We start from the raw sequence: 57,671 nt of genomic DNA, 5'->3' as shown, positions 1-57,671 counted from the left end.
AGCCTGCTGCGCTGATCCACGGCAACAAGGCGCCGCGGCCGTCGGATCACTTCGACGGCCGCGGCAACCGGAATGCCGCGGCGCTCACAGGCGCGGGCCATGCCCGGCCCGGGACGTTTCCCGAACCGGCTTGGCATCGCCCGCCCCTGCGGACCTCTCTTTCAGCGCTGTACTTTTGACTGTACGCACCGGGCGGCTTCGTCTCCCCCCGATTGTTCAGTAGCCTGATCCCTCCCCTGCGTTTGGGGGAGGGTTTTTTGCAGACTCCCGGCAGCCTGCGGTGAACCCACCCGCACCCTGCCCCAGACCTCCTGCAACCGGCGTGCCAGAACCGTCCACTGAATCCGTGGCACGGCGCATGCATCAACGAAGTCCTCAAGACCCGGCGGCGCAGGCCGCTATTTTCGTTGACGACGGGCCGCCGCATGACGGCCGGGCCCGGATACCAGGAGAAACGACGTGGCAGACTTTGGATACGGTGGCATCGGCTCAGGGCTGGATATCTCCAGCATCGTCAACCAGCTGGTCGCGGCCGACCGCAAGCCAGCCGACAACGCGCTGAACCTGCAGCAGTCCAAGACCAAGATGCAGCTGTCGTCGCTCGGCACCGTCACCGCGGCCTTCGACAAGCTGAAGACCGCGCTGACCGCGCTGAAGGCCACCACCGCCTTCGACACCCGCACCGTCACTGCAACCGGCAAGGCCGGCCCCAACAACGCCGACGACGTGCTGACCGCGTCGGTGGCGCTGTACGACCTCGGCACCAGCAAGGCCGCCGCGTCCAACGGCACCCACAAGATCGAGGTGAAGAACCTGGCATCGGCGCACAAGCTGATCGCCGACACCTCGGTGCCCAAGACCGATACCTTCGGTGCCGGAACCTTGACGCTGACGGTGGGCGTGGGTGACAAGGCCAAGACCATGAACATCGAGGTCGAGGCAGGCGACACCCTGACCACGGTACGCAACAAGATCGATGCCGCCGGCCGCAAGGAAGGCGTGCAGGCCACGCTGATCAGCTCCGGCGACAACCAGTACCTGTCGATCGCCCAGGAGAAGACCGGCGCGGCCAGCGCGATCAAGCTGGAGTATGGCGGCAGCGATCCGAAGCTGGGCGCCCTGGTCGGCAGCCTGAAGGAAAACAGCCCCGCCACCGACGCGCGGCTGACCATCGACGGCGTGGAAGTGGTGAGCGCCAGCAACACCGTGGCCGATGCGGTGCCGGGCCTGACCCTGAACCTGAAGACGCCGGGGCTCAGCACCGTCACCATCAGCACCGACACCACCGCCGCGACCAAGGTGATGCAGGAGTTCGTCACCGCCTACAACGCGGCCATCGCGGCGATCAACACCGAAACCAAGTACGACCAGAAGACCAAGGAAGCGGCGGCGCTGACCGGCGACGCGCAGATGCGCGGTGCGATCGCCCAGCTGCGTTCGACGATGTCCGGCGTGCTCAAGGACCTGGCCGGTGACCAGCTGGATGCCAAGGCGCTGGGCCTGCAGACGCGCGGCTACCCCAATGCCGATGGCACCCTGGTGCTGGACAGCACCAAGTTCGCAGCCGCCCTCGCCGCGCAGCCGGAGAAGATCCGCCAGGCGGTCACCGGCGATACCGGTGGCGCCGGCCGCCTGTACTCGCTGGTGGACGGCTATGTGAGCACCACGGTCGGCAAGGAAGGCGCCTTCGTTGCCCGCACCAAGGGCCTGAACAGCACCCTGGACAACATCGACAAGCGGCGCAAGGACCTGGACGCGCGCATGGTCGGCGTCGAGGCCCGCTACAAGAAGCAGTTCGTGGCGCTGGACAGCCTGATGGGCAAGCTGCAGCAGAGCAACACCGCGCTGCAGCAGCAGCTGGCCCAGTTGAACCGCTGAGGAATCGCGCGCGGCGCTCAAGTTTGGCGCCGTACGCACCGATAACGGACGCAACAGCAATCATCGCAGTGCCGGTGCCAACGGTCTTCCCGATCCGTCGCCGGCACCCAGCGCATAGGGAGAATCACGAATGTACGGTTCCAGCCGTCAGTACGCCGAGCAATACCGCCAGGTGGGTGTGACCAGCGCGGTCGCCGATGCCGACCCGCACAAACTGGTGGCGCTGCTGCTGTCGGGCGCACTGGAGCGCGTGCGTCGTGCGCAGGCCACCCTGGAGCGTGGCGACCAGGCCGGCAAGGGCAAGGCGATCGGCGAGGCCTGTGCGATCGTCGCCCACCTGAACGGCTCGCTGGACCATGAAGCCGGCGGCGAGATCGCCGGCAACCTGTCGGCGCTGTACGACTACCTGCTGCAACGCCTGACCGAAGCCAACCTGCACAACGACCGTGCCGCGCTGGACGAGTCGCTGCAGCTGCTGGGTGAGATCGACGGCGCCTGGAATGCCATCCCGCACGAGCAGCGCCGCGCGGCCGCGGTGGCACCATGAGCCTGCTGGAACTCAACGCGCAGCTGGATGCCTTCGAGAAGGCCCTGGGCGAAGAAGCCTTCGAGCACGCAGACAGCCTGCTCGATGGCCATGACAGCACCCTGCATGCGCTGCTGAGCCAGCCGCTGACCGCCGCCGACCACGCCCCGCTCTCGGCCCTGCTGGAACGCCAGCAGAGCCTGCTGGGCCTGCTGCGCCAGCGCCGCGACGCGGTGTCGGTGCAGATGCAGGATGGCCGTCGCTCGCTTCGCGCCGCGCATGCCTACCTGCAGGCAGAATCGCTGGCATGACCGTGCTGCCGACCACCTCCCTGCACCATCCCGCCGAGAGCGAGCTGTTCGACGAAACGCTCAGCTGCGAACTGGCCCTGCCGGCCGAGTTCCAGGCCGGCAGCGCGATGGGCCGCACCAGCAGCGCCGAAGGCCTGCTGCGCAGCCTGGCGCTGGTCGAGGACAGCCGTGTCGACGAGCATGACGAACGCACCGAAGCCAGCCTGCAGCTGCAGCGACTGGAAGCGAAGATGGACCTGACCATGGTGCTGCTGGGCCGCCTGGTCCGCCAGCAGGGCCAGGAGCTGACCCTGCGCCCGGTGCGCTGGTCGCGTCGCGGCATCCGTCTGCAGCTGGGGCCGCGCAGCGGCGCCAGCGCCGGCCAGGCCGGCGTGGTCCGGCTGCAGCCCAGCGACTGGCTGCCGGACCATATCGACCTGCCGGTGGAAGTCATCGCCGAAGCCGCCGACGGCGGTGGCGGCCATTACCTGTGGCTGCGCTTCCATCGCCTCGGCGATGGCCTGGAGATGGCGATGGAGCGGCACCTGTTCCGGCTGCACCGGCGCCAGGTGGCCGAAGCGCGCCGCGCGCGTTGAAACCTGCCATCCTGACGGCGGACCGGCGGCCCTTGGCGGGTCCGTTCAGCTAAGTTAAGGTGGACCCCCCTCCCCAACCTCCAGCGTGCCTGTGCGAGTTCTCATCGTCGACGATCACACCCTGGTTCGCGCCGGCCTGGCGCGGCTGCTGCAGGGGTTTGCCGACGTGCAGCTGGTGGCCGAGGCCAGCAATGCCGAACAGGCCCTGCAGATGGCCCTGCAGCACGCCCCGGATGTGGTGCTGATGGACCTGTCACTGCCCGGTCGTACCGGCCTGGAAGCACTGAGCGACATCCGCCTGCGTGCGCCGGGAACCCGCGTGGTGATGATGACCATGCATGACGATGCGGCGCATGTGCGCGATGCGCTGGATCGCGGCGCGGTCGGTTTCGTGGTCAAGGATGCCGCCCCGCAGGAGCTGGAACTGGCGCTGCGCGCCGCGCACGCCGGCCAGGTGTTCCTGAGCCCGCAGATCTCGGCCAAGATGCTGGCGCCGATGCTCGGCCGCGAGAAGCCGACCGGCATTGCGGCACTGTCGCCGCGCCAGCGCGAGATCCTGCGACGCATCGGCAAGGGAGAGAGCAACAAGGAAATCGCCGCCGATCTCGGCATCAGCGTCAAGACGGTGGAGACCCACCGCGCGCGCATGATGGAATCGCTCGGCTGCCGCCGCGCCAACGATCTGCTGTTGCTGGCCGCGCGCCACCAGCACGAGCTGGAATGACCGCTGGCGCCGAAAAGCCGTCACCCTGACAGCACCTGACGGAAATACGTACACGGCGTACCGCCGCTGACACGGCGCTTCCACCACGAATCAACGGGTTAGCCGGGCCAATCGTCAAGAACCCGCACCGGAGTAGGGAATTTCCCTACACCCTGTCGGGAACACCACCAAAGGCCTCAGGAACCCCCCGATTCCGCGCCCGCCGGATCAAAAGCAAGATGTGTTCCACAAGGCGTCGGGGAGCGGCGCCGGGGAACCACGATGAAGGCTGCACTTTCCACCCAACTGGGCCAACACCTCCACCTGACGCCGCAGCTGCTGCAGTCGATCCGGCTGTTGCAGCTGGACGGTCTGCACCTGGAACAGGAAATCCAGCGCCTGCTGGACTCCAACCCGCTGCTTGAGATCGAGGACGCCGAGGCCCCAGCGGCCGAGGCCACCGAGGCCGCGGCCACCACGCTGGAAACGGCCGCATTCGACGAGCTGCCCGAGTCGTCGATGTGGGACGTGGCCGGCACCAGCTGGCAGGACGGCGACGACGACCGCATGGCGCGCATCGCCGCCGGCGAATCCAGCGACCCCCAGCTGCGCGTGCTGCAGCGCCTGGCGCTGGACCTGGACGATCGCGAACTGGCGGTGGCCGCATTCTGGCTGGAGCACTGCGACGATGCCGGTTACCTGCAGGCGCCGCTGGCACAGCTGCAGCTGCTGGCCAGCGCCCAGTTCGACATCGATGCCGACGGCGTCGAAGCCATCCGCCAGTGCCTGCTGCAGGGCGACCCGGCCGGCATGGCCGCGCAGGACCTGCGCGAATGCCTGCTCGCGCAGCTGTGCAGCCTGCACGGCGTGGTGCCTGCGCGGCACCTGGCCGCACGCATCCTGGACGGCGCGCTGGATGCACTGGCCGCGCACGACTACCCCGCCCTCGCCCGCCAGCACGACGCCGAGCTCGACGACGTACGCGAAGCGGTGCGCCTGATCCTGTCGCTGCAGCCGCGCCCCGGCGACAGCCTGCTGCCCGAGCGCAACGCCGCGGTGGTGCCCGATGTGGTCGCCTGGCACGCCGACGAGCAGTGGAAGGTAGCGCTGAACCCGGCCACCAGCCGCCGCGTGTCGATCAACAGCCAGTACGAACAGGCGCTGGCCGACAGCAGCGAGACCGCCCCGGCACTGCGCGAGATGCTGCAGGAAGCGCGCTGGTTCAGCCGCGGCCTGTCGATGCGCTATGACACCCTGCTGCGCACCGCGCGGGTGATCGTCGAGCGCCAGGCCGCCTTCCTGGTGCGTGGCGAGGAAGCCATGGCCCCGCTGACCCTGAAGGAGGTGGCCGAGGAAATCGGCATGCACGAGTCCACCGTCTCGCGCATCACCACCGGCAAGTACCTGCAGACCCCGCGCGGCACCTTTGAACTGAAACACTTCTTCGCCGTGCGCCTGGAAGGCGCCAGCGTCTCCGGGCAGGCGGTCAAGGCCATGGTGCGGCGCCTGATCGATGCCGAACCGGCCGGCCGGCCGCTGGCCGACGAAGCCATCGCCGGGCTGCTGTCGCGGCAGGGAGTGAACATTGCCCGTCGAACCGTCGCAAAATACCGCGAACAACTGGATATCGCCCCGGCCCGCGAACGGCGCCGGCTCAGCGCCAGGCAACCGCAGCTGGCCCGGGTGGGCTGAAAAGGATGTTGGACATGAACAAGCTCACAGTCCTGCTGGTCGATGACCACGAGGGCTTCATCAATGCCGCCATGCGCCATTTCCGCAAGATCGACTGGCTGCAGATCGTCGGCAGCGCCGGCAACGGCCTGGAAGCGATCGAGCGCTCCGAGAGCCTGCGCCCGCAGGTGGTGCTGATGGACCTGGCGATGCCGGAGATGGGCGGCCTGCAGGCCACCCGCCTGATCAAGTCGCAGGACGATGCACCGTACATCGTGATTGCCAGCCACTTCGACGACGTCGAGCACCGCGAGCACGCGCTGCGCGCCGGTGCCGACAACTTCGTCAGCAAGCTGTCCTACATCCAGGAAGTCATGCCGATCCTGGAAGGCCTCAAGGAGGAACGGTCGTGAGCGAATCGCGCATCCTGGTACTGGACAACGACGCCGTGCGTGCCGAGCGCACCGTGGCGCTGCTGGAATTCATGGACTTCAACCCGCGCTGGGTCTCCGACGCAGCCGACTTCGACCTCGGCCGCCAGCGCCAGAACGACTGGATGGCCGTGATCGTCGGCAGCCTGGACGACAGTGCCGCCAGCACCGCGCTGTACGCCTGGCTGGGCGGCAGCAGCCTGCCGCCGCCGGTGCTGCTGGCCGATGGCGAGGCTGCCGCCTTTGCCCAGCAGCACGGCCTGCACGAAGCCAACATCTGGCCGCTGGAAGCCCCGCTGCGCCACGCGCAGATGGAAGCCCTGCTGCGCCGCGCCAGCCTCAAGCGCCTGGACGCCGAGCACCAGGCCGGCGCGGTGCAGGAGCAGGGCCCGACCGGCAACGGTCCGGCGGTGAGCGAACTGCGCATGATGATCGAGCAGGTGGCTGCCTTCGACACCACCGTGCTGGTGCTGGGGGAATCGGGCACCGGCAAGGAAGTGGTCTCGCGCAGCATCCACCAGCGCTCGCCGCGTCGCGATGGCCCGTTCGTGGCGATCAACTGCGGCGCAATCCCGCCCGACCTGCTGGAAAGTGAACTGTTCGGTCACGAAAAGGGCGCTTTCACCGGTGCGCTGAGCGCGCGCAAGGGCCGCTTCGAGATGGCCGAAGGCGGCACCCTGCTGCTCGACGAGATCGGCGACATGAGCCTGCCGATGCAGGTCAAGCTGCTGCGCGTGCTGCAGGAGCGCAGCTTCGAGCGCGTGGGTGGCAACCAGACCATCCGCTGCAACGTGCGGGTGATCGCTGCGACCCATCGCGATCTGGAAAGCCGCATCGCCGATGGCAAGTTCCGCGAGGATCTGTTCTATCGTCTCAATGTGTTCCCGATCGAGGTGCCTGCGCTGCGCGAGCGCCGCGAGGACCTGCCGGCGCTGGTGGAGACCATCGCCGCGCAGCTGGCGCGCACCGGCCGCGGTGAAGTGCGCTTCACCCCCGAGGCGCTGCAGGCCCTGGCCGGTTACGAATGGCCGGGCAACGTGCGCGAACTGACCAACCTGGTCGAGCGCCTGGCCGTGCTGCACCCGGGTGGTTCGGTGCGCGTGCAGGACCTGCCGGCCCGCTACCGTGGCGATGCCGCGCTGGCCGCCCCGGCCGTCGTCGCCGCACCGGCACCGGCTGCCGCCAGCGAGGAACGCCTGGACCTGCGCAGCTTCTCCTTCCACACCCCGGGCAGTGGCGGCCAGCCGGCGCTGGAGCACGGCATCGCCGTGAACCGTGGCGCGGCGCCGGCGGCGCTGCCCGACGATGGCCTGGACCTGCGCAATCACATGGCCAGCATCGAACTGGGGCTGATCAACGAAGCACTGGAACGCACCCAGGGCGTGGTCGCCCACGCCGCCCAGCTGCTCGGCCTGCGCCGCACCACCCTGGTGGAAAAGCTGCGCAAGTACGGCATCGAACGCGAGTCGGCCGAACTGGCCAGCTGACGCGCGTCGCCAGCATGAAGGGGGCACGAACGCCTGGGCTTGCCCGGGCGTTGGTGTTTGTGGCGCGGTGGTTTCACCCGCGGCCTGCTTGCCCCTGCATTTGCATGTTTTCCTAGAGACAACGCAATCGCAGTGCGCAGCATGGCAAGGACACCCCAACGAGGTTCCGCCATGCATCGCCTGACCCTGCTTGCCGCCCTGCTCTGCCCGGCCGTGGCCACCGCCGCCGACTGCACCCTGCCCACGACGCTGGAGCAGCGCCAGTTCACCAACCTCAGCGACCCGCTGTACGCACCGGACAACCCCAACGCCGGGCGCATGGTGCAGGTCAGCTTCGCCGCCAGCCAGTACGTGCTGGACGTTCTCGGCACCGAGCTGCGCATCGGCGGCAGCTACCGCTACCAGCGCCTGGCCCCGCATATCGCCGAAATCCGGATGACCGAAGCCCACCCGGCCGGCCCCGCCCACTACACCCTGCTGCTGACCTGCCTGAGCAACCGCCAGGGCCGTTTCATCTACACCCAGCACGACGGCCCCATCGCACCGCGCCAGCGCCAGAATTCCGGCCACTGGACCCTGCAGCCCTAGGCCAGAAATCCGACGCCGGTTAAATGGCGCCGCCAATGGCGGTCAGCGCCCGTTGCGTCGCACCGGGACCCGCCCCGGTGCCGACCAGAACGTGTCGACCCAGGTCGACACTCACCAAGAGCAGTTCATGCCCTTCCGGCCGCAGCGGGAAACTGTCGAAGGCGGGGTGGGTCCGGTTGCGGGGGCGTGAGCCGCATGGATGCGGCGACCGAGCTTACATGGACGTACTTGCAGCGTCCCCCGCAACCGGACCCACCCCGCCAACCCACGGGCAGCCCGCTTTTGACGTTGACGTTGACGTTGACGTGGCGTCGGCGGGTGCAGGGCGCCGCCCTGCCAGCCCCCCCACACCCTCACCTCACTGAATCGAAAACCGGTTTCGGCACGGCACTTGCACCTGCTCCAGCAGACACCCCCATCCCTGTTTCTGGAACCGTTGCAGATGTCCCACTCCGTCACTTCGATCCTTTCCCAGATCCGCTCCTATCAGACCCAGATGGGACAGCCAGCGCTCAACCCGCTGGCCGAAGCGCCGCGTAGCAATGCCCTGCCGGGCACGGTGCTGGATGCGCCGCAGGTCCAGCCTGCCAGCTTCACCGAAACCCTGCGCGGCGCCATCGCCGGCGTCAACGACGCACAGCAGAAATCCGGCGCGCTGGCCAAGGCCTTCGAACTGGGCGAGCCCGGTGCCGACCTGGCCAAGGTGATGGTCGCCTCGCAGCAGTCCCAGATCGCCTTCCGCGCCACCGTGGAAGTCCGCAACCGTCTCGTCCAGGCCTACCAGGACGTGATGAACATGCCGCTGTAAGGATAGAACCGCATGGCCCTGTCGCTCTCCAAGGAATCCCTGAACGCCGAAAAGGCGGGCCAGTGGTTCGATCGGCTGCAAAGCCTGCAGATCACCCGTCGGCTCGGACTGATGGCAATGATTGCCGTGGCCGTAGCGGCCGGGCTGTTCGTGTTCTTCTGGTCGCAGAAGCCGGGCATGGTGCCGCTGTACACCGGCCTGGACCAGAAGGCCACCGCTGAAGCGACCGACCTGCTGCGCGCCGCACAGATCCCGTTCCAGCTGGATCCGGCCACCGGCGGCATCACCGTGCCGGAGAAGAACCTGCATGACGCCCGCCTGAAGCTGGCCGGCTCGGGCCTGACCGACAGCGGCAAGCTGGGCTTCGAGCTGATGGAACGCGATCCCGGCTTCGGCGTCAGCCAGTTCGTCGAAAGCGCGCGCTACCAGCATGCGCTGGAAACCGAGCTGTCGCGCACCATCAATACGCTGCGCCCGGTGCGCGATTCGCGCGTGCACCTGGCCATTCCCAAGCCCAGCGCGTTCACCCGCCAGCGTGACGTGGCCAGTGCCTCGGTCACCCTGGAACTGCGCGGCGGCCAGCAGCTGGAACGCAGCCAGGTCGACGCCATCGTGCACATGGTGGCCGCTGCCATCCCGGACCTGGCGCCGGAACGGGTGACCGTGGTTGACCAGAGCGGGCGCATGCTCAGCGTCAGCGACCCGAACAGCGAAGCGGCGGTCAACGCGGCCCAGTTCGAACAGGTGCGCCGCCAGGAAACCTCGTTCAACCAGCGCATCCGCGAGCTGCTGGAACCGATGACCGGCCCCGGCCGGGTCAATCCGGAAGTGAGCGTGGACATGGATTTCTCGGTGACCGAGGAAGCCCGCGAACTGTACAACGGTGAACCGCAGAAGCTGCGCAGCGAGCAGATGAGCGAGAACACCACCAGCACCCCGGGCCCGCAGGGCGTACCGGGTGCGGCCAGCAACAGTCCGCCGGGCCAGGCCGCCGCACCGGCCACCGCGCAGGCACCGACCGAGAGCAGCAAGAACGCCACCCGTAACTACGAGCTGGACCGTACCCTGCAGCACACCCGTCAGCCGGCCGGCCGCATCAAGCGCGTGTCGGTGGCGGTGCTGGTGGACAACGTGCCGCGCGCCGGTGCCAACGGCAAGGTCGCACCGCAGCCGCTGTCGGCGGCCGAGCTGACCCGCGTCGAAGCCCTGGTCAAGCAGGCGGTGGGCTTCAACGCCGAACGCGGCGACACCGTGTCGGTGATGAATGCCCCGTTCGTGCGCGATACCACGCCGGTCGAAGGCCCGGCCTGGTGGGAGCTGCCGTGGGTACACGATGCCGGCCGCATGCTGCTGGGGGCGGTGGTGGTGCTGGCCCTGCTGTTCGGCGTGCTGCGCCCGGCGCTGCGCGGGATCACCGGCCAGACCCGGAAGAACGACGAACTTGCACTGGAGCCGCATAGCGCGGACGTGCAGCTGGTGGATGACGATGGGCTCCCGCTGCCGGCGCTGGGCGCCGACCGGGTCAGCCTGGCCGGGCCGGATGCATTGGCCCTGCCGGTGGATTCTTATGAGGAACGACTGCGGATGGCGCGTGAAGCCGTGAAGACCGACTCCAAGCGCGTGGCCCAGGTGGTCAAGGGCTGGGTGGCCAATGACTGAGGTCGCGCAACTGACCGGCGTGCAGCGCGCCGCGGTCCTGCTGCTGTCGCTGGGTGAACTGGACGCGGCCGAAGTGCTGCGCCACATGGAGCCCAAGGAGGTGCAGAAGATCGGCATCGCCATGGCCACCATGTCCGACATCACCCGCGAGCAGGTGGAACGGGTCATGGACCAGTTCAGCCAGGAACTGGGTTCGAAGACCTCGCTCGGCGTGGGCTCGGACGACTACATCCGCAACATGCTGGTGCAGGCGCTGGGCAGCGAGAAGGCCGGCAACCTGATCGACCGCATCCTGCTGGGGCGCAACACCACCGGCCTGGATGCGCTGAAGTGGATGGACCCGCGTGCGGTGGCCGACCTGGTGCGCAACGAGCATCCGCAGATCATCGCGATCGTGATGGCGCACCTGGAAACCGACCAGGCCGCCGATGCACTGAAGCTGCTGCCCGAACGCACCCGTGTCGACGTGCTGCTGCGCATCGCCACCCTGGACGGCATTCCGCCGAACGCGCTGAACGAACTCAACGAGATCATGGAACGCCAGTTCGCCGGCAACCAGAACCTGAAGTCGTCCAACATCGGCGGCGTGCAGTGCGCGGCCAACATCCTCAACTTCATGGACAGCGGCCAGGACCAGGCCATCCTCGGCGAGATCGCCCGCATCGACGCACCGCTGAGCGGCCGCATCCAGGACCTGATGTTCGTGTTCGACGACCTGGTGGACCTGGACGACCGCGAAATGCAGCTGGTGCTGCGCGAAGTCAGCGGCGAACGGCTGGGCCTGGCCCTGCGCGGCGCCGACATCAAGGTGCGCGACAAGATCACCCGCAACATGTCCCAGCGTGCGGCCGAGATCCTGCTGGAAGACATGGAAGCGCGTGGCCCGGTGCGCCTGTCCGACGTGGAAGGCGCGCAGCGCGAGATCCTGGCCATCGTCAAGCGCATGGCCGATGAGGGCACCGTCACCATCGGCGGCAGCGCGGAGGCGATGCTGTGAGCAACGTCGTGCGCTGGCTTGCCCCGGACCTGCTGGCCCAGCCCGAACCGGTGCTGGAGCAGGACGATGCCTTCGAACTCACCGAGCCGGACCCGGAACATGCGCCGGAGCCGCCGCTGCAGCTGCCCACGCTTGAAGAGATCCAGGCGATCCAGGACAGCGCCGAGAAGGAAGGCTTCGACCACGGCCACGCCGAAGGCTTCAGCCAGGGCCAGGCCGAAGTGCGCCGCCTGGTGGCGCAGATCGAAGGCATCCTGGACAACTTCGGCCGCCCGCTGTCGCGCCTGGAGAACGAAGTGGTGGGCGCGCTCGGCGAACTGGCCGTGCGCATCGCCGGCGCCCTGGTCGGCCGTGCCTACGAGGCCGAGCCGGCGCTGCTGTCGCAGCTGGTCGGCGAAGCGATCGACGCCGTCGGCGGCAGCAGCCGCGAAGTGGAAGTCCGCCTGCACCCTGATGACATCACCGCGCTCGCTCCGCTGTTGACCCTGTCGCCGCAGCAGCGCCTGGTGCCCGATACCAGCCTGAGCCGCGGCGACCTGCGCGTGCATGCCGAGGCCGTGCGCATCGATGGCACGCTGGAAGCGCGCCTGCGCGGCGCACTGGATGCGGTGATCCGCCAGACCGGAGCCAGCGCATGAACACCGCACCGCAACCCGGCGCCGCCCCGGCCGACTGGGCCGTTGCCCGCAACCTGCGCCTGGCCAACCGCCTGGACGGCCTGAAAGTGGACACCGCGCACGGCCGCGGCCTGATCCGCGAAGGCGTGCTGCGCCGTGCCGTCGGCCTGACCCTGGAAGCGGTCGGCTGCGAAGCGCCGCTGGGTGCCAGCTGCAAGGTGGAAGTGGTCGACGGCGGCTGGGTCGATGCCGAGGTGGTCGGCTTCGCCGGTGAACGCACTTACCTGATGCCCAGCGCTGAACTGCACGGCCTGCTGCCCAACGCGCGGGTGGTGCCGTCGGCCCGGCGTGGCGGCGTGGAGGTGGGCGAAGGCCTGCTCGGCCGCGTCATCGACAGCGATGGCGTGCCGCTGGACGGCAAGGGCCCGATCCGCGCCGAAGGCCATGTCGGCATGGCGGGCGTGTCGATCAACCCGCTGGCGCGCGAACCGATCACCCAGCCGCTGGACGTGGGCGTGCGCGCGATCAACGCACTGCTGCCGATCGGCCGCGGCCAGCGTGTCGGCCTGTTCGCCGGTTCCGGCGTCGGCAAATCGACACTGCTGGGCATGATGACCCGCTACACCGCCGCCGACGTGATCGTGGTCGGCCTGATCGGCGAGCGTGGCCGCGAAGTGCGCGATTTCGTCGAAAGCACCCTGGGCGAGGAAGGCCTGCGCCGTGCGGTGGTGGTGGCCAGCCCGGCCGACCGCCCGCCGCTGGCCCGCCTGCACGGCGCCTACCGCGCGACCGCCATCGCCGAATGGTTCCGCGACCAGGGCCTGAACGTCCTGCTGCTGATGGATTCGCTGACCCGCTTCGCCCAGGCGCAGCGCGAGATCGGCCTGTCGGTCGGTGAGCCGCCCACCACCCGTGGCTACCCACCGTCGGTGTTCGCCAAACTGCCGGCACTGGTGGAGCGCGCCGGCAACGGTGCCAAGGGCCGCGGCTCGATCACCGCGTTCTACACCGTGCTGACCGAAGGCGACGATCCGCAGGATCCGATTGCCGACGCCGCACGCGCCATCCTCGATGGCCACATCCTGCTCTCGCGCCGGGTGGCCGACAGTGGCCTGTACCCGGCGATCGACGTCGAATCGTCGGTCAGCCGTGTGGTCACGGAAATCGCCGACGAACCGTGGCGCCTGCGCATCCGCAAGCTCAAGCGCCTGGTCTCGGCCTATTCGGCCAACCGCGACCTGATCGCCATCGGCGCCTACCAGCGCGGCAACGATGCGGCCACCGACGAAGCCCTGGAGCGCTGGCCGGAAATCACGGAATTCCTTGGCCAGGACGTCGCCAAGGCCGCAGATCTACCGCACAGCCAGGCCGCCCTGCAGCGCCTGGTGGAACACGAGAACGAGAGGCTGTCATGATCCAGTCCAAGCGCATCGACCCGTTGCTGAAGCGCGCCCAGGAGCACGAGGATGCCGTCGCCCGCGATCTGGCCGAACGCCAGACCGTGCTCGACACCCATCTGTCGCGCCTGGACGAACTCCGGCGCTATGCCGAGGAGTATGCGAACGCACAGATGGCCGCGACCAGCCCGGCGCAGCTGTTGAACCGCCGTGCCTTCCTGGACCGCCTGGACAGCGCAGTGGAGCAGCAGCAGCAGACCGTCAACGGCAACCGCGAGAAGGTGGAAGCCGAGCGCGCGCGCCTGATCCTGGCCAGCCGTGACAAGGCCGTGCTTGAGCAGTTGGCGGCCAGCTACCGCGCGCAGGAAAAGGTGGTGACCGACCGCCGCGACCAGCGCGAGATGGACGATATCGGCGCACGCCGCGCACGCCTGGCGCAGTCCGGAGACCAGGATGATGGCGAGCAGGGAGGCCGGCCGTGATGCCCTCGCCTCTGGGCAGCAACGGCGCTGCCCCCACCCCGGGCGGCAGCGCCACCGGCAGCGCCACGGGCGCGCCACGCAGCAGCTCCGGCAAGGCGTTCGGCCAGATGCTGCAGGACGGTACCGGCGCGGCCGGCACGGCGCCCGCGCCGCCAAAACCCGGCGCCGGCACGTCACCCGCCCCGGGCACGCCGGCGGCGGGCAGCGATGGCGACGCCAACAGGCCGCCACGGGACCCCGCCGGCAGTGAGCCGGCTGCGGCCGAGGCCACCGCGCCCGCCCCTGCTGCGCCGGCAGCGCCGCCCGCAGCGACCGACAAGGACAGCGCCGCCGACGTGGAGGATGCGCCGTGGCCGCCACTGGGACTGGCCGGGCTGGTGCTGGCCGTGCCCAGCGGCGTGGAACCGGTGCCGGTGGCGCCGCAGGGTGCGGCCGCGGCTGCCGGCAGCGCTGGATTGCCCGCCGCAGGCGCAACGTTGCCGGCGACGGCACTGGCAGGCACCGCATCCACCGCCACGCCGATGGCGGCGGATGCGGCAACGTCCGCTGCCGGCGACGCCGAAGCCAGCGGCCTGCCGCTGCCCGAGCTGATCACGGCCGCGACCGGCCTGGATCGCGCCGACGACGCCGACGGTCTGCAGATCGGCGATCGCACGCCACCGGCGCCGCTGCAACCGCCGCTTCCCGCGGCCCTGCAGGATCTGAAGGCTGCGCTGGTCAACAACAGCATCTTCAGCGGCGAACCCACGCCCAAGCCGGTGCTCGGCGACGATGGGTTCGACCAGGCCATCGGTGCACGCATCGGCTGGTTGGCCGAACAGAAGATCGGCCATGCGCATATCCGTCTCAACCCGGAAGACCTGGGGCCGGTCGATGTGCGCCTGCAGATGAACGGCGACAAGGTCCACGCCAGTTTCAGCAGCCCGCATGTGGATGTGCGCCAGGCACTGGAAAGCAGCCTGCCCCGGCTGCGCGAACTGCTCGGCGAACAGGGCTTCCAGCTGGCCCATGCCGACGTCGGCCACCAGGCCCCGGGCGGCGACGGCAATCCGTCAGGCGCGTCCGCCGGCCGTGGCGGCTCCGGCCGTGACGGAGAACCGTCACCGGGCGACACCACCGTGTCGGCCGCGCAGCTGATCCGCCAGCGCGGCCTGCTGGACGCCTACGCGTAACCGGTAGCGCCGGGCCTGGCCCGGCACTACCGACGGAATTCCGTCGCAACACCTCCCCGCCGTTCCGGCACACCCCTTGCATATCCCGGTGAAGCAACCCTCAGGAGCTTCACCCCGTGGCCGCAGCCGCTGACAAAACCAAGAAGACCGCCGAAAAGGACAAGACCGCCAAGCCGCGCAGTCCCCTCCTGATCACCGCCCTGGTCGCCGTGCTCGCCGCCGGTGCCGCCGGTGGCGGCGTCTGGTTCTTCAACCAGTCCAAGCACGAAGACGCCCCCGCGCAGGCCCCGAAGCAGGCCGCCACGCCGGCGCCGGCACAGTACTTCGCACTGGAACCGGCCTTCGTGGTCAACCTCAACGGTTCCCTCGACGGGCCGCGTTACCTGCAGGTGGAAGTGCAGCTGATGACCCGCGATCCGGCCGCGCTGGAGGCGATCAAGACCCACGCCCCGGCCCTCCGCGCACGCCTGCTGATGCTGTTCTCGCAGGTCAGCCCGGAGCAGATCGCCGACATCGCCGGCAAGCAGAAGCTGCAGGCCGATGCGCTGGCCGAAGTGCAGAAGGTGCTGAAGGCGGAAACCGGCAGCAAGGGTGCCGACGATCTGCTGTTCACCAGCTTCGTGACCCAGTAAGGGCCTCCAGATGAATGACCTGCTGTCCCAGGATGAGATCGATGCCCTGCTGCATGGCGTGGACAGCGGCGCGGTCGAAACCGAGCCGGACGCCCCCAGCGGCGAAGCGCGCTCGTACGATTTCGCCAGCCAGGACCGGATCATCCGCGGTCGCATGCCGACCCTGGAGATGGTCCACGAGCGCTTCGCGCGCCTGTGGCGGATCGGCCTGTTCAACCTGATCCGCCGCTCGGCCGAGCTCTCGGTGCGCGGCATCGAACTGATCAAGTTCAACGACTACATGCACTCGCTGTATGTGCCGACCAACCTGAACCTGATCCGCTTCAAGCCGCTGCGTGGCACCGGCCTGATCGTGTTCGAGCCGACCCTGGTGTTCGCCATCGTCGACAACTTCTTCGGCGGCGACGGGCGCTACCCGACCCGCATCGAAGGCCGCGAGTTCACCGCCACCGAAATGCGGGTGATCCACCTGCTGCTGAAGCAGACCTTCGCCGACCTGCGCGAAGCGTGGGCACCGGTGATGGAGGTGGATTTCGAGTACATCAACTCGGAGATCAACCCGCACTTCGCCAACATCGTGACGCCGCGCGAGTACGTGGTGGTGTGCCGGCTGCACGTCGAACTCGACGGCGGTGGCGGCGACATCCACGTCACCCTGCCGTACTCGATGCTCGAACCGATCCGCGAACTGCTCGACGCCGGCATCCAGAGCGACCGCAACGACCGCGATGAAAGCTGGGGCCGCACCCTGCGCGAACAGCTCAACGTGGCCGAAGTGACCCTGTCCAGCGTGCTGGCCAGCAAGCGCATGACCCTGCGCGACCTGACCCAGCTGAAGGTCGGCGACATCCTGCCGATCGACCTCAGCCCGCAGGTACCGCTGTGCGTGGAGAACATCCCGGTTTTCACCGGTGAGTTCGGCATCGCCAACGGCATGAACGCCGTGAAGATCACCGCTACCCATCCGCCGGGCACCCGTCCGCGCGTACCCGTCATCCAGGAAGACCCGCAATGAACGACATCGACGCCCTCGAACCGACCCCGGCCCAGTTCGGCAGCCTGCAGGCCGACGAGGCCACCGGCCCGGACCTGAACCTGGACGTGATCCTGGATGTGCCGGTCACGCTGTCGCTGGAAGTCGGCCGCGCCCGCCTGCCGATCCGCAACCTGCTGCAGCTCAACCAGGGCTCGGTGGTGGAGCTGGAACGCGGTGCCGGCGAATCGCTGGACGTGTTCGTCAACGGCACCCTGATCGCCCACGGCGAGGTGGTGGTGATCAACGACCGCTTCGGCGTGCGCCTGACCGACGTGGTCAGCCCCAGCGAGCGGATCCGGAGACTGCGTTGAGCGCGATCGCCTCCACGCTGCTGGCCGTCGCCAAGACGGCCCCGCAGGTCGGCCAGCATGCGCCGGCGGCACCGGGCCTGTTCGGTGCCGTGTTCGCGCTGCTGGCGGTACTGGCCCTGGTGGTCGGCCTGGGCTGGCTGCTCAAGCGCCTGCCCGGCAGCGGTTTCCGCCCTGCCGAAGGCATGAAGCTGGTGGCCAGCCTGAATGTCGGCGCCAAGGAACGGGTGGTCGTGATCGAGGTCAACGGCCAGCAGCTGCTGCTGGGCGTGACCGCCGGCGGCATCAACGCCCTGCATACCCTGGCCGAACCGCTGCCGCCTCCGGCGCCGGTGCGCGTGCCGGACCTGAAGAACCTGCCGAATTTCGCCCAGCTGCTGCAACAGCGGCTGCGCAAGGACCCCTGACATGCGCGTTTCCCGTTCCCGTCCGGCCACCCTGCTGTCGTGGCTGCTGCTGATCGCCCTGTGCCTGCTGCCCGAGCTGGCCTTCGCCGCACCAGGCGCTGGCGGCACGCCGCTGCCGGACATCAACGTCGGCAAGATCGGCGGTGCACCGGTCAGCCTGCCGCTGCAGACCCTGCTGCTGATGACGGCGATCACCCTGATCCCGTCGATGCTGCTGGTGCTGACCTCGTTCACCCGCATCATCATCGTGCTGGGCCTGCTGCGGCAGGCACTGGGCACCGGGCAGACGCCGTCCAACCAGGTCCTGCTGGGCCTGGCCCTGTTCCTCACCGCGATGATCATGCTGCCGACCTGGGACAAGGCCTGGAGCACCGGCATGGCGCCCTACCTCAACGGCGAGATCGACTTCCAGACGGCCTGGACGCTGACCACCACGCCGCTGCGCGGCTTCATGCTGGCGCAGATCCGCGAGACCGACCTGATGACCTTCGCCGGCATCGCCGGCCATGGCACCTACGCCAACCCCGACGCGATCCCGTTCCCGGTGCTGGTCGCCTCCTTCGTCACCAGCGAACTGAAGACCGCCTTCGAGATCGGCTTCCTGATCTTCATCCCGTTCGTGATCATCGATCTGGTGGTGGCCAGCGTGCTGATGTCGATGGGCATGATGATGCTGTCGCCGATGCTGGTCTCGGCCCCGTTCAAGATCCTGCTGTTCGTGCTGGTGGACGGCTGGGTGCTGACCGTCGGCACGCTGGCGGCCAGCTTCAATCCGGCTTGAATCAATCCGGCGTGATCGAGAGGCAGGCGGGTCCAGTCGCCGGGCAGGGCCCGGCACTACCGAACACTTGTTGCCGGGTGTGACCCGGCGCTACCCATGGAACAACGATGACTCCCGAACTTGCCCTGACCGAACTGCGTGGTGGCCTGATCACCGTGTTGTGGGTGGCCGGCCCGCTGCTGCTCACCGTGCTGGTGGTTGGCGTGGTGGTCGGCGTGGTGCAGGCAGCCACCCAGCTGAACGAACCCACCATCGCCTTCGTCGCCAAGGCCGCCGCGCTGACCGCCGTGCTGTTCGCGCTGGGCAGCCTGCTGATCGGCCACCTGGTGGAATTCACCACGCTGCTGTTCCAGCGCATTCCCCACCTGATCGGCTAGGACGCGCGCTTCGATGGACGCCGCCACCCAGATGGCCGCCGACGGCCTGCAGGCCTTCGGCATGATCGGCACCGTGCTGTGGACCATGCTGCGCATCGGCGCGGTGGCCATGGCAATGCCGATGATCGGCACCCGCGCGGTGCCCGGCCGGGTCCGCGTGGTGCTGGCCGGCACGCTGGCCATCGCGCTGGCCCCGCTGCTGCCGCCGGTACCGGACTGGACCGGGTTCGACGCCGCCACCGTGCTGACCATCGCCCGCGAACTGGCCATCGGCGTGGCCATCGGTTTCATGCTGCGGCTGGTGTTCGAGGCCGGCGCCATGGCCGGCGAACTGGTCGCGCAGGGTACCGGCCTGGCCTTCGCGCAGATGAGCGACCCGTTGCGTGGCGGCACGTCCGGTGTCATCGGGCAGTGGTTCTACCTGCTGTTCGGGCTGCTGTTCTTCACCGCCAATGGCCACCTGGCACTGATCTCGCTGGTGGTGGACAGCTACCGGGCACTGCCGATCGGGGCGCCGCTGCCCGATCCGCACGCCTTCTTCAGCATTGCGCCCACGTTCCTGCTGACCGTGTTGCGCGGCGCCCTGACCCTGGCCATCCCGCTCACCGTGGCGATGCTGGCGGTGAACCTGGCCTTCGGCGTGCTTGCGCGCGCGGCGCCGGCGCTCAATCCGATCCAGCTGGGCCTGCCGGTCTCGCTGCTGCTGGGCCTGTTCCTGCTCACCCTGCTGGCGGGCGAAATGGGGCCGCCGGTGCAGCGCCTGTTCGACGCGGCCTTCCAGGCATCCGATGCGGTGACCCGCTGACGCGGTCATCACGCCCTGCTGCTTGCCGTCCCCCCCCGGGCGCGCGTTAGAGTGAATGCGCAGCGACCGGGGGGACGCTGCACCCGGCGGCCGTGCTGGCCGCCCGCCTTATGCATGCCCCACCGTGGTTTTTCCGTTGACAGGCAGGTCCGGGAGACTGACGAATGCTGGTAGGCACGTACAACCCGTGGTTGGTGGCCACCTCGCTGCTGGTTGCGGTACTGGCCTCGTATACCGCGCTGGCCATGGCCGGGCGCACGGTCACCGCACCCGGCAAAGGGGCCACCTGGTGGTGGCGCCTGGGGGGCGGCTTCGCGATAGGCCTGGGCATCTGGTCGATGCACTTCATCGGCATGCTCGCCTTCGACCTTCCCATCGCGCTGGGCTACGACCTGCCGATCACCCTGCTGTCGCTGGCCCTGGCCATCGCTTCATCGGTGTTCGCGCTGTGGCTGGTATCGCTGCGCACCCTGCCCCACCCGCGGCTGGCCGGCGGCGCCCTGTTGATGGGCAGCGGCATCGCCGCCATGCACTACGTGGGCATGGCGGCGATGCGCATGCAGCCGGGCATCGATTACCACCTGGGCTGGCTGTTGCTGTCGCTGCTGGTCGCGGTGGCGGCGTCGTGGACCGCACTGTACGTAGCGTTCCGCCTGCGCGCCCAGCACACCCGCAGCGGCGACCGGCTGGCGGCAGCCGGCCTGCTCGGCCTGGCCATCGTCGGCATGCACTACACCGGCATGGCCGCCGCGCGCTTTCCCGAAGGCAGCGTCTGCGGCGCGGCGGTGGGCGATGGCCTGCAGAACGACTGGCTGGCGATCCTGGTGGTGCTGCTGACGGTGGCCATCCTGGCCGTGGTCCTGGTGGTGTCCTGGCTGGACCAGCGGGTGGAGTCGCAGCTGCTGCGCCTGCGCAATTCGATGCTGAGCACCTCGCTGACCGACGCCCAGCAGGAACTGACCCAGGCCGCGCTGCACGACCCGCTCACCCGCCTGCCGAACCGCCTGCTGCTGCAGCGGCGCATCGTGCAGGCGCTGGCCGAGGCCGAACAGGGCGGCAGCCGCTTCGCGGTGATGTTCATGGACCTGGACGGCTTCAAGCAGGTCAATGATGCCTACGGCCACCAGGCCGGCGATGCGCTGCTGGTCGCCGTGGCCGAGCGCACCCGCCAGCTGCTGCGCCCCCATGACCTGCTGGCCCGCCTGGGCGGCGACGAATTCGTGATGGTGGTGCGCATCGAGAACGACGAGGACCTGCCGACCCTGGCACGGCGCATCCTGCAGGCGGTCGGCAGCGGCCCGCTGCTGCCGGACAACGAACTGCAGGTGACCGCCAGCATTGGCGTGGCGATCTGCCCGGACCACGCCGCCAGCGAACGCCAGCTGATGGCCTTCGCCGATGCGGCGATGTACCAGGCCAAGGAATCGGGCCGCAACGCCTTCGTGATGTTCGCCGACTGGATGAACGACAGCGCCGAGCAGCAGTTCCGGCTGCTGGCCGACCTGCGCCGCGCGATCGGTGGCGAGCAGCTGTTCCTGCACTACCAGCCGAAGATCCGCGTGGCCACGCAGAAGGTTGCCGGTGCCGAAGCGCTGATCCGCTGGCGCCACCCCGAACATGGCCTGATCCCGCCGGACCGCTTCATCCGCCTGGCCGAGCGCAGCGGCGCCATCAACGAGATCGGACGCTGGGCGCTGGACCAGGCCTGCCAGCAGCTGCGGCGCTGGCATGACGCCGGCCATGACGGCTGGTCGATGTCGGTGAACCTGTCGCCGGTGCAGTTCAGTTCCCCGCACCTGCTGCAGGACGTGCGCGAGGTGATCGAACGGCACGGCATCGCGCCCCGCAACCTGGTGCTGGAAATCACGGAAAGCGCGGTGATGCGCGATACCGATACCAGCCTGCGGCTGCTGCAGAGTTTCTCGGCGCTGGGCGTGGGTATCTCCATCGACGACTTCGGCACCGGCTACTCCAGCCTGCTGTACCTGAAGCGCCTGCCGGCCACCGAGATCAAGATCGATCACGCCTTCGTCCGCGACCTGGAGCACAGCGCCGAGGACGTGGTGATCGTGTCGGCGATCGTGGCGCTGGGCCATGCGCTGGACATGGACATCGTGGCCGAGGGCGTGGAAACCGCTGCCCAGCGCGCGTACCTGGAGCGGCTGGGCTGCGACTACCTGCAGGGCTACCTGCTGGGCCGCCCGGTCGACGCCGCCCGTTTCATGCAGCTGCACGACCTGCCGCGGCCGCGGGTGGAGCTGGCACAGAACCCGCCGACGGACGATCCCGCCCGGTAACGCCGCCGGGCCACGTGCGGCGGCCGGCCGGCGCGGCCTGCAATGGGCCGCATCACGGAACACTTCTTGCATGCACCCCGGCAACCCCAGCCGCAGTGCCCGTGATGTCCGAGAACGAAGACGCAGGCGAAAAGACCGAACAGCCAACCGAAAAGCGCCTGCGCGACGCCCGTGAACAGGGCAACCTGCCGCGCTCGCGTGAACTGGGCACGGCCGCCGTGTTCGGCGCCGGGGTGATCGCGGTGATGGCCACCAGCGCTTCGATGACCAGCGGTGCCACGGCCTGGATGAAGCAGGCCCTGAGCCCGCCGCAGAGCCTGCGCCAGAACCCGAAGGAACTGTTCGGCCACTTCGGCGACCTGCTGCTGCAGCTGACCTGGGCGATCGCCCCGCTGGTGCTGGTCTGCCTGCTGGCCAGCTTCGTCGCGCCGCTGCTGATGGGCGGCCTGCGCTGGTCGCAGAAGGCATTGCTGCCCGACATCAACCGCCTGAACCCGATGTCCGGCCTCAAGCGCCTGTACGGCGCCGAGGCGGTGGCCGAGTTCGCCAAGTCGCTGCTGCGCATCGCGTTTGTCGGCGTGGCCGCCGGCCTGGTGGTCTGGACCGGGTTCAACACGCTGCGCGGGCTGATCCACCAGCCACTGGAAACGGCCATCGCCGATGGCCTGGGCTTCACCCTGAAGCTGCTGCTGGCCACCGCCGGCGCCATGCTGGTGCTGGCGGCCATCGATGCGCCTTACCAGCGCTGGAACTGGATGCGCAAGCTGAAGATGACCCGTGAAGAGCTGCGCCGGGAAATGAAGGAAAGTGAAGGCAGCCCCGAGGTGAAGGGCCGCATCCGCCAGCTGCAGCAGCAGATGGCCAACCGCCGGATGATGGAGGCGGTGCCCAGCGCCGACGTGGTGGTGGTCAACCCCACCCACTACGCGGTGGCCCTGAAGTACGAGGGCGGGGCCATGAACGCCCCGACCGTGGTGGCGCTGGGGGTGGATGAAACCGCGCTGCGCATCCGTGAAGTGGCCGACGGCAACAAGGTCGCCATCGTCTCCGCCCCGCCTTTGGCACGCGCCTTGTATCGGGAAGGCCAACTCGGCAAGGAAATCCCCGTGAGACTGTATTCAGCCGTCGCCCAGGTCCTGTCCTACGTCTACCAGCTGCGCAGCTGGCGGAGCGGCCCGATGCCGTCCGCACCGCAGATCGCCGTGGATGAATTCGGCAATGGGGGCCGCCCATGAGCGCGCAGGCCCCCGCGTTCAACACCCGCCGTGCGCTGGAGATGATCCGCCAGGGTCTTGGCGCCCCGCTGATCGTGCTGGCGCTGCTGGCGATGGTCGTGGTGCCGCTGGCCGCACCGGTGCTGGATGCGCTGTTCACCTTCAACATCGCCATCTCGCTGATGGTGCTGCTGGCGGTGGTGTACGTGAAACGGCCGCTGGACTTCACCATCTTCCCGATCGTGCTGCTGATCACCACGATGCTGCGGCTGGCGCTGAACGTGGCCTCGACCCGCGTCATCCTGCTCAATGGCCAGAACGGCCACGACGCGGCCGGCAAGGTCATCGCCGCCTTCGGCGAGTTCGTGATCGGCGGCAACTACGCGGTCGGCATCGTGGTGTTCGCGATCCTCACCATCATCAACTTCGTGGTCATCACCAAGGGCGCCGGCCGCGTCTCGGAAGTGACCGCGCGCTTCATCCTGGACGCCATGCCCGGCAAGCAGATGGCGATCGACGCCGATCTCAACGCCGGCCTGCTGACGCGTGAGGAAGCCAAGCTTCGCCGCGAGGAAGTCCGCGAGGAAGCCGACTTCTACGGCGCGATGGACGGCGCCAGCAAGTTCATCCGCGGCGACGCCATCGCCGGCATCCTGATCCTGTTCATCAACATGCTCGGCGGCCTGGCCGTGGGCGTGCTGCAGCATGGCATGCCGTTCGGCGATGCCGCCGCCACCTATACCCTGCTGTCCATCGGTGACGGCCTGGTGGCGCAGCTGCCTGCCCTGCTGGTGTCCAGCGCCGTGGCGATGCTGGTCACCCGCGCCTCGCGCTCGCAGGACATGGCCCAGGCCATGACCGGCCAGGTGTTCGGCCAGTACCGCGCGCTGGCCATCACCGCCGGCATCCTGGGCCTGGTCGGCCTGGTGCCGGGCATGCCCAACGTCGCTTTCCTGACGCTGGCGGCGATCCTCGGTTTCATCGCCTGGAAGCTGTACCGCAAGGGCCAGGCGCCGGCTGCCGATGCAGCCGCCAATGACGCCGCTGCATTGAATGCGCTGGGCCGCCCCGCCGCGCCGGCGGCCACCGCCGAACTGAGCTGGGACGAACTGCGCCCGGTCGACCCGCTGGGCCTGGAAGTGGGCTATCGGCTGATTCCGCTGGTGGACAGCAACCAGGGCGGCGAGCTGATGGCACGCATCAAGGGCGTGCGCCGCAAGCTGACCCAGGACGTAGGCTTCCTGATTCCTTCTGTGCACATCCGCGACAACCTGGAACTGCCGGCCAATGGCTACCGGGTGCTGGTGCATGGCGTGCCGGTGGCCACCGCCGACATCCATCCGGACCGCGAACTGGCGCTGGACCCGGGCAGCGCGCTCGGCCCGCTGGAAGGCATCGCCGGCAAGGACCCGGCCTTCGGCCTGGACGCCACCTGGATCCAGCCGCACCAGCGTGCCCAGGCGGAAACCATGGGCTACACCGTGGTCGACCCGGCCACGGTGGTTGCCACCCATCTGTCGCACCTGATCCGCGAGCATGCCCCGGAACTGCTGGGCCACGAGGAAGTGCAGCACCTGCTGGCCAACCTGGCCAAGAGTGCCCCCAAGCTCGTCGAAGATCTGACGCCCAAGGCGCTGCCGCTGTCGGCGGTGGTGCGCGTCCTGCAGAACCTGCTGATCGAGCGCATTCCGATCCGCCAGCTGCGCAAGATCGCCGAGGCGCTGGTCGAACACGCCGCGCACAGCCAGGACCCGGCCACGCTGACCGCGGCGGTGCGCACCGCGCTGGGCCGCTTCATCGTGCAGGAGATCGCCGGAATGTCGGCGGAGCTGCCGGTGTTCACCCTCAACCCGCAATTGGAACGTGTCTTGCAGGAGTCCACGCAGGGCAACGGCGCCGCGCTGGAACCCGGACTCGCTGAGCGACTGCACCAGAGCCTGGCCGAATGTGTCAGCAAGCAGGAAGCCAGGAACGAGCCGGCGGTGGTGCTGGTGCCGGGCCCGGTGCGTTCCGCGCTGGCCCGCCTGGTCCGCCACAGCGTCCCGTCGCTGTCGGTCCTGGCCTACAGCGAGGTGCCGGAAGACAAGCGCCTGAAGCTGGTCGGAACGATCAGCTGACGCCGCCTCCCGACGCGCCAGAAAACAGACACCACCTCCACAACGCAGCAACCGACAGATTCCAAGGGGAACCCGAACCGTGCAGACCACCGACCACCCGCGTTCTCCGACCGCCACTCCGCCGACTTCGTCCCGTGACCACAGCATGAAAATCAAACGATTCGTCGCCGCCGACATGCGTTCGGCCATGAACCTGGTGCGCAAGGAGCACGGCCCCGACGCCGTGATCCTGTCCAACCGCCGGATCGAGGAAGGCATCGAGATCGTCGCTGCCGCCAACTACGATGAGAGCGCCGTGCAGCGCGCCCTGGAAGCCTCGCGCCGCGAGGTGGCCCCGCCGCCGCCGCCGAAGCCGCGCACCGCTGCCGATGCCGTGATCGCTGCCGTCACCCGCCGCCGCAGCAGCACCCCCGCCGCCGAGCCGGTCGCCGCGACCACGTCGGCGGTCGCCGCCCTCGCCCGCGCCGCGGTGGGCGCCACCGGCCGCACCCTGGACAGCGCCGACGAGATCGTGCCGACCCGCGGCAGCACCGGCTTTGCCGCCACCCTGGCCCGCGCCGCCGTCAATGAATCGACGCTGCCCGAACAGATCTTCGCGCCGTTCGCCGAGGCCATCGTGGCCCCGCCGGCCGCCGCTGCGACGGTCGCGCCGGCCGCTATCAACCGCGCCCGTTTCCAGATCGATCCGCCGCTGGAAGACACCGCCGCACCGATCGCCGCTGCACCGCCGCCGTTGCCGATGGCCATGGCAGCCGCTGCTGCGCCGGCGCCGGACCTGGAGACGGTGCCGGTCGCTGCCGCCACGGTCGCCGCCGCTGCGGTCGAGGCCGCGCCGGCGCCGCTGCCGGCCCTGGCCGTGGCCCCCGCATTGACCCTGGTCGCGCCGGATGACGCCGAGATCCGCCACCTGCGCCAGGAAGTGGCCGGCATGCGCCAGGTGATCGAGCGCGAGATGAACCGCTTCACCGACGAGCGCCTGCGTGGCTGCCCGGTGCGCGCCACCGCGCTGGACCTGATGGACGAGTACGGCTTCGACGCCGGCATCGCCCGCGACGTGGCCATGCAGATTCCGCCGGAGACCGAGGCCCACCGTGGCCGCGGCCTGATGCTGGGGCTGATCTCGCGCAAGCTGCCGATCGCGCCGGTCGATCCGATGGAAGAAGGCGGCGTCATCGCCCTGGTCGGCCCCACCGGTGCCGGCAAGACCACCACCATCGCCAAGCTGGCCTCGCGCTTCGCCGAAGCCCATGCCGCCCGCGATGTCGCGCTGGTCACCACCGATACCCTGCGCATCGGCGCCCGCGAACAGCTGTACGGTTACGGCCGCCAGCTCGGCATCGCGGTGCACGAGGCCAACAGCGGCACCGACCTGGACCAGCTGCTGGAACGCCTGAAGGACTACAAGCTGGTGCTGATCGACACCGCCGGCCTCGGCCCGCGCGACCGCGCGCTGGCTGCCCAGCTGCAGTGGCTGCGCGCGGCCCGCCAGGTCCGCACCCTGCTGGTACTGCCGGCCAACACCAGCTTCGGCGACATGGACGAGGTGGTGCGCCGCTTCGGCGCGGCCAACCTGCAGGGCCTGGTGCTGAGCAAGCTGGACGAGACCGGCCGCTTCGGCAACGCCCTGTCGGTGGCGGTGGACCACAAGCTGCCGATCACCTGGGTGACCGACGGCCAGGACGTCCCGGACGACCTGCACCGCGCCAGTGCAGCCAATCTTGTACTTCGCCTTGAAGATTTGCGCCGCGCGGCCGATATGCCCTGCAACCCGGAGTTGAACCATGCCGTCGCGTGAGTACGCCAAGCTGACCACCACCTTCCCGCTGTCGGCCACCCGCAGCGAGCCGCTGGGCCCTGTGCGCACGATCGCCGTGACCGGCGGCAAGGGCGGCGTGGGCAAGACCAACGTGTCGGCCAACCTGGCCGTGGCGCTGGCCGGCATGGGCAAGCGCACGCTGCTGCTCGACGCCGACCTGGGCCTGGCCAACATCGATGTGATCCTGGGCCTGAACCCCACCAACACCCTGGCCGACCTGGTCGCCGGACGCTGCAGCCTGGACGATGTGATCATCGAGGGCCCCAACGGCGTGCTGGTGGTGCCGGCCGCGTCCGGTCGCCGGCACATGGCCGAACTGGCCCCGGCCGAGCACGTCGGCCTGGTCAACGTGTTCTCCGAACTGGAACGCGAGCTGGACATCATGGTGGTGGACACCGCCGCCGGCATCAATGACGGCGTGCTGACCTTCTGCCAGGCCGCGCAGGACACCGTGGTGGTGGTCTGCGACGAGCCGGCCTCGATCACCGACGCCTACGCGCTGATCAAGGTGCTGTCGCGCGAACGCGGCGTGGACCGCATCCAGGTGGTGGCCAACATGGTGCGCGACCCCAACGAAGGGCGCGTGCTGTATGAGAAGCTGACCCGCGTCTGCGAGAAGTTCCTGGCCGATGTCTCGCTGAACTACCTGGGCTGCGTGCCGCAGGATGACTGGCTGCGCCTGTCGGTGCAGCGCCAGCAGCCGGTGGTGAAGGCCTACCCGTCCAGCCCGGCCGCGCTGGCGATCACCGAGATCGCCCGCCGCACCGCCCGCTGGCAGGCCCCGACCGAACCCCGTGGTGGCGTCGAGTTCTTCCTCGAACGCATTCTCAAGCAGCGTGGGGTGGCCGCATGAAAGGCGCCGCCCAGTACAGGGAAGTCCAGCGCTCGGCGGCGAACGAGGTCATCGCCCAGCATTCGGACCTGGTGCGGCGCATCGCCCACCACCTGGCCGCACGACTGCCGGCCAGTGTCGAGGTGGACGATCTGATCCAGGCCGGCATGATGGGCCTGATCGAAGCCTCGCGCAGTTACGACGCCGACCAGGGCGCCTCGTTCGAGACCTATGCGTCGATCCGCATCCGCGGTTCGATGATCGACGAGATCCGCCGTGGCGACTGGGTGCCGCGTTCGGTGCACCGTCGCGCCCGCGATGCGGCAGCGACCATCCGCCGGCTGGAGCAGAGCACCGGGCGCGCCGCCAGCGCGACCGAGGTGGCCGCAGCCATGGACATGCCGCTGCCGGAGTACCTGCGGCTGATGGAGGATGCCTCGCGCGGCCAGGTACTGAGCCTGGAATCGCGCATCGAAGACCAGGGCGAGCTGGATACCGTCGCCCAGGGCGGCCCGACCCCGCAGCAGGTGCTGGAGCGCGGCGAGTTCGGTCGCGAGCTGGGCAAGGCCATCGGCCACCTGCCCGAGCGCGAGCAGCTGGTGCTGTCGCTCTATTACGAGCAGGAACTGAACCTGAAGGAGATCGGTGCCGTGCTCGGGGTGAGCGAATCGCGGGTCTGCCAGATCCACGGCCAGGCAGTGCTGCGCCTGCGTGGCCGGTTGAAGATTTTCGAGGCCGCCGATGCCGGCCTTGAACAATGAACATGCTCGAGATGGCCGACGCCGGGCTCGAGAGCTGAACAACAAAGGAACTCTGCTTTGAACAAGAACATGCGCATCCTGATCGTCGACGATTTCTCGACCATGCGTCGTATCGTCAAGAACCTGCTGGGCGATCTGGGCTTCACCAACACCGCCGAAGCCGAGGACGGGCATGCCGCGCTGTCGTTGCTGCAGAGCCAGCCGTTCGACTTCGTGGTCACCGACTGGAACATGCCGGTGATGACCGGCATCGAACTGCTCAAGGCGATCCGTGCCGATGCCAAGCTGAAGACCCTGCCGGTGCTGATGGTCACCGCCGAAGCCAAGCGCGAGCAGATCATCGAAGCCGCGCAGAACGGCGTGAACGGCTACATCATCAAGCCGTTCACCGCGCAGACCCTGGAAGAAAAGCTGGGCAAGATCTTCGAACGCCTGGCGGCCAGCGCCTGATGGATACCACGGTCGACAAGAATGCCCTCGCCCAGCGCCTGCAGGAAGCCCTGGACGCGCTGGAATCCGGCGACGAAGCGGCCTGGCGCCAGCGCATCGACGGTCTGGTGGCGGCACGCACCCAGCCGATGATGAGCGGCCTTTCGCGGCTGGCGCGCGAACTGGGCCAGGCCCTGGGCGAGCTGCCGACCGTGCCCGACGAAGCCGGCGAACTGGACGACGCCTGCGCACGGCTGGATCACGTGGTGGCAATGACCGAACAGGCCACCCATCGCACCCTGGACCTGGCCGAGGAATGCCGCAGCCTGACCGAGCAGCTGCGCGCCGATGGCCTGCAGCCGGGCCAGGATGCACAGCTTGAGCGCATCCGCCACAACCTCACCGAGATCGCCCTGACCCAGAGCTACCAGGACCTGACCGGGCAGATCATCCGCCGCGTGGTGGGCATTGTCCGCCGCGTGCACGAAGGTTTCGGCGCGCTCGGGCTGCCGCCGGAACAGCATCGCACCGCCCCGGAACTGGCCGGGCCGGCACTGAAGGGACTGGACCGCCACGCGGTCTCGCAGAACGACGCCGACGACCTGTTGTCGGATCTGGGGCTGTAACCATGGGCGCGGTAGCCGACGACATCACTGCCGATTTCATCATCGAGGCACAGGAAATCCTGGATCGCCTCGGCGAACAGCTGGTGTCGCTGGAACAGGCACCGCAGGACAACGAACAGCTCAACGCGGTCTTCCGCGGATACCACACGCTGAAGGGCGGCGCGGGCTTCCTCGGCATCACCGCGATGGTCGAACTGTGCCACGCCGCCGAAGAGGCGCTGGGCGCCGCGCGCGCCGGCCAGGCCGTGCTGCAGGCCCATCATTTCGATGCGGCCCAGCAATCGCTGGATTACCTGCAGTCGATGCTCGATGCGGTGTCCTCCGGCAGCGAACCGGGCTACGCCCCGCCGGAACTGGTCGCCCAGTTCGACGTGCAGGGCGGCGCCGCGGCGGCGCCAGCGGTGGCGCCGGCAGCGGCCGGCACCGGCGACCTGATCACCGACGACGAATTCGAGGCCCTGCTCGACCAGTTGCATGGCGGCAAGGCGCCGACCACGGTGGCGCCGGCGGCGAAGAAGGCCGACGACATGATCAGCGAGGACGAGTTCGAAGCCCTGCTCGACCAGCTTCACGGCGGCGCCGCCCCGGGCGCCAGCGCGGTTCCTGCGCCGGCGCCGGTCGCAGCGGCGCCGCGACCTGCAGCGCCGGCGGCAGCGGCCGCGCGGCCGGCGGCCAACAAGCCGGTTGCCGAAGCCGAGCACACCGTGCGCGTGGACACCAAGCGCCTGGATGCCATCGTCAACCTGATCGGCGAGCTGGTGCTGTCCCGCAACCGCCTGAAGACCCTGCGCACGCGCCTGCGCGACGAAGAGCTGGATCGTGCGGTGTCCACCCTGGACATCGCCACCGCACGGCTGCAGTCGGCGGTGATGCGGACCCGCATGCAACCGGTCGGCAAGGTGTTCTCGCGGTTCCCGAAGGTGGCCCGCGACGTTGCGCGGTCGCTCAAGAAGGAAGTGGACCTGGAGCTGATCGGTGCCGAGACCGAGCTCGACCGCAATCTGGTCGAAGCGCTGGCCGACCCGCTGGTGCACCTGGTACGCAACGCGATCGACCATGGCGTGGAAATGCCCGACCTGCGCGAGGCGCAGGGCAAGCCGCGGATGGGCCACGTGCGCCTGTCGGCGCAGCAGGAAGGCGACTATGTCAGCATCGAAGTACAGGATGACGGCGCCGGCATCGATCCGGAAAAGCTGCGCGCGAAGGCGCGCGAGAAGGGCCTGATCGATCCGGAAGCGGCCGCCCGCCTGAGCAGCGAGGAATGCCTGCACCTGGTGTTCCTGCCGGGCTTCTCGACCAAGGCGCAGGTCACCGACATCTCCGGCCGTGGCGTCGGCATGGACGTGGTGCAGTCGCGCATCCGCGAGCTGAGCGGCCAGATCCAGATCCAGTCCGAACTGGGCCGCGGCAGCCGCTTCCTGATCCGCGTGCCGCTGACCCTGGCGATCCTGCCCACCCTGCTGGTGCAGGCCGGCGAGGATGTCTACGCGCTGCCGCTGGCGCGCGTGATGGAAGTGCTGCACGCGCCGCGCACCTCGCTGGGCTGGTTCGACGGCCGTGCCGTGCTGGACCGCCGCTCGCACACCCTGCCGCTGGTGGACCTGCGGCAATGGCTGGATGTGACGCCCGCCGCCTCGTCGCTGCTGACCATCGTGGTGCTGCAGGCCGGTGAAGCGCGTTTCGGCCTGGTCGTGGACCAGGTGCGCGGCCGCGAGGAAGTGGTCATCAAGCCGCTGCCGAAGGCGCTGCGCGGCCTGCGCGGCTACGCCGGCGCCACCCTGATCGGCGACGGCCGCATGGCGCTGATCCTCGATGTGGACGGGCTGAGATGAATCCCGCCGGGCATGGCCCGGCGCTGCCTGGCGTTGCCCTTGCCGGCGACCCGAAAACTGTGACCACCGTCTGTACGCGATCTACCGGTGTCTCAAGTCCCATTCATACACGCCGATACCGGACCCATGGATAGACTCAGCCTCATTGGACTTTTCCTCGCCCTGGCCTCGCTGGTCGGTGGCAGCATCCTCAAGGGCGCCGGCCTGGCCTCGCTGTGGTCGCCTGCTGCGTTCGTGATCGTCATCGTCGGCACCATCGCCGCCATCCTGCTGCACACGGCCCCGGCGGTGTTCAAGCATGCCTTCAGGATCGTGCGCTGGGTCGTGCGCCCGCCGCACAGCGACCGCCGCGAGCTGATCCAGCAGATCGTGGAATGGAGCAACATCGCCCGCCGCCAGGGCCTGCTGGGCCTGGAAGCACAGGTGGAGGCGCAGCAGGACCCGTTCCTGCGCAAGGGGCTGCAGCTGCTGGTCGATGGCGTGGAGCCCGAATCGATCCGGCACATGCTGGAAATCGAGCTGAGCAGCCAGGAACACCAGGACCAGGCCGGGGCCAAGGTGTTCGAGGCGATGGGCATCTACGCGCCCACGCTGGGCATCATCGGCGCCGTGCTCGGCCTGATCGCGGTGATGAAGAACCTGGCCGACCCGAGCAAGCTCGGCCACGGCATCGCCGCGGCGTTCACCGCCACCATCTATGGCATCGCCTCGGCCAATCTGCTGTTCCTGCCGATCTCGGCAAAGCTCAAGAGCGTGATCTCGCACAACAGCCGCGACCGCGAGATGGTCATCGAAGGCCTGATCTCGATCGCCCAGGGCGAGAACCCGCGCAACATCGAAACCAACCTCTCCGGTTTCCTGCACTGACATGGCCCGCCGCAAGCACCACGAAGAGCACGCCAATCACGAGGCATGGGCCATCCCCTATGCCGACCTGATGACGTTGCTGCTCGCCTTCTTCGTGGTCATGTACGCGATTTCCTCGGTCAACGAAGGCAAGTACCGGATCATGGCCGACGCCCTCACCGATGCCTTCGGGGGGGCACCGCGCACCATCAACCCGGTGCAGGTGGGCAACAAGCAGGTGCAGGGCGGCGGATGGGACAGCCCGTCGGTGATCAAGTCCGGCACCAAGATTGGCCCCTCGGCACCGGCGCCATCGCACGATCCCACGCTGCTGCCGTCGATGGCCTCGCAGATGCGCATGCCGGTGTCGGTGCACAACCAGGAACAGATCGCGCGTGCCGAGCGCCAGCTCAACAGCATCGCCGACCGCCTGACCGCCGCGCTGGCACCGCTGATCGATCGCGGCATGATCAGCGTGCGCCGCACCGAGCTGTGGATCGAGGTGGAGATCAACAGCGACATCCTGTTCCCGACCGGTTCGGCCGCGCTGGACGTACACGCGCGGCAGACCCTGGCCAGCCTGGCCGGGGTGCTGCGCGACGTGCCCAACAGCGTGCGCGTGGAAGGCCACACCGACAACGTCCCGATCGCCACCGCGACGTTCCCGTCCAACTGGGAACTGTCGGCCGGGCGCGCCGCCAGCGTGGTGCACCTGTTCGCCGACCAGGGCCTGCAGCCGTCACGGCTGGCGATGGTCGGCTACGGCCAGTTCCGCCCGCGCGAAGAGAACGACAGCGCGCAGGGCCGCAACCGCAACCGGCGGGTGATGGTGATCATCCTGGCCGACACCAGCCACGCAGTCGATCCCCTGGGCGAGCGCCTGAACGCCGCCACCGGCGCTGCCGGCTCCGCCCCCGCACAGCCGGCCGCAACGCCGGCTGCCGGTCCCGCTTCCCCCATCGCACCGGTGCAGTTGCCGCCGGTGCCGGCTGGCAGCCGCGTCGGCGCCGCCGTTCCCCCTGCAATGAAGGAGTAATCCGATGCGCATCTGGGCAGTCGCCAACCAGAAGGGCGGAGTCGGCAAGACCACCACCACCCTCGCCCTCGGTCGCGGCTTGGCCGCGCTCGGCCACCGCGTGCTGCTGATCGACCTCGACCCGCACGCCTCGCTGACCCGCGCCTTCGGCGTGCCGATCGAGCCGCCGCCCAGCGGCGTGCTGGAGCTGTTCGGCGCGCCGCCGGCCGATCTCTCCACGCTCAGCCACGCCAGCCGCATCGGCGGGCTGGACTACGTGTGCGCGCAGTCCGCGCTGGCCACGCTGGAACGGCGCAGCGCCAACCAGCCGGGTCTCGGCCTGGCCCTGCAGAACGCCCTGACCCGCCACCAGGACCGGCACGACTACATCCTGCTGGACTGTGCACCGACCCTGGGCCTGTTGATGATCAACGCGCTGGCCGCTGCCGACCGCCTGATCATCCCGACCCAGGCCGAGCCGCTGGCCCTGCATGGCCTGGATGGCATGGTGCGCACCGGTGAAATGGTCGAGCGTTCGCGCCGCCGTCCGCTGCCGATCTCGATCCTGCCCACCCTGTTCGACCGCCGCACCCGTACCGGCAACGAATCGCTGCGCGCGATGCAGGACCGGCACGGCAGCCGCGTCTGGGAAGACGCGATCCCGATCGACACCCGCATCAGCAATGCTGCCGGCCTGACCCTGCCCAGCCTCGGCGAGGACTATCCCGGCCGCGGCCTCGCGGCCTACCGGCGTGCGCTGAACTGGATCCTCGGCGAAGACGCGCGCGTGCTGGAGCAGGCCGCATGAACAGCACCGGCCTGCTCGACGATTACCTCGACGAACTGCTCGGCGACGCGATCGCGTCGGCGCCCCGCAGCGACGCCGCGCCCGCCGCCACCGCGCCCCGCCCGGCGGACGCAGACGCGACCGCCGCAGAACGCGAACCGACCTGGGACGACCTCCCCGCCGAGGTCATCTACGAGACCGGCACCGTCGCCGCCGATGCGGCCTTCGACACCGCCGGTAGCGCCGGGCCATGCCCGGCGGACGCAACCGCAACCGCAACCGCCGCCGCACCCGAACCCACCTGGGACGACCTGCCGGCCGACGTCATCTACGAGACCGGCACCGTCGCCCCCGAACTCGATGCCGCCTTCGACACCGCCGGTAGCGCCGGGCCATGCCCGGCGGACGCAACCGCAACCGCAACCGCCGAACGCGAACCGACCTGGGACGACCTGCCCGCCGACGTCATCTACGAGACCGGCACCGTCTCCGCCGATGCCGCCTTCGACACCGCCGGTGGCGCCGGGCCATGCCCGGCGGACGCAACCCCAACCGCAACCGCGCCCGCACCCGAACCCACCTGGGATGACCTGCCGGACGAGGTGATCTACGAGACCGACGCCGCCGAAAGCCTCGCGCACACCGACAGCCCCGGGCTGCAGGCGGCGTTCGAGGCCGCCGCCGTCGGCGATGTGGTCCCTCCGCCGGCGGCACCGATCGCCCGGGTCGCCGCAGCCGCTCCGGCGCCTGCGGCACGCGCCGCGGTGGCGCCGCCGCCGCGGGTGGCCGTGGATGCACCGGCGGCAAACCGCCCTGGCACCTGGCAGGAACTGCAGGCCCAGGCGCATCAACCGGCCAGCAGCCCGCACCCGCAGAGCCGCCGTGCCAGCGAGCGCACCTCGCGTTGGCTGCGCCTGCGCTGCGGCAGCCAGGCCTATGCACTGGAACTGCTGAAGGTGCAGGAAGTCGTGCTGCCGGTACCGCTGCTGCCGCTGCGCGGTACCGCGCCAGCCATGCTCGGCATCATGAACCTGCGTGGCCAGGTGGTGCCGGTGATGGACCTGGGCTTGCATCTGGGCGCCGCCTCGGCCGCCGACGACGCGCAGACCCGCATCGTGGTGCTGGAAGAGGACGGCGAGACCCTCGGCCTGCGCGTGTCGGCCGTGGAGGATGTCGCCAACCTCACCGACTCGCAGATCGAACCGCCCGATACCGCGCGCATCTGCCAGATCTCCAATGAACTGTTCCGCGGCGTCGCCCGGATCAGCCAGCGCCCCATGATCCTGCTCGATGCCACCCAGCTGCTGGGCTGAGGCCGCCGACCGCTCTTCCACGCCTGGCCACGATGGGCTCCCCCGCCCGGCGACCGATACAGCCCTAAAGAACCCGCCCCCGCTGCCGTTATGAATGTCGGAACCGTTTGTCCGGAGCAACGATGAGCACTGTCGAACTGGGTGAGGATCTCGGCATCGAGAGCAGCACCGAGCTCAAGAACCGCCTTTCGCCCCTGGTGGCGGAAGCAGGCGAGCTGACCCTGGATGCAAGCCAGGTCGGTCGCATCCACACCGCCAGCGTGCAGGTGCTGTGTGCCTTCGTACAGGCCCGCCGCGAGGCAGGCCTGGGCACCGGCTTCCACGGTTGCACTGCAACCTTCCGTGACGCTGCACGCCTGTTGGGCGTCACCCAGGCCCTGGGCCTGGACGTACCCCATGACAACCTGAAATCTGTGGAGAACGCTGCATGAGCGCACGTATCTTGGTGGTGGACGATTCGGCGTCGATGCGCCAGATGGTTTCCTTCGCCCTCACCTCGGCCGGTTTTGCCGTCGAAGAAGCTGAAGACGGCGCGGTCGCGCTCGGTCGTGCCAAGGGCCAGCGCTTCAATGCGGTGGTCACCGACGTCAACATGCCGAACATGGACGGCATCGCGCTGATCCGCGAACTGCGCCAGCTGCCGGACTACAAGTTCACGCCGATGCTGATGCTGACCACCGAGTCGGCAGCGGACAAGAAGTCCGAAGGCAAGGCCGCCGGCGCCACCGGCTGGCTGGTCAAGCCGTTCAATCCCGAACAGCTGGTCGCCACCGTGCAGAAAGTGCTGGGCTGATCGCCTCGCACTGTTCCCCCTCTTCGCTTCCGGATCGCCACTGCCATGAGCATGGACCTGCAACGCTTCCACGCCACTTTCTTCGAGGAGAGCCGCGAAGGCCTCGACGCCATGGAGGCTGGCCTGCTGGCCCTGGAATCGGGGCAGCAGGACGCGGAGATCATCAATTCGGTGTTCCGTGCCGCCCACTCCATCAAGGGCGGCGCCGGCACCTTCGGCTTCGATGCCATCGCCGGCCTGACCCACGTGCTGGAAACGCTGCTGGATGAGCTGCGCGCCGGCAAGCGTGCGCTGGAGAGCGCGGCGGTGGACGCGATGCTGTCCTCGGTGGACGTGCTGCGCGCCCTGCTGCGCGAGGCCGAGCACGGCCAGGCCGCCGACCCCGCCGCCGTCGCAGCAGTGAAGGCACGGCTGGAAGCGGTGCTGTCCGGCCAGGCCGCCAGCAGCGCGCCGGCGGCGGCCGCCATCAAGGTGGACGACACCCCGGAAGCGTGGCAGATCGGCTTCACCCCGGCGCCGTCGCTGTTCATGAGCGGCAACGATCCGCTGCGCATCATCCGTGAACTGGAACACCTGGGTTCGCTGCAGGTGGCCGCACGCATGGAACGCCTGCCGGGCTTCGCCCAGCTCGACCCGCTCGAAGCACACCTGGCATGGGACCTTGGCCTGGTCGGCAAGGTCCCGCGCAGCAAGATCGAAGACACCTTTGCCTGGGTGCTGGACGATTGCGAACTGGACATCCGTCCGGCGGCGCCGCCGAGCCTGGCCACCCAGGCCCCGGTTGCCGCCGCGCCCGCCCCGATCACAGCCGCGCCGGCAGCCGCGCCGGCCCCTGGCAGCGGCGCCAGCGCCGAAGCAGAAACCTCCATCCGCGTCAGCGTCGACAAGGTCGATGCGCTGATCAACCTGGTCGGCGAACTGGTCATCACCCAGGCCATGCTCAAGCAGGTCTCGCACGCGCTGGACCCGGTCCATGCCGAAAGCCTGTTCGCCGGCCTGGACCAGCTGGAACGCAATACCCGCGACCTGCAGGAAGCGGTGATCGGCGTGCGCATGCTGCCGGTGGACGCGGTGTTCCGCCGCTTCCCGCGCCTGGTCCGCGACCTGTCCGGCCGCCTCGGCAAGCAGGTGCGCCTGCGCACCATCGGCGAAGGCACCGAACTGGACAAGGGCCTGATCGAAAAGATCGCCGACCCGCTGGTCCACCTGGTGCGCAACTCGATCGACCATGGCCTGGAAATGCCGGACGTGCGTCGCGACGCCGGCAAGGACGAGACCGGCACGATCACCCTGGCCGCGTCGCACCAGGGCGGTCACATCGTCATTGAAGTCAGCGATGACGGCCGCGGCCTGAACCGCGAGAAGATCCTGGCCAAGGCCCACGAACGCGGCCTGGCGGTGCCGGACAACCCGACCGATTCGCAGGTCTGGGACCTGATCTTCCAGCCCGGCTTCTCCACCGCCGATGCGGTCACCGATCTCTCCGGCCGCGGCGTCGGCATGGACGTGGTCCGCCGCAACATCCAGGCACTGGGGGGCGAGGTGCAGATCGAAAGCAGCCTGGGCAGCGGCACCCGCACGCTGATCCGCCTGCCGCTCACCCTGGCCATTCTCGACGGCATGACCGTGGCGGTGGCCGGAGAAACGCTGATCCTGCCGCTGGCCTATGTGCTGGAGGCCCTGCAGCCGCAGGCCGAAGACATCCGCAGCATGGCCGGCGAAGGCCGCGTGCTGCGCGTACGCGGTGAGTACCTGCCGATCCTGTCGCTCAGCGAATACTACGGTTACGGCCAGCGCGCACCGGGCAGTGAATCGCTGGTGGTGGTGGTTGAAGGCGACGGCCAGAAGATCGCCCTGGAAGTGGACGAACTGGTCGGCCAGCAGCAGGTGGTGGTGAAGAACATCGAGAACAACTACCGCCGCATCGGCGGGGTGTCCGGTGCCACCATTCTCGGCGACGGCCGTGTGGCGCTCATCGTCGACATCGGTGGCCTGGTGCGCTCGCTGAGGATGCCGCAGGCCGCCTGATCCGCGCCGCCGCGCCGACCCACACCGCCGCCCTCCGGGGCGGCGGTTTTCGTTTGCGGTCACGCCGCTGGCGCAGGCGCGGCAACGCGTTGCCCGCGTCCCGGCACCAACTGTGATCTTCATCGCAGGCGTAGTTTCGTCCGCAACCGTCGATGCATCCGAAAGCCCTCGCCCGGCAAGGCTTTCGAGCACTTCGCCCTACGCCACCGAATGTGACATCCGTCCATAAAGTACGACGCAGCGGCGCCGTTATCCCGGTTGACGGCAGTCACCGAAGCCCCACCCGGCACCACCGTTCCCTCCTGCAACGACCTTTTTGCCTGCGCCCTTGCCGCCGGCATTCTGCCCACCTTGGAGCACCCTGCATGAAGTGGTTCCACGATCTGCCCATCGCCCGCAAGCTGGCTGTGGGATTCACCCTGACCACCCTGATGACCGTCGTACTGGGCGCGTTCGCCCTGGTCCGCCTGTCCGAAGCCAACGCACAGCTGAGCGCGATGGCCTCCAACGATATTCCGTCGGTGCAGTACCTCGGCGAAGTGCGTTCGCAGCTGGGTGAGTTCCGTACCTACGAACTGGCCCAGCTGACCATGCTCGACCAGCCGGACAAGGTGGCCGACTACAACAAGCGCATGAACGACACCGCCGCCGTGGTGCGCGAGCAGCTGGCGGCCTATGCCAGGCTGCCGGCCGGGGCCAAGGAACGCACCCTGTACCAGGCCGTGCAGACCGATGTGGACGCCTACTTCGCGGCCAACGACAAGCTGCGCGCGGCCGCCTCCAGCGGCGATGGCGTGCTGGCCCAGCAGATCTCCGACGAGCAGTCGCGTCCGCTGCGGCGCAAGGCCTTCGAGGATCTGAAGACACTCGGCGCGTACAGCAGCTCGCTGATGCAGGGCAAGATCGAGACGGCCAATGCCACCCATCGCAACAGCATGCTGGCGATCATCGCCGCGATCGTGCTGCTGGTGGTGGTGGCGGCAACGCTGGCCGTGGTGATCTCGCGCGCGGTGGTCGGCCCGCTCGGCAAGGCCGTGCACGCCATCCAGGCGGTGGCCCGCGGCGACCTCAGCGTCACCACCCAGGCCACCGGCAAGGATGAAGCCGGCCGCATGCTCGCCGCCACCGGCGAGATGACCGCGATGCTGCGGCGCTTCTCCGAGCAGACCCAGCTGATGGCGCAGATGCATGCCGGCCCGGATATCAGCCACCGCATCCCCGAAGACTTCCCCGGCGTGTACGGGCAGCTGGCCGGCGGCATCAACACGGTCATCTTCGAACACCTTGATTCGATCCGCGATGCCATCGACGTGCTCAACCAGTACGCCACCGGCAACCTGACCCCCGACGCACGCCGCCTGCCGGGCAGCCGCGCCATCCTGCACGAGTCGATGGATGCGGCCAAGGCCAGCCTGCTGGCCATCAATACGCAGATCCAGCAGCTGGCCTCGGCCGCGGCAGCCGGCGATTTCAGCCAGCGTGGCGACGCGCAGCGGTTCGATCACGATTTCCGCGTGATGATCGAACAGCTCAACAGCATGATGCAGGTCGCCGACGGCAACCTCGGCCAGCTCTCGCAACTGCTGCAGGCCATTGCCGCAGGCGACCTGACCGCGCGCATGGATGGCCAGTTCCACGGCGTGTTCGCACGCATGCGTGACGATGCCAACACCACCGTTGCCCAGCTGACCCAGATCGTCAGCCAGATCCAGGCCAGCGCGTCCAGCATCACCCTGGCCGCCGGCGAGATCGCCTCGGGCAACAGCGACCTGTCGCGCCGTACCGAGCAGCAGGCCGCCAACCTGGAAGAAACCGCCGCCTCGATGGAGGAACTGACCTCCACCGTGCGCCAGAACGCCGAGCACGCGCGCCAGGCCAACCAGCTGGCGATCGGCGCGCACGGCGTGGCCTCGCAGGGCGGTGAGGTGGTGGGCCAGGTGGTCACCACCATGTCGGCCATCGAAGCCTCGTCGAAGAAGATCGCCGAGATCATCTCGGTCATCGATGGCATCGCCTTCCAGACCAACATCCTGGCACTGAACGCCGCGGTGGAAGCCGCGCGTGCCGGCGAACAGGGCCGCGGGTTCGCCGTGGTCGCCAGCGAAGTGCGTACCCTCGCCCAGCGTTCGGCCGCCGCCGCCAAGGAGATCAAGGGCCTGATCGATGATTCGGTCGGCAAGGTCGCCGAAGGCTCCAGCCTGGTCCACCAGGCCGGCAGCACCATGGGCGAGATCGTCGCCTCGGTGCAGCGCGTGACCGACATCATGGCCGAGATCTCCGCTGCCTCGCAGGAGCAGTCGGCCGGCATCGAGCAGGTCAACCAGACCGTGGTGCAGATGGACGAAACCACCCAGCAGAACGCCGCGCTGGTGGAAGAAGCCACCGCCGCCGCACGTGCGATGGAAGACCAGGCCGCACAGCTGGGTGAAGCGGTTGCACGCTTCCGCCTGGCCGCGCACAGCCACGGCAGTGCCGAACCGCGCAGCGCGGTCGCCGTCACCGCCGGCGCTGCGCGCAAGCCGGCCGCGGTAGCCGCCGCCCCGGCACCGGCACGCGCACGCAAGCCGGTGGCCCAGCCGGTACTGGCCGGCGACGGTGACTGGCAGGAGTTCTGACGTACCGCCGGGGTGGCCCAGGCCACCCCGGACCCGCGGTGCCCGCGCCGTCGCGCCCTGCACCCCGTCACAGTTATTCATCCCGACTGAAAAATTCATTTAATCCAGCTTCAGCTTCACCCATCGGCGGCCGCTAACCGATCCACGGTCCAACGCCAACCTGCCGATGCCCGCCAGCACCGCCGACAATCTGACACCGGTGTCGCGCACCCGCGCGATCGCCGGCGCATTGCTGCTTGCCGCCTGGATCGGCTGGACCCTGCCGGCCCTGTGGGCGCAGGCGCGCCCCGCCCCCGTGCGGCATGCCAGCGACTGGACCGCCGCACAGCTGCTGGCGCAGTTGCCGGCCGACGTCATGCTCGCCAGTACCGTGCAGCCGCTGCTGTTGCACAACCCCTCGCTGTGCCCCTGCGCCCAGGCCCTGCCGCCCGGTGCGCTGCAGCGGCAAGCCGGCACCTCGGCCCTGCCCTTCGAATGGCTGGTGCTGGCCGACCGGCGGCTGATCTATGCCGGGCCGGCGCTGCTCGATCGCAGCTGCGGCAGTACCCCCGTCGCCGCCACCGCGCTGGTCACCCACCTGCTGCGTGAGCCGCAGGCGTCCCTGCTGCTTTCCCCGCATTGCCCATGCCAGAAGGAGTAGCGCATGCATGCTTCGACCCGTTCCACCACGGCATCGGCCGGTCACCCCACCCTTCCCTACCTGCGCACGCTGGGCGCCGCCGCCGACCGCCTGTTCCTGGGCGTGACCGTTGCCCTGGTGCTGGTGTCACTGGCGCTGGCGGCACGTAATGGCCAGTGGACCCCGTGGCTGGCCGTCGCCCTGCCGGCAGTGCTGGTCAGCGCGCTGCAGGTGCACTGGCTGCCCGGCAGCCGGCTCAGCCGCTGCACGCTGGCACTGGCGTGGATGGTGCTGTCGGCCACGCTGATCCACCAGACCCACGGCCAGCTGGAAACCCACTTCACGGTGATCGTGTTGATCGCCCTGCTGCTGTACTACCGCGACTGGTTGCCGATCGTGGTCGCCGCAGCGGCCATCGCGGTGCATCACGTCGTGTTCTATGCGCTGCAGGCGCGCGGCCTGCCCTACCCGGTGTTTGCCGCGGGCAGTGGCCTGGGGGTACTGGCGCTGCACGCGCTGTATGTCGCGGTGGAAGCCGGTCTGCTGTCGGTGATGGCCGTGCAGATGCGGCGGCAGCTGCTGCTGCTCGGCCACGACCCGCAACACCTGGCGCAGCTGGCACACGGCCTGGCCGAAGACCGCCCGCTGCCGGCTTCGCTGCAGGCGGCACAGTTTCCGCGCGACTCGCTCGCCGCCGCACTGGTGCAGACCAGTAGCCAGCTGCTGCGGCGGCGCGAACGCGAACAGGCCGGCAACCGTGAGTCGCTGCGCATCCGCACCGCGCTGGACGATGTCACGACCCACGTGATGATCGCCGACCGTGAGCGCAACATCGTGTTCGTCAACCGACCGCTGCAGCGCATGCTGGCCGCCGCCGAAGCCGACCTGCGCCACGACCTGCCGCAGTTCGATGCCGCCGACCTGATCGGCCGCAACATCGACATCTTCCATCGCAACCCGGCGCACCAGGCCGCGCTGCTGGACGGGTTGACCGGCACCTACCGTGCGCAGATCCGCATCGGCGGGCGCAGCATGCGGCTGATCGTCAACCCGATCATCGGTGACGACGGCCAGCGCCAGGGCTTTGTCGTGGAATGGGCCGACCGCACCACCGAGATCCAGGTCGAAGAGGAACTGCGCCGCATTGTCGAAGCCGCGGCACTGGGCGACTTCAGCGGGCGCGTGGACACCGCCGGCAAGGAGGGCTTCTTCCTGCAGCTGGCCGAACGCCTGAACGGCCTGCTCGACGCCAACGCCAGCAGCATCGAACAGATCTCGCAGCTGCTGTCGGCGCTGTCGCGCGGTGATCTGACCGTGCACATGCAGGGCAGCTTCCACGGGGTGTATGCGCGCATCCGCGACGATGCCAATGCCACTGTCGCGCAGCTCACCGGCATCGTCGGCAGCATCCAGGCCGCCTCGGACCGCCTGACCGCCACCGCCGCCGGCCTGGCGCAGGGCAATGGCCATCTGGCCGAGCGCACCGAACAGCAGGCCGCCAGCCTGGAAGAAACCGCCGCCACGATGGAAGAGCTGACCGCCACCGTGCGCCAGAACGCCGGGCACGCGCACCAGGCCAACCAGCTGGCCAGCAGCGCGGCAGGCATCGCCGGTCGCGGGGGCGAGGTGGTCGGACGGGTGGTCACCACCATGTCGGCCATCGAAGCCTCGTCGAAGAAGATCGCCGAGATCATCTCGGTCATCGACGGCATCGCCTTCCAGACCAACATCCTGGCATTGAACGCTGCGGTGGAAGCCGCGCGTGCCGGCGAACAGGGCCGCGGCTTCGCCGTGGTCGCCAGCGAGGTGCGCACCCTGGCACAACGCTCGGCCGCAGCGGCCAAGGAGATCAAGGGCCTGATCGACGACTCGGTCGGCAAGGTGAGCGGTGGATCGGCACTGGTGCAGCAGGCCGGCACCACAATGGCGCAGATCGTGCAGGCCGTGCAGCAGGTCAACCAGATCATGGCGGACATCGCAGCCGCCTCGCAGGAACAGAGCAGCGGCATCGAGCAGGTCAACCAGAGCATCACCCAGATGGACAGCAGCACCCGCCAGAACGCGGCACTGGTGGAGGCGTCCACGCACGCCACGGCGGACATGGCCGAACAGGCCACGCTGCTGGCGGCGGCGGTGGCCCGCTTCCACCTGCATCCCGGCGAGGGCGATCCGGCGGTGATGCAGCGGGTCCGGCAGATCGCCGGCATCGAGCGCTGAGCGCACCGGCGCCGACTGGACACCCACAATGGAAAGTGACCAAACTCACACTTCATAATCCGGCACAGCCGCCGATACCTCTTTCGAGCCATGCGCCCACGCGCACCGGCGCCCGCCCCTGACCCCAGATTCCATGTCCGACGGCCACGACACAGCACAGCCCGATGCCCATGCGGCCGACGCCGCCGACGAACGCTTCCTGGTCCGCAATCCTCGCCAGCTGCGCCAGCTGCTGCGTTCATTGATCGACCAGCGTTCGCTGATCAACGCACACATCGACGGACGCGACCGCTCGTTCCCGACCGCCCTGCTCGACCTGGACGAAGACGACGACGTGCTGCTGCTCGATGGCAGCCCGCAGGAAGCGGCCAACCGTGCCGCCGAACAGGCCGACCACCTGCTCTGCTTTGCCCAGCTGGAACGGGTGCTGGTGCGCTTCCGCCTGCACGGCCTGCAGCGGATCGACAACGATGGCCACGTTGCCTTCCGTGCGGCGCTGCCCGAGGAACTGGTGCATCTGCAGCGCCGCGAGCTGTACCGGCTGGAAACCCCCATCACCGATTCGCCGCAGCTGCTGCTGCCCGCGGGCGAAGCCCGCGCCGAAGCGTTGTCGATGCGCGTGGTGGACATCAGCGGCGGCGGCCTGGCCGTGACCGTACCCAGCGACTCGGCCCTGTTCAGCCTGCAGAAGCGGTATCCGGCCCAGCTGTCGATGCCGGATGGCCCGGACCTGCAGATCGAACTGGTGGTCTGCAACCTGCTGCCGCAGCGCCTGCCCAACGGCACCGAAGTGAAGCGCGTCGGCATGCGCTTCGAGACCCTGCCGCGCGGCGCCGACAGCGCCATCCAGCGCTACATCTTCCGCGTCGACCGCCAGCGCAAGGCGCGCAAGAACGGCGAGCTGTAAGTCAGGCGCCCCGCGGAGCACCGGGCCATTCTCCCCCCGGTAGCGCCGGGCCATGCCCGGCGAACCCAACCCCCGCCACCCGACCGGTAGCGCCGGGCCATGCCCGGCGAACCCAGCCCCCGCCACCCACCCGGTAGCGCCGGGCCACGCCCGGCGAACCCAGCCCCCGCCGGCGCCACTAAAGTCCCCCCACGCGGGGCCGATATCGAGCCTGACACACCGGGACTTCCGGCAGAACCAGGACCCCTCGATGAACGACAAGAACAGCTCCGCCGCCAGCGCCGGTGGCGAATTCCTCAGCTTCACCCTCGGCGCCGAGCACTACGGCGTGGACATCCTCAAGGTGCAGGAAATCCGCGGCTACGATGCGGTCACCCGCGTGCCGGACGCTCCGGACTACATCAAGGGCGTGATCAACCTGCGCGGCACCATCGTGCCGGTCATCGACCTGCGCCTGAAGCTGCGCCTGGACGACGCGCGCTACGACGCCTTCACCGTGATGATAGTGCTGAACGTGGAAGACCGCGTGGTCGGCATCGTGGTGGACAGCGTCTCCGACGTGATCCCGCTGTCGGCCGAACAGATCCGCCCGACCCCGGAATTCGGCGCCGCCGTCGATACCCGCTTCATCTCCGGCATCGGCACCCACGACGACCGCATGCTGATCCTGCTCGACATCGAGACCCTGCTCGACAGCGCCGACATGGGCCAGGCCGCCGCCATCGAAGACGCCGCCGCCTGAGCCTGCGGACCTTCTTCACGTTTCTGTCATGCCGCCCTTCAGTTCCCCGCATCGATGCCGATAGGGGGACAGAAGCCGGTGGCGCAGGAGCGCGCAGCACCGGATCCACCGTCACCATCCCCGGAGAATCACCCCGATGAAGTCCCTGCTTGCGTTCGTTTCGGCCGCTGTCCTGGCCACCACCGCTACCTCCGCCTTCGCCCAGTCGGCCGAGATGATTCCGCCGGAAATGGCACCGCGTGCGGTCGGCAAGGACGGCATGGTCTGCGGCAAGGTCGAGAAGGCCCGCTTCGCAGAAGGTTCCGAAGGCCAGCCGACCTTCCTGTACATGGGCGGCGCGTTCCCGCGCCACACCTTCTCGGCGCGCATCGCCGGCGAGAACCGCAGCAAGTTCTCCTTCCCGCTGGAAACCCTGGAAGGCAAGACCGTCTGCGTGATCGGCAAGATCCAGCGCGACGCCTCGCGCGCGGAAATCGAAGTCAGCTCGCCGGCCAGCCTGAAGCTGGCCAACATCAAGTAATCCGCTGTCCGTCAGACCACGCCGGCCCCGCTGCCGGCGTGGCTGTTGCAGCCGGGCCCTGTGCCCGGTCGCGTCTGCCTTAGGAGATCGCAACGCCCATGCCGTGGATCAACAACCTGAAACTGATGCCGAAGCTGATGCTGACCTTCGGCGTCCTCTTGCTGGTGATGCTGCTGCAGGGCATCGTCGCCTACCGTGGCCTGCATTCGCTGAACAACGTGACCACCGAGCTGGCCGGTTCGCGCATGGAGAGCATCCGCCTGGCCGGCGAGATGCGCGGCATGCTGGGCGAGTACCGCAACAGCGCCTACCAGCAGCTGATCCGCGCCAGCGATGAGGTCAAGGCCGACGCGCGCAAGCAGGCCGTCGCACTGCGCACCAGCATGGATACCTCCATCAAGGACTATCCGAAGCTCGTCGACAATGCCCAGCAGAAGAAGCTGTTCGACACCTTCGCCAAGGACTGGAAGGACGCGCTGGCGTCCTACGACAGCGTCACCGAAATGCTGGAGCTGGACCTGCCCGACGATGCGATCGATACCTTCGTCGGCGAGACCCGCACCAAGCACCGCAAGGCCGCCGCTGCCCTGGAAGCGCTGATTGCCGAAGACAACCGGCTGGCCCGCGCATCGCGCGAGCAGGCCGAATCCACCTATGCCGCCTCGGCGGTGCTGACCGTCATCGCCCTGCTCGGCGGCGCCGCGCTCGGCCTGGTGCTGGTGTGGCTGTTCGCCCGTGCCCTGGTCGGCAGCGTGCGTGGCGCCGTGTCGGTGGCCAACGACGTGGCCGGTGGCAAGCTGGACGGCCACATCGATGTCAGCCGCCAGGATGAAGTGGGCGAACTGATGCAGGCCATGCAGCGCATGCAGCGCGATCTGCGCGAGCGCACCGAGACCGACCAGGCCATCGCCCGCGAGAACCTGCGCATCCGTACCGCGCTGGACTACAGCTCGACCGGCGTCTACCTGACCGACCCGAACAACACCATCGTCTACAGCAACCGCGCCCTGCAGCAGACCCTGGCCCAGTACCAGGACGAACTGCGCCGTGACCTGCCGGACTTCGATCCGCAGGCCTCGCTGGTCGGCAAGCCGGTCACCGTGCTCGAGCACCGTGGCGAGATGGACAACACCCTGCTGGCCAACCTCAAGCAGCACGGCGTCGCCCGCCGTCCGATGCAGTACGGTGAAGCCCAGTTCGCGCAGGTGGTGTCGACCATCCGCAACGACGACGGCGACACCGTCGGCTACGTGGTGGAATGGCGCGACCGTACCCAGGAAGCCCAGGTGGAAGCCGAAGTGGCACGCGTCATCGCCCAGGCGGCCGCCGGCGACCTGTCCGGCCGCATCGACGCGACGGACAAGGAAGGCTTCTTCCTGCAGCTGGCACAGCAGATCAATGGCCTGCTGGACGCCAACTCGGGCAGCATCGAACAGATCTCCGGCCTGCTGGCAGCGCTGTCGCAGGGTGACCTGACCGTGCGCATGCACGGCGATTACCAGGGCGTGTTCGCCCGCATGCGTGACGATGCCAACGCCACCGCCGCGCAGCTCAGCGAGATCGTCACCCGCATCAAGCAGTCCAGCCGCGCGATCAGCTCGGCCGCCGGCGAGATCGCCTCGGGCAACAGCGACCTGTCGCGCCGCACCGAGCAGCAGGCTGCCAACCTGGAAGAAACCGCCGCGTCGATGGAGGAACTGACCTCCACCGTGCGCCAGAACGCCGAACACGCCCGCCAGGCCAACCAGCTGGCGATCGGCGCACACGGCGTGGCTTCGCAGGGCGGTGAAGTGGTCGGCCAGGTGGTCACCACCATGTCGGCCATCCAGGCCTCGTCGAAGAAGATCGCCGAGATCATCTCGGTCATCGACGGCATTGCCTTCCAGACCAACATCCTGGCGCTGAACGCTGCGGTGGAAGCCGCGCGTGCCGGCGAACAGGGCCGCGGTTTCGCCGTGGTCGCCAGCGAAGTGCGTACCCTCGCCCAGCGTTCGGCCGCCGCCGCCAAGGAGATCAAGGGCCTGATCGATGATTCGGTCGGCAAGGTCAACGACGGCTCGGCACTGGTGCACAAGGCCGGCGCCACCATGGGCGAGATCGTCGCCTCGGTGCAGCGCGTGACCGACATCATGGCCGAGATCTCCGCGGCCTCGCAGGAGCAGTCGGCCGGCATCGAGCAGGTCAACCAGACCGTGGTGCAGATGGACGAAACCACCCAGCAGAATGCCGCGCTGGTGGAAGAAGCCACCGCTGCTGCGCGCGCGATGGAAGAACAGGCCGGCCACCTCAGCGAGGCCGTGTCGATCTTCGTGGTGGACGAAGCGGACGTGGCGGCCACGGCGCGCACCACCGCCCCGGCCCCGCGGGCTGCAGCACCGGCCGCCCCGGCGCCGACCGCCCCACCGGCCCGCCGCACGGCAGGCGGTCGCCCGATGGCCACCGAACTGGCCGACGGAGACTGGCAGGAGTTCTGATGCCTGCCTGAGCTGACGTACGAAAATGCCCTGGCCTTGCGCTGGGGCGTTTTCGTTTACGGGGTATCTGGATATCCAGCCAACGGCGAAGCCCCTCGGGGTGGTCGGTCGAAAAGCTGGGCTGCTGGGGTTGGCCGGGAGAGTGGATTGCGCAGGGGACGCCGTGAATACGTCCTTGCAGGCTCGGGCGCGCCATCCATGGCGCTTACGCCCCTGCGCCACCCACCCACCCGGCCACGGACAGTTTCCCTGCGCGTCCACCCCGGATTGAAGAAAGAAGAGCAAGAGCAACAGCCGCACCGCTTCCGAGGTCGGATCCGTTTCCGCAGGAAAACGGATCCGACCCCTCTTTCCACTTGGAAACCCAACGCTCTTGCTGCCCACCCCGACCCGGCCAATCCATAGCAACCCATCGCCATGACCTGCTGTTGCTGTTGCTGTTGCCGTTGCTGTTGCTGTTGCTGTTGCTTCAAAAGCCTGCCGCAGGCAGCGCCGCAGCCGCCGCTGCAAGGAAACCTGAATACGTTCGAACAGCGCACCTCAATCCCCCGCCCACGCGGCCGATAACGAGGTAGTCACAGTGTGTCCTGCCGTGACCGGCTCGGCGCCGCCCGCCTGCTTCAACCTGGTCCTGCTCGATGAATCTCCTGCATCGCTGGCAACACTACTTCAGCAATCTCTCCGTCCGGCGCAAGCTCAACCTGCTGACGCTGCTCATCGCGCTCGGCGTGATCGCACTGTCGGTGATTGCTGCGCGCATGCAGTACCTGGACCTCAACGAAACCCGTACGTCCTCGCTGAAGACCCAGGTCGAACTGACCTACGGCATCCTCGACCACTACCACGGGCTGGCCACCAGCGGCGAACTCACCGAGCCCGCCGCCCGCCAGGCGGCGCTGGACGCACTGGCGCGCATGCGCGCCGACCACGACACCTACTACTACAGCGTCTACGACACCCAGTACCGCGTGCTGATGCATCCGTTCCGCAAGGACCTGGTCGGCAAGGACATGAAGGACTTCCGCTCCGAGGACGGCGTGCAGCTGTTCCACGACCTGGTCGAAGTGGCACGCAAGGGCGGCGGCGTGGTGTCCTACAAGTGGGCCAAGGCCAACAGCGAAGGCCTGTACGACAAGGCGTCCTATGCCGGCCTGTTCGAACCGTGGCAGTGGGTGGTCAGCAGCGGCGTCTACATGGAGGACGTGCAGCAGCAGGCGCTGGTGTTCACCGCCATCATGACCCTCGCCGGCGGCGTGCTGGTGCTGATCGTGCTGGCCCTGAGCTGGGTCATCGGCAACCGCATCGCGCGCCCGCTGAAGCAGGCCACCGCCGTCGCAGAGGGCATCGCAAACGGCAGGCTGGACAGCCACATCGGCCCGCAGCCCCATGACGAACCCGGCCGTCTGCTGGAGGCGATGTCCGGCATGCAGCAGCAGCTGCACGCAGTGATCAACGGCCAGCGCGAAATGGCCCGCCGCCACGATGGCGGCGAACTGAGCTACCGCATCGATGCCGGCGCCTTCCCCGGCGAGTACGGCCTGATGGTGCAGGAGACCAATGCCCTGGTCGGCGGCCACGTGCAGACCCTGCACGACGTCCTCGCGGTGGTGCAGCAGTACGCGGTGGGCGACCTCAGCCATGACATCGCCCGCTACCCGGGCGAGAAGGCGGCGATGACCACCACCGTCGACACGGTCAAGGCCAACCTCGGCCGCATCAACGCCGAGATCAAGCAGCTGGCCAGTGCCGCCGCCGCAGGCGATTTCAGCCGCCGTGGCGACGCCCAGCGCTTCGATCACGATTTCCGCGTGATGCTGGAGAACCTCAACGCGATGATGGCGGTCAGCGACGAGAATCTTGGCAAGCTCTCGCAGCTGCTGTCGTCCATTGCCGATGGCGACCTGACCGCCCGCATGCACGGCGACTACCAGGGCGTGTTCGCGCGCATGCGCGACGATGCCAACGCCACCGTTACCCAGCTGACCCAGATCGTCGGCCAGATCCAGGCCAGCGCATCCAGCATCACCCTGGCCGCCGGCGAGATCGCCTCGGGCAACAGCGATCTGTCGCGCCGTACCGAGCAGCAGGCTGCCAACCTGGAAGAAACCGCCGCGTCGATGGAGGAACTGACCTCCACCGTGCGCCAGAACGCCGAACACGCGCGCCAGGCCAACCAGCTGGCGATCGGCGCACACGGCGTGGCTTCGCAGGGCGGTGAAGTGGTCGGCCAGGTGGTCACCACCATGTCGGCCATCGAAGCCTCGTCGAAGAAGATCGCCGAGATCATCTCGGTCATCGACGGCATCGCCTTCCAGACCAACATCCTGGCGCTGAACGCTGCGGTGGAAGCCGCGCGTGCCGGCGAACAGGGCCGCGGCTTCGCCGTGGTCGCCAGCGAAGTGCGTACCCTCGCCCAGCGTTCGGCCGCCGCCGCCAAGGAGATCAAGGGCCTGATCGATGATTCGGTCGGCAAGGTCAACGACGGCTCGGCACTGGTGCACAAGGCCGGCGCCACCATGGGCGAGATCGTCGCCTCGGTGCAGCGGGTGACCGACATCATGGCCGAGATCTCCGCGGCCTCGCAGGAGCAGTCGGCCGGCATCGAGCAGGTCAACCAGACCGTGGTGCAGATGGACGAGACCACCCAGCAGAACGCCGCGCTGGTGGAAGAAGCCACCGCCGCCGCACGTGCGATGGAAGAACAGGCTGGCCAGCTCGCCGACGCGGTGGCGATCTTCCGCCTCGACAACCAGGTGGCCAGCGCGGTGAAGGCAGTGACCGCCCGGATCGAGCCAGCGGCGGCCCACCCGGCGCCGCCACGCCAGCAGCCCGGCCCGGCCCCGATCCGTCGTAGCCACTCCAGCACCGTCGCGTCCAGCGACGGCGACTGGCAGGAATTCTGATCCCCCGCGGTGGCTGTTGCCACCGCCCGCCGATGGACGCGTCTCCCGTGCAAACCCCCACCTCCAACGTCAGTGGCTCGCGCGAATTCGACTTCGCCGACCGAGATTTCCGCCGCGTCTGCGACCTGATCTACCAGCGCGTGGGCATCGCCCTCGCCCCGGCCAAGCGGGACATGGTGTACGGACGCCTGTCGCGGCGCCTGCGCACGCTGGGCATGCGCAGCTTCCAGCAGTACCTGGACCATCTGGAACAGGGCGACGGCGACGAGTGGCAGGCCTTCACCAACGCGCTGACCACCAACCTCACCGCGTTCTTCCGCGAACCGCACCACTTCGACAAACTGCGCGAGGAACTGCAGCAGCGCCATGGGCGCGGCCCGCTGCTGCTGTGGTCCTGCGCGGCGTCCACCGGCGAAGAACCCTATTCAATGGCGATCACCGCCTGCGAAGCGTTCGGCACACTGAAGCCACCGGTGCGCATCATCGCCACCGATGTCGATACCCAGGTGCTGGCCACGGCCGGCCGCGGCGTGTACGCCATCGATCGCGTCGCAGGCCTGGATCACGACCTGCGACGCCGCTATTTCCAGCGCGGCAGCGGCCCCAACGAAGGCCAGTGCCGGGTTCTGCCTGCGCTGCGCGAACTGATCGAGTTCCGCCCGCTGAACCTGCTGGCGCCGCGCTACGACGTCGGTGGTCCGTTCGACGCGCTGTTCTGCCGCAATGTGATGATCTACTTCGACAAGCCGACCCAGCGCGCCATCCTCGGTCGCCTGGTGCACCACCTGGCCGACGACGGCCTGCTCTACACCGGCCACTCGGAGAACTACCTGCACGCGGCCGACCTGATCCAGCCCTGCGGACGCACCCTGTACCGTCGTGCCCAGGGGGCCGGCGCATGAATGCTTCGCTGCGTACCGACGATGTGATGCGCTACCAGGACGCACGCTTCAAGACCATCGCCGCCAAGTTGCTGCCGACCCAGTACCTGGTGGTGGACGACACCACCGCGCTGACCACCACGCTGGGCTCCTGCGTGGCGGCCTGCCTGCGTGACCCGGTGTTGAAGATCGGCGGCATGAACCATTTCCTGCTGCCCGAGGGCAATGCCGGCGACGGCGCGCCCGCGCGCTATGGCAGCTACGCGATGGAACTGCTGATCAACGACATGCTCAAGCGCGGCGCGCACCGCAAGCGCATCGAAGCCAAGGTGTTCGGCGGCGCCAACGTGCTCAAGGGCTTCACCAGCAACCCGGTCGGCACCCGCAACGCCGAGTTCGTGCGCCAGTACCTGCAGGCCGAGCACATTCCGATCATCGCCGAGGACCTGTGCGGCATCCACCCGCGCAAGATCTGGTTCTTCGCCGATACCGGCCGCGTGGTCGTGCAGCGCCTGCCGCATGCACACGAAGCCGAAGTGGCCGCGACCGAATCGGCGGTGCGTGCACGCCTGTCCAAGGCCCCGGTCACCGGTGGCGTGGAGCTGTTCGAATGACCCTGTCCGGCAACGCCCCCTGCCGGGTCCTGATCGTCGACGACTCCGCCGTGGTACGGCAGATGCTCACCGAGATCCTGTCCAGCGACCCGGCCATCGACGTGGTCGGCACCGCTGCCGATCCGCTGCTGGCACGCGAGAAGATCAAGCGCCTGGCGCCGGACGTGATCACCCTGGACGTGGAAATGCCCCGCATGGATGGGCTGGCGTTCCTGGAAAACCTGATGCGCCTGCACCCGCTGCCGGTGGTGATGATCTCCTCGCTGACCGAGCGCGGCGCCGATACCACCCTGCAGGCATTGGGGCTGGGCGCAGTGGACTTCGTCTCCAAGCCCAAGCTCGACGTCGCGCGTGGCCTGCAGGGCTACGCCGACGAGATCATTGCCAAGGTGAAGATGGCGGCGCGCTCGCGGGTGCGCCCGCTGGTCCGTGCCGCGGCACCCAAGCTCACGCTGGATGCCGCGCCGCCGCCCCGTGCAGCCGCCACGCAGTTCCGCACCACCGACCGCCTGATCGCAATCGGTTCCTCGGCCGGCGGCACCGAAGCGCTGCGGGTGGTGCTCGAAGGCATGCCCGCCGACGGACCGGCCGTGGTGATGACCCAGCACCTGCCGGCCAGCTTCAGCACGGCCTTCGCCGAGCGGCTGGACCGGCATTCGGCGATGGCGGTGCGCGAGGCCAGCGATGGCGAAGCGGTACTGCCCGGGCACGCGTATCTGCCGCCCGGCGGCAAGCACCTGCGGATCATCCGCGACGGTGCACGCTGGCGCTGCCGGGTCGACGACGGCCCCGCGGTGAACCGGCACAAGCCGGCGGTGGACGTGCTGTTCCGCTCGGTCGCGCAGAGCGCCGGCAGCAACGCGATCGGCGCCATCCTCACCGGCATGGGCGATGACGGCGCCCGTGGCCTGCTGGAAATGCGCCAGGCCGGCGCACCGACGCTGGTGCAGGACGAGGCCACCAGCGTGGTCTGGGGCATGCCCGGCGCCGCGTTCAAGCTGGGCGCGGCTGAAGAACAGGTGCCGCTGGAGCGGATTGCCGAGCGTTTGCTGGCGCTGGCCCGCGGCTGAGCGTCTTCGGCGTCACCTCTGCCACTCCCTTTTTTCCACGTGCCGGCCGGGAAAGGCCGGCACGGATGTTTCGATTTTCATGGAGCTTGACCATGGCCCTGCGCGCCCTCCCCACCCGACCCTCCCTGCTGGCAGTCGCCCTGCTGGCCCCACTGGCGGCTACCGCTGCCACCGCACCGGCCACGTCCGTGCCCGCCCCCCACAGCGATGGCCCCGCCTCCTGGACCGAGCGTGTGCAGATCCTGAGCGGCCCGGACAACGCAGCGAAGCGTCTGCATGCGCCCGACGTGGCGCTACGCATCGTCACTCCCGATGACAGCGAGGCACTGACACCGAAGGGACTGGCCCTGCTGTTCAGCGGCAACGAGCCGGACTACTTCCGGCGCAACCAGCTGCCCGGCACCATCATCGAGGGCCAGGCCAGCCCCGCCATCACGCTGATGCCGAACGTGGCCAAGGCGCTGGTGGGCGGCTACTTCCGCTACGCACCCGACGCGGTGCCCACGCAGACCAGTACGCTGCGCTTCAGTGCAGATGACTGGGTGCTGGTACACCAGGGCAATACGCGCAAGGATCCGCTGTACCGCCTCAACCATTCCAGCACGATCCAGCAGCGCCGCGCCGATGGCAGCCTGGCCGAGATCATCAGCTGCAACGACAGTGATGACCGGGCGACCCTGGGCGCGTGGCAGGCCGATGACTACGCCAGGCTCAAGAGCGCGGCGCAGAAGATCACCATGAAGTGCATCGACAAGCTCATCAAGCGGATACCGGCGATGTACCCACGCCCGCTGGCGGCTGAAGATCTCAGCGCCTACGCCGGTGGCGTCGTGCCGCCGGCACGGGTGCGCGTGTACGCCGATTTCGGCCGGACCACCACCCTGCTTACCGATGCGTCGTGCCGCGACGACTTCCGCGACCGCATCGACGTCAAGTACAACAATGCCGGTGACAAGGGCCTGCTGGGCATTCCCAGCACCGAGGCGCTGCGCAGCAAGAAGAACCAGCGGTTCTCCACGCTCAGCTATCAGGAATACGAAGTTCCCGGTGGCAAGCCGCTGATCTTCGAGGCGGCCTTTGATCCCAAGAGCGGCCTGTACTGCACGGGCACGCTGTCCGGCCAGTTCGTGGCCAAACCCGGCCAGGACTATGAAGTGGAGTTTGAAGTGGCCGACAAGATGTGCCGGCTGCATGTCCGCCAGGTGCATGCCGATGGCAGCGTGACGCCGCAGCAGGCGCGGGCGACCCCCGCCATCTGCGAGCGCACGCGTGCGCCGGTGCGCATCGAACCGCGCCAGGAGATGCAGGTCCTGCTGTTCACGCCGGGCAAGCTGCAGATCCAGGACGCCACCCGGAACAGTGCGCCGCAGCAGCTGGGCGACGACGCCAGCGCCAACGCCAGCGAGGCACTGCAGCAGGTGCTGCAGCAGGCCAGCAGCACCCCCGGTACGCGGTTGTGCATCGTCACGCCCGGCAGCAGCTACCGCAGCCCACTGCGCGATGTGCTCTGGAACCAGGTGCTGGAATCGCCACAGGCGCTGCCCAGTCTGTGGGTGGAGGCTGCCGCGGTGCCCCCGTCACACGACGCCGCAGCAGCTGCCGAGGTCGATCTCGCCACCGCCATGACTCACTGCAAGGCCATCCCGATCAAGGAGTTCGCCGCGTACTGATGGCGATGCCACGCGGGCGGGATGGGTGATGTCATCCCGCCTGCGTGTCGGCCGTGGTGCCGGCACACGCCGGATGTGCTCTCGGGTAGCGCCGGGCCATGCCCGGCGTGATCTTCAATGCGGGGCAAGTTGCCCCGACTGTCATCTGGGGCTCGGTCGCAGGCTCGCCAGAACGGATCGGTCAGGCTTCATCAACTGCAAGGTCCGGTCTGCCTTCAACATCTCAAATAGACCATCCGCTCGATGATGAATCGATAGGAATCCCTGCTCAAACAGCATTGTTCCTGTGTCAGGATCAAGGAGATTAACCGTAACATCACCGGCACTGTTTCGCTCACGCACGGAAACCAAGCCATTGGAAACACTCACGTAGCCGTGGCGGGGCGCCAGCCTCCACCGCCCCGACTCATCCAGAAGGCCCCAGCGGCCACGCAGTGAGAGGGCATAAACCCTTGTTCCATCCGCCAAAAGCTCCGGTGAGGGATCATGCGGGGTGAAATCAGCCACCGCATTCCCGTGTGGATCGAGTATGTGATACCCGGGGTCATATCCCGGCCGCTCGAATGCCGCGACCAGACTCGGACCCAATGGTTGTATCCGACGATAGCGAGGAGGAATCAGCCAAGCGCCAGCGGCATCTATTACACCCCATCCTCCATCGGCTTCGGCCAACAGCAGTTGGTCATCCAGTCCTGCCGCAGTTTGAAAAGGCGCAAGTCGGTAGTACAGGGAAGACGAGATGCTGCCATCCTCCAGCATCATGAAACGCACCCCCGCTTCGCCGGGCTTTTGATACTGGACCATCCTGCGATTCAACGGATGCAGGTCCGCATGGTGGTGCGCGGAGCGCGGCAATCCATCCAGGCCCATTACGTATTCGTCATCCTCCGAACCGAAAATTACGTAGCCTACGCTTTCAGCGCGGTCGTCTGTCTCCAGGCAGTGGGCTGGAGGCGCTGGGAACCGCCGCCCGGTGCGGGTGAAATGCAAGCACGCACCATCGGCGGCTACCGCAGACAGCAGGTACTCACCCCGGCCAAACTTGAACCGATATCGACCCATGGGCGCCACTTGCACCCCGTGGGAATCCAGCACCGTGTCGTTCCCGCCTTGGGTGGCGAGCGCGAAACCCGACCTGTTGAACGTCATCTGGTCGTAGTCCTGACGCCCTATGCCTGCCAGCGATCGATCAACCAGGCCAAAGTGGACACCATCGCGCGAAGCAATGGCCACTTCTGCCTCATGACCCACGGGACCAAAACTACCAAAGACACTGAAAACGGGACCGGCTTTGCCCTTCGCGTCAAGGAAGCGGGTCGTGCAGCGCCGCTTTTCACTGTTGCAGAGCTCTACAGCCGGGTTTCCAGCCCAGGACGCCGACCGCAGGAGATCGATCTCGCCTTTCTCCTCAAACCGACGCACCAATCGGCCTCGTGCATTGAAGAAGTCAATTCGCTTGTACGCCTTGGGTGGGCTCCGCAGCAATACCTGGGCTTCGATCACCCCGTTGCGATGTACCTCAACCCAGTCGTAATGCCCTTCAAGGACGATACGTCCTTCTGAATTCATGACGCCCCAGCTCTTCCCCCTTTGGAAGACCGCCACTCCATTCTTGAATGGGCGGATGTACTGTATTCCCCGATGCTCGGCCAATTGCCGGCCCGTGCCATCCAGCATCACGCAGCGGCCCTCGTGACAGAGGCTGTGGCGTGTAGTGCTATCGAAACGTGGCGGCGGCTTGGTCGGCTGCGGCATCGCAGACGCCGGCGTTGCGCCGACCGACGGCGCCATGGTCAGGATTACAGAAGCAAGCAGAATGCCTAAGGCTTGACCAGTGATGGTGCAGCGATGGGGAGGGCTGGAAGTCAACAGAAATGAACGGCGCATCTCAGACAAGACCAAAAGGATCTTTCACGGTAGGCGCTGCGCAACGCCAGAGGAATGCAATCATTCCGAAAAATGCCGCTCCACAAAAAACCCCCGGCTCGCACCGGGGGTTCTTCGTTTACCGCATCAACCGATCAGCAGGATCAGGCAGCAACCGTCTTAGCCACGTCCTGGTATTCCTCGATCTGGTCGAAGTTC

General features: G+C 68.4%; 54 protein-coding genes (2 of these 54 cut by a window edge). 52 read left to right on the top strand and 2 right to left on the bottom strand.

Annotated features, from left to right (window positions below; all coding sequences use genetic code 11):
* The 52 genes from Q5Z10_RS10870 to Q5Z10_RS10615 form a co-directional block, all read left to right on the top strand.
* A protein-coding gene (locus Q5Z10_RS10870; RefSeq protein WP_303639084.1) for a flagellin crosses the window boundary here: on the top strand, positions 1-15 show its end. 1,155 nt of this gene lie to the left of the window's left edge; 15 of the gene's 1,170 nt are visible here — the last part of the coding sequence; its start codon lies off the left edge, out of view; its stop codon occupies positions 13-15.
* Between the two features lie 444 nt (positions 16-459).
* Positions 460-1,878 (top strand): flagellar filament capping protein FliD, encoded by a 1,419-nt coding sequence (gene fliD / locus Q5Z10_RS10865; RefSeq protein ID WP_303639083.1) that lies wholly within the window; start codon positions 460-462, stop codon positions 1,876-1,878.
* A gap of 130 nt (positions 1,879-2,008) precedes the next feature.
* Positions 2,009-2,425 (top strand): flagellar export chaperone FliS, encoded by a 417-nt coding sequence (fliS, locus tag Q5Z10_RS10860; RefSeq protein WP_303639082.1) that lies wholly within the window; start codon positions 2,009-2,011, stop codon positions 2,423-2,425.
* Positions 2,422-2,715 (top strand): hypothetical protein, encoded by a 294-nt coding sequence (locus Q5Z10_RS10855; protein ID WP_303639081.1) that lies wholly within the window; start codon positions 2,422-2,424, stop codon positions 2,713-2,715. The genes fliS and Q5Z10_RS10855 overlap by 4 nt, the downstream gene beginning before the upstream one ends.
* A complete protein-coding gene (locus Q5Z10_RS10850; RefSeq protein ID WP_303639080.1) occupies positions 2,712-3,290 on the top strand; it encodes a PilZ domain-containing protein in 579 nt (192 codons plus the stop codon). The genes Q5Z10_RS10855 and Q5Z10_RS10850 overlap by 4 nt, the downstream gene beginning before the upstream one ends.
* 91 nt (positions 3,291-3,381) lie before the next feature.
* Positions 3,382-4,014 (top strand): response regulator, encoded by a 633-nt coding sequence (locus Q5Z10_RS10845; RefSeq protein ID WP_303639171.1) that lies wholly within the window; start codon positions 3,382-3,384, stop codon positions 4,012-4,014.
* 261 nt (positions 4,015-4,275) lie between these two features.
* Positions 4,276-5,685 (top strand): RNA polymerase factor sigma-54, encoded by a 1,410-nt coding sequence (gene rpoN / locus Q5Z10_RS10840; RefSeq protein WP_303639079.1) that lies wholly within the window; start codon positions 4,276-4,278, stop codon positions 5,683-5,685.
* A gap of 14 nt (positions 5,686-5,699) precedes the next feature.
* Positions 5,700-6,077, top strand: a complete 378-nt coding sequence (locus Q5Z10_RS10835; RefSeq protein ID WP_303639078.1) for a response regulator — start codon at positions 5,700-5,702, stop codon at positions 6,075-6,077.
* Entirely contained in the window at positions 6,074-7,582 is a 1,509-nt protein-coding gene (locus Q5Z10_RS10830; RefSeq protein ID WP_303639077.1) for a sigma-54 dependent transcriptional regulator, read from the top strand. The genes Q5Z10_RS10835 and Q5Z10_RS10830 overlap by 4 nt, the downstream gene beginning before the upstream one ends.
* A 171-nt stretch (positions 7,583-7,753) precedes the next feature.
* Positions 7,754-8,170, top strand: coding sequence for a hypothetical protein (locus Q5Z10_RS10825; RefSeq protein WP_303639076.1), 417 nt, complete (start codon positions 7,754-7,756; stop codon positions 8,168-8,170).
* A gap of 442 nt (positions 8,171-8,612) precedes the next feature.
* Positions 8,613-8,978, top strand: a complete 366-nt coding sequence (gene fliE / locus Q5Z10_RS10820; protein ID WP_303639075.1) for a flagellar hook-basal body complex protein FliE — start codon at positions 8,613-8,615, stop codon at positions 8,976-8,978.
* A 12-nt stretch (positions 8,979-8,990) separates the two neighbouring features.
* Positions 8,991-10,637, top strand: coding sequence for a flagellar basal-body MS-ring/collar protein FliF (fliF, locus tag Q5Z10_RS10815; protein ID WP_303639074.1), 1,647 nt, complete (start codon positions 8,991-8,993; stop codon positions 10,635-10,637).
* A 10-nt stretch (positions 10,638-10,647) separates the two neighbouring features.
* Positions 10,648-11,634 (top strand): flagellar motor switch protein FliG, encoded by a 987-nt coding sequence (fliG, locus tag Q5Z10_RS10810; protein ID WP_303639170.1) that lies wholly within the window; start codon positions 10,648-10,650, stop codon positions 11,632-11,634.
* A complete protein-coding gene (locus Q5Z10_RS10805; protein WP_303639073.1) occupies positions 11,631-12,272 on the top strand; it encodes a FliH/SctL family protein in 642 nt (213 codons plus the stop codon). Before fliG ends, Q5Z10_RS10805 begins: the two co-directional genes overlap by 4 nt.
* Positions 12,269-13,666 carry a flagellar protein export ATPase FliI gene (fliI, locus tag Q5Z10_RS10800; protein WP_303639072.1) on the top strand — a complete coding sequence of 466 codons (1,398 nt, stop codon included), beginning with the start codon at positions 12,269-12,271 and terminating at the stop codon, positions 13,664-13,666. Before Q5Z10_RS10805 ends, fliI begins: the two co-directional genes overlap by 4 nt.
* Positions 13,663-14,130, top strand: coding sequence for a flagellar export protein FliJ (gene fliJ, locus Q5Z10_RS10795; protein WP_303639071.1), 468 nt, complete (start codon positions 13,663-13,665; stop codon positions 14,128-14,130). Before fliI ends, fliJ begins: the two co-directional genes overlap by 4 nt.
* Positions 14,130-15,302 (top strand): flagellar hook-length control protein FliK, encoded by a 1,173-nt coding sequence (locus tag Q5Z10_RS10790; protein ID WP_303639169.1) that lies wholly within the window; start codon positions 14,130-14,132, stop codon positions 15,300-15,302. Before fliJ ends, Q5Z10_RS10790 begins: the two co-directional genes overlap by 1 nt.
* Positions 15,303-15,418: 116 nt before the next feature.
* A complete protein-coding gene (locus Q5Z10_RS10785) occupies positions 15,419-15,934 on the top strand; it encodes a flagellar basal body-associated FliL family protein (RefSeq protein ID WP_303639070.1) in 516 nt (171 codons plus the stop codon).
* A gap of 10 nt (positions 15,935-15,944) precedes the next feature.
* Entirely contained in the window at positions 15,945-16,949 is a 1,005-nt protein-coding gene (fliM, locus tag Q5Z10_RS10780) for a flagellar motor switch protein FliM (protein WP_303639069.1), read from the top strand.
* Positions 16,946-17,281, top strand: a complete 336-nt coding sequence (gene fliN, locus Q5Z10_RS10775) for a flagellar motor switch protein FliN (RefSeq protein ID WP_303639068.1) — start codon at positions 16,946-16,948, stop codon at positions 17,279-17,281. Before fliM ends, fliN begins: the two co-directional genes overlap by 4 nt.
* On the top strand, positions 17,278-17,685 hold the full coding sequence (fliO, locus tag Q5Z10_RS10770; RefSeq protein ID WP_303639067.1) for a flagellar biosynthetic protein FliO: 408 nt from the start codon (positions 17,278-17,280) through the stop codon (positions 17,683-17,685). Before fliN ends, fliO begins: the two co-directional genes overlap by 4 nt.
* Position 17,686: 1 nt before the next feature.
* The gene (gene fliP, locus Q5Z10_RS10765; protein ID WP_303639066.1) at positions 17,687-18,466 is read left to right on the top strand and encodes a flagellar type III secretion system pore protein FliP; all 780 of its coding nucleotides are present in this window, start codon (positions 17,687-17,689) and stop codon (positions 18,464-18,466) included.
* Between the two features lie 107 nt (positions 18,467-18,573).
* Positions 18,574-18,843 (top strand): flagellar biosynthetic protein FliQ, encoded by a 270-nt coding sequence (locus Q5Z10_RS10760; RefSeq protein ID WP_012510965.1) that lies wholly within the window; start codon positions 18,574-18,576, stop codon positions 18,841-18,843.
* 13 nt (positions 18,844-18,856) lie between these two features.
* Positions 18,857-19,648, top strand: coding sequence for a flagellar biosynthetic protein FliR (gene fliR / locus Q5Z10_RS10755; RefSeq protein ID WP_303639065.1), 792 nt, complete (start codon positions 18,857-18,859; stop codon positions 19,646-19,648).
* 164 nt (positions 19,649-19,812) lie between these two features.
* Positions 19,813-21,945, top strand: a complete 2,133-nt coding sequence (locus tag Q5Z10_RS10750; protein ID WP_303639064.1) for a putative bifunctional diguanylate cyclase/phosphodiesterase — start codon at positions 19,813-19,815, stop codon at positions 21,943-21,945.
* Between the two features lie 104 nt (positions 21,946-22,049).
* Positions 22,050-23,180: a flagellar biosynthesis protein FlhB gene (gene flhB, locus Q5Z10_RS10745; RefSeq protein ID WP_303639063.1), complete on the top strand. Its 1,131-nt coding sequence runs from the start codon at positions 22,050-22,052 to the stop codon at positions 23,178-23,180.
* Positions 23,177-25,276, top strand: coding sequence for a flagellar biosynthesis protein FlhA (gene flhA, locus Q5Z10_RS10740; RefSeq protein WP_303639062.1), 2,100 nt, complete (start codon positions 23,177-23,179; stop codon positions 25,274-25,276). The genes flhB and flhA overlap by 4 nt, the downstream gene beginning before the upstream one ends.
* A gap of 145 nt (positions 25,277-25,421) precedes the next feature.
* On the top strand, positions 25,422-27,071 hold the full coding sequence (gene flhF / locus Q5Z10_RS10735) for a flagellar biosynthesis GTPase FlhF (protein WP_303639061.1): 1,650 nt from the start codon (positions 25,422-25,424) through the stop codon (positions 27,069-27,071).
* Positions 27,058-27,945 (top strand): MinD/ParA family ATP-binding protein, encoded by an 888-nt coding sequence (locus Q5Z10_RS10730; RefSeq protein WP_303639060.1) that lies wholly within the window; start codon positions 27,058-27,060, stop codon positions 27,943-27,945. Before flhF ends, Q5Z10_RS10730 begins: the two co-directional genes overlap by 14 nt.
* A complete protein-coding gene (locus Q5Z10_RS10725) occupies positions 27,942-28,685 on the top strand; it encodes an RNA polymerase sigma factor FliA (protein WP_303639059.1) in 744 nt (247 codons plus the stop codon). Before Q5Z10_RS10730 ends, Q5Z10_RS10725 begins: the two co-directional genes overlap by 4 nt.
* A gap of 57 nt (positions 28,686-28,742) precedes the next feature.
* Positions 28,743-29,135, top strand: a complete 393-nt coding sequence (gene cheY / locus Q5Z10_RS10720; RefSeq protein WP_005413247.1) for a chemotaxis response regulator CheY — start codon at positions 28,743-28,745, stop codon at positions 29,133-29,135.
* Entirely contained in the window at positions 29,135-29,740 is a 606-nt protein-coding gene (locus tag Q5Z10_RS10715) for a protein phosphatase CheZ (RefSeq protein ID WP_303639058.1), read from the top strand. The genes cheY and Q5Z10_RS10715 overlap by 1 nt, the downstream gene beginning before the upstream one ends.
* A 2-nt stretch (positions 29,741-29,742) precedes the next feature.
* Entirely contained in the window at positions 29,743-31,572 is a 1,830-nt protein-coding gene (locus Q5Z10_RS10710; RefSeq protein WP_303639057.1) for a chemotaxis protein CheA, read from the top strand.
* Between the two features lie 126 nt (positions 31,573-31,698).
* Entirely contained in the window at positions 31,699-32,439 is a 741-nt protein-coding gene (locus Q5Z10_RS10705; RefSeq protein WP_303639056.1) for a flagellar motor protein, read from the top strand.
* Position 32,440: 1 nt separating this feature from the next.
* The gene (gene motD / locus Q5Z10_RS10700; protein ID WP_303639055.1) at positions 32,441-33,454 is read left to right on the top strand and encodes a flagellar motor protein MotD; all 1,014 of its coding nucleotides are present in this window, start codon (positions 32,441-32,443) and stop codon (positions 33,452-33,454) included.
* Between the two features lie 4 nt (positions 33,455-33,458).
* Positions 33,459-34,241: a ParA family protein gene (locus Q5Z10_RS10695; RefSeq protein ID WP_303639054.1), complete on the top strand. Its 783-nt coding sequence runs from the start codon at positions 33,459-33,461 to the stop codon at positions 34,239-34,241.
* Positions 34,238-35,533, top strand: coding sequence for a chemotaxis protein CheW (locus Q5Z10_RS10690; protein ID WP_303639053.1), 1,296 nt, complete (start codon positions 34,238-34,240; stop codon positions 35,531-35,533). Before Q5Z10_RS10695 ends, Q5Z10_RS10690 begins: the two co-directional genes overlap by 4 nt.
* 122 nt (positions 35,534-35,655) lie before the next feature.
* On the top strand, positions 35,656-35,964 hold the full coding sequence (locus Q5Z10_RS10685) for an STAS domain-containing protein (protein ID WP_059064119.1): 309 nt from the start codon (positions 35,656-35,658) through the stop codon (positions 35,962-35,964).
* Positions 35,961-36,326: a response regulator gene (locus tag Q5Z10_RS10680; protein ID WP_025878971.1), complete on the top strand. Its 366-nt coding sequence runs from the start codon at positions 35,961-35,963 to the stop codon at positions 36,324-36,326. Before Q5Z10_RS10685 ends, Q5Z10_RS10680 begins: the two co-directional genes overlap by 4 nt.
* A 45-nt stretch (positions 36,327-36,371) precedes the next feature.
* Entirely contained in the window at positions 36,372-38,354 is a 1,983-nt protein-coding gene (locus Q5Z10_RS10675) for a chemotaxis protein CheA (protein WP_303639052.1), read from the top strand.
* A gap of 365 nt (positions 38,355-38,719) precedes the next feature.
* Complete coding sequence (locus Q5Z10_RS10670) at positions 38,720-40,969, top strand: methyl-accepting chemotaxis protein (RefSeq protein ID WP_303639051.1); 2,250 nt, start codon at positions 38,720-38,722, stop codon at positions 40,967-40,969.
* 166 nt (positions 40,970-41,135) lie between these two features.
* Positions 41,136-41,609, top strand: coding sequence for a hypothetical protein (locus Q5Z10_RS10665; protein ID WP_303639050.1), 474 nt, complete (start codon positions 41,136-41,138; stop codon positions 41,607-41,609).
* Positions 41,610-41,612: 3 nt separating this feature from the next.
* Entirely contained in the window at positions 41,613-43,805 is a 2,193-nt protein-coding gene (locus tag Q5Z10_RS10660) for a methyl-accepting chemotaxis protein (protein WP_303639049.1), read from the top strand.
* 133 nt (positions 43,806-43,938) lie between these two features.
* Positions 43,939-44,712 carry a flagellar brake protein gene (locus tag Q5Z10_RS10655; RefSeq protein WP_303639048.1) on the top strand — a complete coding sequence of 258 codons (774 nt, stop codon included), beginning with the start codon at positions 43,939-43,941 and terminating at the stop codon, positions 44,710-44,712.
* Positions 44,713-44,962: 250 nt separating this feature from the next.
* On the top strand, positions 44,963-45,454 hold the full coding sequence (locus tag Q5Z10_RS10650; protein WP_303639047.1) for a chemotaxis protein CheW: 492 nt from the start codon (positions 44,963-44,965) through the stop codon (positions 45,452-45,454).
* A 136-nt stretch (positions 45,455-45,590) separates the two neighbouring features.
* Positions 45,591-45,974: a hypothetical protein gene (locus Q5Z10_RS10645; protein WP_303639046.1), complete on the top strand. Its 384-nt coding sequence runs from the start codon at positions 45,591-45,593 to the stop codon at positions 45,972-45,974.
* A gap of 98 nt (positions 45,975-46,072) precedes the next feature.
* Entirely contained in the window at positions 46,073-48,448 is a 2,376-nt protein-coding gene (locus tag Q5Z10_RS10640) for a methyl-accepting chemotaxis protein (protein WP_303639045.1), read from the top strand.
* A 638-nt stretch (positions 48,449-49,086) separates the two neighbouring features.
* Entirely contained in the window at positions 49,087-51,351 is a 2,265-nt protein-coding gene (locus Q5Z10_RS10635; protein WP_303639044.1) for a methyl-accepting chemotaxis protein, read from the top strand.
* 32 nt (positions 51,352-51,383) lie between these two features.
* Positions 51,384-52,253, top strand: a complete 870-nt coding sequence (locus tag Q5Z10_RS10630; protein ID WP_303639043.1) for a CheR family methyltransferase — start codon at positions 51,384-51,386, stop codon at positions 52,251-52,253.
* Entirely contained in the window at positions 52,250-52,846 is a 597-nt protein-coding gene (gene cheD / locus Q5Z10_RS10625; RefSeq protein WP_008264676.1) for a chemoreceptor glutamine deamidase CheD, read from the top strand. The genes Q5Z10_RS10630 and cheD overlap by 4 nt, the downstream gene beginning before the upstream one ends.
* Complete coding sequence (locus tag Q5Z10_RS10620; RefSeq protein ID WP_303639042.1) at positions 52,843-53,916, top strand: protein-glutamate methylesterase/protein-glutamine glutaminase; 1,074 nt, start codon at positions 52,843-52,845, stop codon at positions 53,914-53,916. The genes cheD and Q5Z10_RS10620 overlap by 4 nt, the downstream gene beginning before the upstream one ends.
* 92 nt (positions 53,917-54,008) lie before the next feature.
* Positions 54,009-55,586, top strand: a complete 1,578-nt coding sequence (locus Q5Z10_RS10615) for a hypothetical protein (RefSeq protein ID WP_303639041.1) — start codon at positions 54,009-54,011, stop codon at positions 55,584-55,586.
* A 141-nt stretch (positions 55,587-55,727) separates the two neighbouring features.
* Here the strand turns inward: Q5Z10_RS10615 and Q5Z10_RS10610 are convergent, their stop codons facing one another.
* Together Q5Z10_RS10610 and acnB are read right to left on the bottom strand one after the other, a co-directional pair.
* Positions 55,728-57,473 carry a WG repeat-containing protein gene (locus tag Q5Z10_RS10610; protein WP_345783986.1) on the bottom strand — a complete coding sequence of 582 codons (1,746 nt, stop codon included), beginning with the start codon at positions 57,471-57,473 and terminating at the stop codon, positions 55,728-55,730.
* Between the two features lie 143 nt (positions 57,474-57,616).
* Positions 57,617-57,671 carry the 3' portion of a bifunctional aconitate hydratase 2/2-methylisocitrate dehydratase gene (acnB, locus tag Q5Z10_RS10605; RefSeq protein ID WP_303639039.1) on the bottom strand. Its footprint extends 2,537 nt past the window's final position, so 55 of the gene's 2,592 nt are visible here — the last part of the coding sequence; the start codon falls outside the window, past its right edge; its stop codon occupies positions 57,617-57,619.

Source organism: Stenotrophomonas sp. 704A1, from assembly GCF_030549525.1.
In the GTDB taxonomy this organism is placed as follows: domain Bacteria; phylum Pseudomonadota; class Gammaproteobacteria; order Xanthomonadales; family Xanthomonadaceae; genus Stenotrophomonas; species Stenotrophomonas tuberculopleuritidis.
The sequence above is the reverse complement of the archived record's forward strand: the minus strand, read 5'-3'. Positions and strand labels throughout refer to the sequence as shown.

What these genes read in the sequence shown, in the direction of transcription:
- rpoN (WP_303639079.1), top strand. Translation starts at nt 4,276, where the DNA reads ATGAAGGCTGCACTTTCCACCCAACTGGGCCAACACCTCCACCTGACG.
- Q5Z10_RS10705 (WP_303639056.1), top strand. Translation starts at nt 31,699, where the DNA reads ATGGATAGACTCAGCCTCATTGGACTTTTCCTCGCCCTGGCCTCGCTG.
- Q5Z10_RS10710 (WP_303639057.1), top strand. Translation starts at nt 29,743, where the DNA reads ATGGGCGCGGTAGCCGACGACATCACTGCCGATTTCATCATCGAGGCA.
- fliR (WP_303639065.1), top strand. Translation starts at nt 18,857, where the DNA reads ATGGACGCCGCCACCCAGATGGCCGCCGACGGCCTGCAGGCCTTCGGC.
- Q5Z10_RS10850 (WP_303639080.1), top strand. Translation starts at nt 2,712, where the DNA reads ATGACCGTGCTGCCGACCACCTCCCTGCACCATCCCGCCGAGAGCGAG.
- Q5Z10_RS10725 (WP_303639059.1), top strand. Translation starts at nt 27,942, where the DNA reads ATGAAAGGCGCCGCCCAGTACAGGGAAGTCCAGCGCTCGGCGGCGAAC.
- Q5Z10_RS10650 (WP_303639047.1), top strand. Translation starts at nt 44,963, where the DNA reads ATGAACGACAAGAACAGCTCCGCCGCCAGCGCCGGTGGCGAATTCCTC.
- Q5Z10_RS10695 (WP_303639054.1), top strand. Translation starts at nt 33,459, where the DNA reads ATGCGCATCTGGGCAGTCGCCAACCAGAAGGGCGGAGTCGGCAAGACC.
- fliN (WP_303639068.1), top strand. Translation starts at nt 16,946, where the DNA reads ATGAACGACATCGACGCCCTCGAACCGACCCCGGCCCAGTTCGGCAGC.
- Q5Z10_RS10685 (WP_059064119.1), top strand. Translation starts at nt 35,656, where the DNA reads ATGAGCACTGTCGAACTGGGTGAGGATCTCGGCATCGAGAGCAGCACC.
- Q5Z10_RS10635 (WP_303639044.1), top strand. Translation starts at nt 49,087, where the DNA reads ATGAATCTCCTGCATCGCTGGCAACACTACTTCAGCAATCTCTCCGTC.
- Q5Z10_RS10760 (WP_012510965.1), top strand. Translation starts at nt 18,574, where the DNA reads ATGACTCCCGAACTTGCCCTGACCGAACTGCGTGGTGGCCTGATCACC.
- Q5Z10_RS10730 (WP_303639060.1), top strand. Translation starts at nt 27,058, where the DNA reads ATGCCGTCGCGTGAGTACGCCAAGCTGACCACCACCTTCCCGCTGTCG.
- Q5Z10_RS10670 (WP_303639051.1), top strand. Translation starts at nt 38,720, where the DNA reads ATGAAGTGGTTCCACGATCTGCCCATCGCCCGCAAGCTGGCTGTGGGA.
- flhF (WP_303639061.1), top strand. Translation starts at nt 25,422, where the DNA reads ATGAAAATCAAACGATTCGTCGCCGCCGACATGCGTTCGGCCATGAAC.
- Q5Z10_RS10790 (WP_303639169.1), top strand. Translation starts at nt 14,130, where the DNA reads ATGCCCTCGCCTCTGGGCAGCAACGGCGCTGCCCCCACCCCGGGCGGC.
- Q5Z10_RS10630 (WP_303639043.1), top strand. Translation starts at nt 51,384, where the DNA reads ATGGACGCGTCTCCCGTGCAAACCCCCACCTCCAACGTCAGTGGCTCG.
- Q5Z10_RS10615 (WP_303639041.1), top strand. Translation starts at nt 54,009, where the DNA reads ATGGCCCTGCGCGCCCTCCCCACCCGACCCTCCCTGCTGGCAGTCGCC.
- flhB (WP_303639063.1), top strand. Translation starts at nt 22,050, where the DNA reads ATGTCCGAGAACGAAGACGCAGGCGAAAAGACCGAACAGCCAACCGAA.
- Q5Z10_RS10665 (WP_303639050.1), top strand. Translation starts at nt 41,136, where the DNA reads ATGCCCGCCAGCACCGCCGACAATCTGACACCGGTGTCGCGCACCCGC.
- Q5Z10_RS10675 (WP_303639052.1), top strand. Translation starts at nt 36,372, where the DNA reads ATGAGCATGGACCTGCAACGCTTCCACGCCACTTTCTTCGAGGAGAGC.
- Q5Z10_RS10640 (WP_303639045.1), top strand. Translation starts at nt 46,073, where the DNA reads ATGCCGTGGATCAACAACCTGAAACTGATGCCGAAGCTGATGCTGACC.
- flhA (WP_303639062.1), top strand. Translation starts at nt 23,177, where the DNA reads ATGAGCGCGCAGGCCCCCGCGTTCAACACCCGCCGTGCGCTGGAGATG.
- Q5Z10_RS10620 (WP_303639042.1), top strand. Translation starts at nt 52,843, where the DNA reads ATGACCCTGTCCGGCAACGCCCCCTGCCGGGTCCTGATCGTCGACGAC.
- fliF (WP_303639074.1), top strand. Translation starts at nt 8,991, where the DNA reads ATGGCCCTGTCGCTCTCCAAGGAATCCCTGAACGCCGAAAAGGCGGGC.
- Q5Z10_RS10690 (WP_303639053.1), top strand. Translation starts at nt 34,238, where the DNA reads ATGAACAGCACCGGCCTGCTCGACGATTACCTCGACGAACTGCTCGGC.
- fliE (WP_303639075.1), top strand. Translation starts at nt 8,613, where the DNA reads ATGTCCCACTCCGTCACTTCGATCCTTTCCCAGATCCGCTCCTATCAG.
- Q5Z10_RS10645 (WP_303639046.1), top strand. Translation starts at nt 45,591, where the DNA reads ATGAAGTCCCTGCTTGCGTTCGTTTCGGCCGCTGTCCTGGCCACCACC.
- Q5Z10_RS10750 (WP_303639064.1), top strand. Translation starts at nt 19,813, where the DNA reads ATGCTGGTAGGCACGTACAACCCGTGGTTGGTGGCCACCTCGCTGCTG.
- motD (WP_303639055.1), top strand. Translation starts at nt 32,441, where the DNA reads ATGGCCCGCCGCAAGCACCACGAAGAGCACGCCAATCACGAGGCATGG.
- fliP (WP_303639066.1), top strand. Translation starts at nt 17,687, where the DNA reads ATGCGCGTTTCCCGTTCCCGTCCGGCCACCCTGCTGTCGTGGCTGCTG.
- Q5Z10_RS10680 (WP_025878971.1), top strand. Translation starts at nt 35,961, where the DNA reads ATGAGCGCACGTATCTTGGTGGTGGACGATTCGGCGTCGATGCGCCAG.
- fliM (WP_303639069.1), top strand. Translation starts at nt 15,945, where the DNA reads ATGAATGACCTGCTGTCCCAGGATGAGATCGATGCCCTGCTGCATGGC.
- Q5Z10_RS10835 (WP_303639078.1), top strand. Translation starts at nt 5,700, where the DNA reads ATGAACAAGCTCACAGTCCTGCTGGTCGATGACCACGAGGGCTTCATC.
- Q5Z10_RS10825 (WP_303639076.1), top strand. Translation starts at nt 7,754, where the DNA reads ATGCATCGCCTGACCCTGCTTGCCGCCCTGCTCTGCCCGGCCGTGGCC.
- Q5Z10_RS10655 (WP_303639048.1), top strand. Translation starts at nt 43,939, where the DNA reads ATGTCCGACGGCCACGACACAGCACAGCCCGATGCCCATGCGGCCGAC.
- Q5Z10_RS10715 (WP_303639058.1), top strand. Translation starts at nt 29,135, where the DNA reads ATGGATACCACGGTCGACAAGAATGCCCTCGCCCAGCGCCTGCAGGAA.
- cheD (WP_008264676.1), top strand. Translation starts at nt 52,250, where the DNA reads ATGAATGCTTCGCTGCGTACCGACGATGTGATGCGCTACCAGGACGCA.
- fliI (WP_303639072.1), top strand. Translation starts at nt 12,269, where the DNA reads ATGAACACCGCACCGCAACCCGGCGCCGCCCCGGCCGACTGGGCCGTT.
- fliJ (WP_303639071.1), top strand. Translation starts at nt 13,663, where the DNA reads ATGATCCAGTCCAAGCGCATCGACCCGTTGCTGAAGCGCGCCCAGGAG.
- Q5Z10_RS10610 (WP_345783986.1), bottom strand. Translation starts at nt 57,473, where the DNA reads ATGCGCCGTTCATTTCTGTTGACTTCCAGCCCTCCCCATCGCTGCACC.
- fliS (WP_303639082.1), top strand. Translation starts at nt 2,009, where the DNA reads ATGTACGGTTCCAGCCGTCAGTACGCCGAGCAATACCGCCAGGTGGGT.
- Q5Z10_RS10855 (WP_303639081.1), top strand. Translation starts at nt 2,422, where the DNA reads ATGAGCCTGCTGGAACTCAACGCGCAGCTGGATGCCTTCGAGAAGGCC.
- Q5Z10_RS10660 (WP_303639049.1), top strand. Translation starts at nt 41,613, where the DNA reads ATGCATGCTTCGACCCGTTCCACCACGGCATCGGCCGGTCACCCCACC.